At 70.2% G+C, this 52,776-nt stretch carries 47 protein-coding genes; 31 read left to right on the top strand and 16 right to left on the bottom strand.

What is annotated here, in order from left to right; genetic code table 11:
- The 7 genes from GVL03_RS11460 to GVL03_RS11490 all read right to left on the bottom strand — a co-directional run.
- On the bottom strand, nt 1-1,319 hold a 1,319-nt coding region (locus GVL03_RS11460), incomplete at its 3' end, for a thymidine phosphorylase (protein WP_159501133.1).
- A complete protein-coding gene (locus GVL03_RS11465; RefSeq protein WP_235038132.1) occupies nt 1,316-1,717 on the bottom strand; it encodes a cytidine deaminase in 402 nt (133 codons plus the stop codon). The genes GVL03_RS11460 and GVL03_RS11465, both read right to left, overlap by 4 nt.
- 59 nt (nt 1,718-1,776) lie before the next feature.
- Nucleotides 1,777-3,063 (bottom strand): ABC transporter permease, encoded by a 1,287-nt coding sequence (locus tag GVL03_RS11470; protein ID WP_159501135.1) that lies wholly within the window; start codon nt 3,061-3,063, stop codon nt 1,777-1,779.
- Nucleotides 3,060-4,394, bottom strand: coding sequence for an ABC transporter permease (locus GVL03_RS11475; protein WP_159501136.1), 1,335 nt, complete (start codon nt 4,392-4,394; stop codon nt 3,060-3,062). The genes GVL03_RS11470 and GVL03_RS11475 overlap by 4 nt, the downstream gene beginning before the upstream one ends.
- On the bottom strand, nt 4,391-5,905 hold the full coding sequence (locus GVL03_RS11480; RefSeq protein ID WP_159501137.1) for an ABC transporter ATP-binding protein: 1,515 nt from the start codon (nt 5,903-5,905) through the stop codon (nt 4,391-4,393). Before GVL03_RS11480 ends, GVL03_RS11475 begins: the two co-directional genes overlap by 4 nt.
- A 92-nt stretch (nt 5,906-5,997) precedes the next feature.
- On the bottom strand, nt 5,998-7,113 hold the full coding sequence (locus GVL03_RS11485) for a BMP family protein (protein ID WP_159501138.1): 1,116 nt from the start codon (nt 7,111-7,113) through the stop codon (nt 5,998-6,000).
- A 275-nt stretch (nt 7,114-7,388) separates the two neighbouring features.
- Entirely contained in the window at nt 7,389-8,504 is a 1,116-nt protein-coding gene (locus tag GVL03_RS11490) for a mannose-1-phosphate guanylyltransferase (RefSeq protein WP_159501139.1), read from the bottom strand.
- Between the two features lie 208 nt (nt 8,505-8,712).
- Here GVL03_RS11490 and sdhC point away from each other — a divergent pair, with 208 nt between their 5' ends.
- The 5 genes from sdhC (at nt 8,713) to GVL03_RS11515 (ending at nt 13,685) form a co-directional block, all read left to right on the top strand.
- Nucleotides 8,713-9,147 carry a succinate dehydrogenase, cytochrome b556 subunit gene (sdhC, locus tag GVL03_RS11495; RefSeq protein ID WP_235038133.1) on the top strand — a complete coding sequence of 145 codons (435 nt, stop codon included), beginning with the start codon at nt 8,713-8,715 and terminating at the stop codon, nt 9,145-9,147.
- Entirely contained in the window at nt 9,147-9,590 is a 444-nt protein-coding gene (locus GVL03_RS11500; protein ID WP_200847154.1) for a succinate dehydrogenase hydrophobic membrane anchor subunit, read from the top strand. Before sdhC ends, GVL03_RS11500 begins: the two co-directional genes overlap by 1 nt.
- A 99-nt stretch (nt 9,591-9,689) precedes the next feature.
- The gene (sdhA, locus tag GVL03_RS11505) at nt 9,690-11,495 is read left to right on the top strand and encodes a succinate dehydrogenase flavoprotein subunit (RefSeq protein WP_159501141.1); all 1,806 of its coding nucleotides are present in this window, start codon (nt 9,690-9,692) and stop codon (nt 11,493-11,495) included.
- Between the two features lie 2 nt (nt 11,496-11,497).
- Nucleotides 11,498-12,277, top strand: a complete 780-nt coding sequence (locus tag GVL03_RS11510) for a succinate dehydrogenase iron-sulfur subunit (protein ID WP_200847155.1) — start codon at nt 11,498-11,500, stop codon at nt 12,275-12,277.
- Nucleotides 12,278-12,455: 178 nt separating this feature from the next.
- On the top strand, nt 12,456-13,685 hold the full coding sequence (locus GVL03_RS11515) for a YihY/virulence factor BrkB family protein (protein WP_235038134.1): 1,230 nt from the start codon (nt 12,456-12,458) through the stop codon (nt 13,683-13,685).
- A 109-nt stretch (nt 13,686-13,794) separates the two neighbouring features.
- On the opposite strand, the gene GVL03_RS11520 is transcribed toward GVL03_RS11515, so the two are convergent.
- Entirely contained in the window at nt 13,795-13,986 is a 192-nt protein-coding gene (locus tag GVL03_RS11520) for a hypothetical protein (RefSeq protein ID WP_159501142.1), read from the bottom strand.
- A gap of 147 nt (nt 13,987-14,133) precedes the next feature.
- Here GVL03_RS11520 and GVL03_RS11525 point away from each other — a divergent pair, with 147 nt between their 5' ends.
- Complete coding sequence (locus GVL03_RS11525) at nt 14,134-14,982, top strand: exodeoxyribonuclease III (protein WP_200847156.1); 849 nt, start codon at nt 14,134-14,136, stop codon at nt 14,980-14,982.
- A 76-nt stretch (nt 14,983-15,058) separates the two neighbouring features.
- Nucleotides 15,059-16,063 (top strand): tryptophan--tRNA ligase, encoded by a 1,005-nt coding sequence (gene trpS / locus GVL03_RS11530; RefSeq protein WP_159501144.1) that lies wholly within the window; start codon nt 15,059-15,061, stop codon nt 16,061-16,063.
- 168 nt (nt 16,064-16,231) lie between these two features.
- Here trpS and GVL03_RS11535 read toward each other — a convergent pair whose 3' ends face one another.
- Nucleotides 16,232-16,966: a FadR/GntR family transcriptional regulator gene (locus tag GVL03_RS11535; protein WP_235038135.1), complete on the bottom strand. Its 735-nt coding sequence runs from the start codon at nt 16,964-16,966 to the stop codon at nt 16,232-16,234.
- Nucleotides 16,967-17,096: 130 nt separating this feature from the next.
- On the opposite strand from GVL03_RS11535, the gene GVL03_RS11540 reads away from it, so the two are divergent.
- On the top strand, nt 17,097-18,359 hold the full coding sequence (locus GVL03_RS11540; RefSeq protein ID WP_159501146.1) for an alpha-hydroxy acid oxidase: 1,263 nt from the start codon (nt 17,097-17,099) through the stop codon (nt 18,357-18,359).
- A gap of 42 nt (nt 18,360-18,401) precedes the next feature.
- The gene (locus GVL03_RS11545; RefSeq protein WP_159501147.1) at nt 18,402-19,274 is read left to right on the top strand and encodes an Fpg/Nei family DNA glycosylase; all 873 of its coding nucleotides are present in this window, start codon (nt 18,402-18,404) and stop codon (nt 19,272-19,274) included.
- Between the two features lie 130 nt (nt 19,275-19,404).
- On the opposite strand, the gene glpK is transcribed toward GVL03_RS11545, so the two are convergent.
- Together glpK and GVL03_RS11555 are read right to left on the bottom strand one after the other, a co-directional pair.
- Complete coding sequence (glpK, locus tag GVL03_RS11550) at nt 19,405-20,934, bottom strand: glycerol kinase GlpK (protein ID WP_159501148.1); 1,530 nt, start codon at nt 20,932-20,934, stop codon at nt 19,405-19,407.
- Between the two features lie 92 nt (nt 20,935-21,026).
- A complete protein-coding gene (locus GVL03_RS11555) occupies nt 21,027-22,766 on the bottom strand; it encodes a glycerol-3-phosphate dehydrogenase/oxidase (protein ID WP_159501149.1) in 1,740 nt (579 codons plus the stop codon).
- Between the two features lie 99 nt (nt 22,767-22,865).
- Here GVL03_RS11555 and GVL03_RS11560 point away from each other — a divergent pair, with 99 nt between their 5' ends.
- From GVL03_RS11560 to GVL03_RS11610, 11 genes are all read left to right on the top strand, one after another.
- Entirely contained in the window at nt 22,866-23,831 is a 966-nt protein-coding gene (locus tag GVL03_RS11560) for a sugar-binding transcriptional regulator (RefSeq protein ID WP_235038136.1), read from the top strand.
- A 292-nt stretch (nt 23,832-24,123) separates the two neighbouring features.
- Nucleotides 24,124-25,206, top strand: a complete 1,083-nt coding sequence (gene ribD, locus GVL03_RS11565; RefSeq protein ID WP_159501150.1) for a bifunctional diaminohydroxyphosphoribosylaminopyrimidine deaminase/5-amino-6-(5-phosphoribosylamino)uracil reductase RibD — start codon at nt 24,124-24,126, stop codon at nt 25,204-25,206.
- Nucleotides 25,206-25,865 carry a riboflavin synthase gene (locus GVL03_RS11570; RefSeq protein ID WP_159501151.1) on the top strand — a complete coding sequence of 220 codons (660 nt, stop codon included), beginning with the start codon at nt 25,206-25,208 and terminating at the stop codon, nt 25,863-25,865. The genes ribD and GVL03_RS11570 overlap by 1 nt, the downstream gene beginning before the upstream one ends.
- Nucleotides 25,862-27,136: a GTP cyclohydrolase II gene (ribA, locus tag GVL03_RS11575; protein ID WP_159501152.1), complete on the top strand. Its 1,275-nt coding sequence runs from the start codon at nt 25,862-25,864 to the stop codon at nt 27,134-27,136. The genes GVL03_RS11570 and ribA overlap by 4 nt, the downstream gene beginning before the upstream one ends.
- Complete coding sequence (gene ribH, locus GVL03_RS11580) at nt 27,133-27,606, top strand: 6,7-dimethyl-8-ribityllumazine synthase (protein WP_159501153.1); 474 nt, start codon at nt 27,133-27,135, stop codon at nt 27,604-27,606. Before ribA ends, ribH begins: the two co-directional genes overlap by 4 nt.
- A 130-nt stretch (nt 27,607-27,736) precedes the next feature.
- A complete protein-coding gene (locus tag GVL03_RS11585; RefSeq protein WP_159501154.1) occupies nt 27,737-28,090 on the top strand; it encodes a Fe-S protein in 354 nt (117 codons plus the stop codon).
- A 285-nt stretch (nt 28,091-28,375) separates the two neighbouring features.
- Nucleotides 28,376-29,839 carry an MFS transporter gene (locus GVL03_RS11590; protein WP_159501155.1) on the top strand — a complete coding sequence of 488 codons (1,464 nt, stop codon included), beginning with the start codon at nt 28,376-28,378 and terminating at the stop codon, nt 29,837-29,839.
- A gap of 358 nt (nt 29,840-30,197) precedes the next feature.
- A complete protein-coding gene (locus tag GVL03_RS11595; RefSeq protein WP_159501156.1) occupies nt 30,198-30,410 on the top strand; it encodes an AsnC family protein in 213 nt (70 codons plus the stop codon).
- A gap of 30 nt (nt 30,411-30,440) precedes the next feature.
- Complete coding sequence (locus GVL03_RS11600) at nt 30,441-32,354, top strand: ABC transporter ATP-binding protein (RefSeq protein ID WP_159501157.1); 1,914 nt, start codon at nt 30,441-30,443, stop codon at nt 32,352-32,354.
- A 180-nt stretch (nt 32,355-32,534) separates the two neighbouring features.
- Nucleotides 32,535-33,128, top strand: coding sequence for a hypothetical protein (locus GVL03_RS11605; protein WP_159501158.1), 594 nt, complete (start codon nt 32,535-32,537; stop codon nt 33,126-33,128).
- Nucleotides 33,129-33,171: 43 nt separating this feature from the next.
- Complete coding sequence (locus tag GVL03_RS11610; protein ID WP_159501159.1) at nt 33,172-33,531, top strand: hypothetical protein; 360 nt, start codon at nt 33,172-33,174, stop codon at nt 33,529-33,531.
- A gap of 100 nt (nt 33,532-33,631) precedes the next feature.
- Here the strand turns inward: GVL03_RS11610 and GVL03_RS11615 are convergent, their stop codons facing one another.
- Complete coding sequence (locus GVL03_RS11615; RefSeq protein WP_159501160.1) at nt 33,632-35,512, bottom strand: phosphoenolpyruvate carboxykinase (GTP); 1,881 nt, start codon at nt 35,510-35,512, stop codon at nt 33,632-33,634.
- Between the two features lie 124 nt (nt 35,513-35,636).
- Between GVL03_RS11615 and GVL03_RS11620 the strand changes: the two genes are divergently transcribed.
- A complete protein-coding gene (locus GVL03_RS11620) occupies nt 35,637-37,073 on the top strand; it encodes an XRE family transcriptional regulator (protein ID WP_159501161.1) in 1,437 nt (478 codons plus the stop codon).
- 82 nt (nt 37,074-37,155) lie between these two features.
- Here GVL03_RS11620 and GVL03_RS11625 read toward each other — a convergent pair whose 3' ends face one another.
- Nucleotides 37,156-38,385, bottom strand: coding sequence for an acyl-CoA dehydrogenase family protein (locus GVL03_RS11625; protein WP_159501162.1), 1,230 nt, complete (start codon nt 38,383-38,385; stop codon nt 37,156-37,158).
- A 132-nt stretch (nt 38,386-38,517) separates the two neighbouring features.
- On the bottom strand, nt 38,518-39,930 hold the full coding sequence (locus GVL03_RS11630; RefSeq protein ID WP_159501163.1) for an LLM class flavin-dependent oxidoreductase: 1,413 nt from the start codon (nt 39,928-39,930) through the stop codon (nt 38,518-38,520).
- Between the two features lie 248 nt (nt 39,931-40,178).
- Between GVL03_RS11630 and GVL03_RS11635 the strand changes: the two genes are divergently transcribed.
- From GVL03_RS11635 to GVL03_RS11670, 8 genes are all read left to right on the top strand, one after another.
- Nucleotides 40,179-41,498, top strand: coding sequence for a sugar ABC transporter substrate-binding protein (locus tag GVL03_RS11635; RefSeq protein ID WP_159501164.1), 1,320 nt, complete (start codon nt 40,179-40,181; stop codon nt 41,496-41,498).
- A complete protein-coding gene (locus GVL03_RS11640; RefSeq protein WP_235038137.1) occupies nt 41,491-42,417 on the top strand; it encodes a carbohydrate ABC transporter permease in 927 nt (308 codons plus the stop codon). Before GVL03_RS11635 ends, GVL03_RS11640 begins: the two co-directional genes overlap by 8 nt.
- Entirely contained in the window at nt 42,410-43,255 is an 846-nt protein-coding gene (locus tag GVL03_RS11645; protein ID WP_159501166.1) for a carbohydrate ABC transporter permease, read from the top strand. The genes GVL03_RS11640 and GVL03_RS11645 overlap by 8 nt, the downstream gene beginning before the upstream one ends.
- A gap of 283 nt (nt 43,256-43,538) precedes the next feature.
- A complete protein-coding gene (locus GVL03_RS11650) occupies nt 43,539-45,500 on the top strand; it encodes a beta-glucoside-specific PTS transporter subunit IIABC (protein ID WP_159501167.1) in 1,962 nt (653 codons plus the stop codon).
- 65 nt (nt 45,501-45,565) lie between these two features.
- On the top strand, nt 45,566-47,032 hold the full coding sequence (locus GVL03_RS11655; protein ID WP_235038138.1) for a glycoside hydrolase family 1 protein: 1,467 nt from the start codon (nt 45,566-45,568) through the stop codon (nt 47,030-47,032).
- 34 nt (nt 47,033-47,066) lie between these two features.
- Nucleotides 47,067-47,927 (top strand): PRD domain-containing protein, encoded by an 861-nt coding sequence (locus GVL03_RS11660; protein WP_159501169.1) that lies wholly within the window; start codon nt 47,067-47,069, stop codon nt 47,925-47,927.
- Nucleotides 47,924-48,166 carry a PTS transporter subunit EIIB gene (locus GVL03_RS11665; protein ID WP_159501170.1) on the top strand — a complete coding sequence of 81 codons (243 nt, stop codon included), beginning with the start codon at nt 47,924-47,926 and terminating at the stop codon, nt 48,164-48,166. The genes GVL03_RS11660 and GVL03_RS11665 overlap by 4 nt, the downstream gene beginning before the upstream one ends.
- 43 nt (nt 48,167-48,209) lie before the next feature.
- Nucleotides 48,210-48,494: an HPr family phosphocarrier protein gene (locus tag GVL03_RS11670; protein WP_159501171.1), complete on the top strand. Its 285-nt coding sequence runs from the start codon at nt 48,210-48,212 to the stop codon at nt 48,492-48,494.
- 32 nt (nt 48,495-48,526) lie between these two features.
- Here the strand turns inward: GVL03_RS11670 and GVL03_RS11675 are convergent, their stop codons facing one another.
- Both GVL03_RS11675 and GVL03_RS11680 read right to left on the bottom strand, forming a co-directional pair.
- The gene (locus GVL03_RS11675; protein ID WP_159501172.1) at nt 48,527-49,603 is read right to left on the bottom strand and encodes a winged helix DNA-binding domain-containing protein; all 1,077 of its coding nucleotides are present in this window, start codon (nt 49,601-49,603) and stop codon (nt 48,527-48,529) included.
- A gap of 51 nt (nt 49,604-49,654) precedes the next feature.
- On the bottom strand, nt 49,655-51,127 hold the full coding sequence (locus GVL03_RS11680; protein ID WP_159501173.1) for an NAD-dependent succinate-semialdehyde dehydrogenase: 1,473 nt from the start codon (nt 51,125-51,127) through the stop codon (nt 49,655-49,657).
- Nucleotides 51,128-51,355: 228 nt separating this feature from the next.
- Here GVL03_RS11680 and GVL03_RS11685 point away from each other — a divergent pair, with 228 nt between their 5' ends.
- Together GVL03_RS11685 and GVL03_RS11690 are read left to right on the top strand one after the other, a co-directional pair.
- Complete coding sequence (locus GVL03_RS11685) at nt 51,356-52,150, top strand: transglutaminase family protein (protein ID WP_159501174.1); 795 nt, start codon at nt 51,356-51,358, stop codon at nt 52,148-52,150.
- Between the two features lie 48 nt (nt 52,151-52,198).
- Entirely contained in the window at nt 52,199-52,642 is a 444-nt protein-coding gene (locus GVL03_RS11690; RefSeq protein ID WP_159501175.1) for a MarR family winged helix-turn-helix transcriptional regulator, read from the top strand.
- The last annotated feature ends 134 nt before the right edge of the window (nt 52,643-52,776 follow it).

The following is a 52,776-nucleotide window of genomic DNA, read 5'->3' on the forward strand; positions in this document are numbered from 1 at the left end:
GTGATGCGTTCGAGAACGCGGGCGGATGCGGCGGGGGCGGCATCCCCGATCTCCCACGCGCCCTCGAGCGCGTCGAGGGCGCGTGGGAAGCGGGCACCATCGTCCGCCGACAAAGTGAACAGCGGCTGTCCCGCGGCGACGGGGTCGCCGGGCTTCGCGTGCAGGTCGATGCCCGCGGCGTGCACGACCGGGTCCTGCGGGCGCGCGCGCCCGGCGCCCAGCCGCCACGCGGCGACGCCGAACGGAAGGGCGTCCAGACGGGCGACGACTCCGGACCGGGCCGCGGTGACCGTGTGGATCTCGCGGGCGACGGGCAGTTCCGCATCCGGATCGCCGTCCTGCGCGACGATCATGCGCCGCCACGCGTCCATCGCCCGGCCGTCGCGGAGCGCGGCCTCGACGTCGACGTCGGGGAGCCCCGCGAGCGCGAGCATCTCGCGGGCGAGGGCGACGGTGAGCTCGACCACGTCGGCGGGGCCGCCGCCGGCGAGCACCTCGACCGACTCGCGCACCTCGTTCGCGTTGCCGATGGCGAGCCCCAGCGGCGTGTTCATGTCGGTGAGCAGCGCCGTCGTCGCCACGCCGGAGTCCGTCCCAAGCGCGACCATCGTGCGGGCGAGCTCGCGCGCACGGTCGACGTCCTGCATGAACGCCCCGGAGCCGAACTTCACGTCGAGCACGAGCGCCGCCGTGCCCTCGGCGATCTTCTTCGACATGATGCTCGAGGCGATGAGCGGGATGGCCTCGACCGTGCCGGTCACGTCGCGGAGGGCATACAGCCGCTTGTCGGCGGGGGCGAGCCCGGAACCCGCCGCGCAGATGACCGCACCGACCGAGGCGAGCTGGGCGAACATCTCGTCGTTCGAGAGCGCGGAGCGCCATCCGGGGATCGACTCCAGCTTGTCGAGCGTGCCCCCGGTGTGGCCGAGACCGCGGCCCGACAGCTGCGGCACGGCGACGCCGAACGCCGCCACGAGCGGGGCCAGCGGCAGGGTGATCTTGTCGCCGACGCCGCCGGTCGAGTGCTTGTCGACCGTCGTCTTGTCGAGGTCCGCGAAGCTCATCCGCTCGCCGGAGGCGATCATCGCGTCGGTCATCACCCGGATCTCGTCGCGGCCCATGCCGTTGAGGAGCACCGCCATGGCGAACGCCGCCATCTGCGCGTCGGTGACGTACTCGCGGGTGTAGGCGTCGATCATCCAGCGGAGCGCGTCCTCGGGAACGGCTCCCCCGTCGCGTTTGGCGCGGATGACATCCACCGCGTCGAACGCCTCCACGGTGTTCGACGACGACGCGCTCGACGACGACGACGCGCTCATCGGCGGTTCTCCTCGAGGTCGCGGGGACCGAAGGCGTCGGGCAACACCTCGTCGATCGTGCGGATGCCGGACACGGTTTCCAGCAGCATCCCCGGCAGTGCGAACTCGAACAGCAGCTGACGGCAGCGGCCGCAGGGCATGATCGTCTCGCGGTCGCCGTTCACGCAGACGAAGGCGACGAGCCTGCCGCCGCCGGTCATGCTCAGCTCCGAGACGAGACCGCACTCGGCGCACAGGCCCACCCCGTACGAGGCGTTCTCGACGTTGCACCCCGACACGATGCGGCCGTCCGACACCAGCGCTGCAGCCCCCACCCGGTAGCGGGAGTAGGGCGCGTAGGCGCGCTCCATCGCCTCGTTCGCCACGAGACGCAGGTGGTCCCAGTCGATGTCTGTCACAGTCGCCTTCCGATGGTGGAGGATACGCGGATGCGGACGGCGCAGCATCCGCGCGGGCGTCAGCCCTTGATGTACGGTTTGCCGGATGCGGCGGGGCCGCGGATCTGACCGGCGAAGCCGGCCACCGCGAGGATCGTCACGACATAGGGCAGCATCAGCATGAACTCGCTCGGGATCGGCGTCTTCAGCACCGTCAGCAGGTTCTGCAGGTTGGTCGCGAATCCGAACAGCAGCGCGGCGAGGGTCGCCTTGATCGGGTCCCACCGGCCGAAGATGACGGCGGCGAGGGCGATGAAGCCGAGCCCCGCGGTCATCTCCTTGCCGAACTGCGGCACCGACACCAGCGTGAAGTACGCCCCGCCGATGCCGGCGATCGCGCCGGCCAGCGACACGTTCCAGAACCGGGTCGAGTTCACCCGGATGCCGACGGTGTCGGCGGCCTGCGGGTGCTCGCCGACCGCGCGCAGGCGCAGGCCCCATCTGGTGCGGTACAGCCCCCACGAGACCGCGACCACGGCGATGAACATCAGGTAGACGATGAAGGTCTGGTTGAACAGCACGGGTCCGATGATCGGGATGTCGCTGAGCAGGGGGATCTCGATGCGCGTGAAGCGGATCGGCCGGTTCAGCGCCTCCTCGTCGGGCACGAGCAGTGCCCCGTAGAGGAACCCGGTGAGACCGGTGACGAGCACGTTGAGGACCACGCCGACGATGACCTGGTCGACGAGGTACTTGATCGCGAAGGCCGCGAGGACGAAGGCCACCAGCACGCCGCCGATCATCGCGCCGATCAGCCCGATGAACGGGTTGCCGGTGACGCTCGACAGGAGCGCTGCGGAGAAGGCCCCCAGCAGCAGCTGGCCCTCGATCGCGACGTTGACGACGCCCGCGCGCTCGCCGATGACGCCGCCCAAGGCGCCGAAGACCAGCGGCACCGACAACGAGACGGCGCCCACGAGCAGACTCGAGACCGGCACGAGCCCGTCGGCGGCCGCCCAGACGAGAAAGGTGAAGACGGCGAGGACGCCGAAGACGATCGTGAGCCAGAGCGGAGGACGACGGTAGGACCACGCGTTCCACGCCGAGAGGCCGGTCAGCACCACGAGCACGCCGAGCAGGATCCAGGATGTCGCCGCCGTGGGCAGCCCGATGTTCGGCAGGGCGATCGCCGAGGACGCATCGCCGAGCCGGAACGTGCTGATGCCGTCGCGGGGCGCGGCGAGGAACAGGACGGCGAGCAGCAGCGTCACCGCCGCCAGGACGAGGGGCGCCTTGAGATGCCGCTCCTTGACCGTCGCGAGATGGATCGTGCCGTCGGAGGATGCCGTGGGGGCCAGAGCGCTCATGCGGCCACCCCCTTGTCCGCGACGGGTCCTGGTCGACGCTTGGCGGCCTTGCTCCGTGTCTTGGCGGCCTTCTCGGCGTCGGTCTTCGGCAGGAAGAAGATGGTGCGCAGCAGCGGGGGCGCCGCGATGAACAGCACGATGAGGGACTGGACGACCAGCACGATGTCGACCGGGATGCCCTGCGCCTGCATCGAGAACGAGCCGGCCTTGAGCGCGCCGAACAGGATGCCCGCGGCGAACGTCCCCCACGCCCGGCTGCGCCCGAGCAGGGCGACCGTGATCGCGTCGAAGCCGATGCCCGCGTCGATGCTGCCGCTGAAGCCGGTGGTGACCGATCCCTGGATCTGGTTCATCGCCGCCAGGCCCGCGAGCCCGCCGGCGAACAGCATCGCGTAGATGTAGACGCGCTCGACGCTGATGCCGTTCGCGCGGGCCGCGTGCGGGTTGTCGCCAACCGCCCGCATGCGCAGGCCCAGGCTCGACCGCTCGATGACCCACCAGACCACCAGAGTCGCGAGGACCACGACGACGAAGCCCCAGTCCAGGCCGGGGAAGGCGGCGCCGAGCAGCTCGGGGAACCGCGCGGTCTCGGGCGTCGCCGAGGTGATCGGCTGGTTCGTCCCGGGCTTCTGCAGGAGGCCTGGTGTCCGGATCATCCACGTGACGAGGTAGAACGCCACGTAGTTCAGCATGATCGTGAGGATCACCTCGTGGGCGCCCGTGCGGGCCTTGAGCAGACCCACGAGGCCGCCCCACAGCGCTCCGCCGACGATGCCGGCCAGCAGCGTCAGCGGAAGGTGGATCCACATCGGCAGGTCGAGCTGGAAGGTGACGAGCGCGGCGAGGGCCGCACCGATCAGCATCTGGCCGCGGGCGCCGATGTTGAACAGGCCGACGCGGAAGGCGAGGGCGACCCCGAGACCGGCGGCGATCAGGGGAGCGGCGAAGCCGAGCGAGTTGGTCAGCGGCCGGATCTGCGCGGCGAAGTCCGCACCCCGGGGGTTGAACACCGCCCCGCGGAAGAGCGCCTCGTAGCCGCCGTACACCGCGCTCCAGATCGCGGCGAGAGTGTCTCCGGGCCGGGCGAAGAAATAGCCCGCCGCCTCTTGGACGTCCTCGTCGGTGAAGGCGATCAGGATGCCGCCGACGATCATGGCGAGCACGATCGCGAGCAGGGTCGTCACGGCGCTGCCGCGCAGCAGCTCCTTGATGAACACGTTCGAACGCGGCGGCGGCGCGGGCTCACCCGTCAGCGGGCCGCGCACCTCCGGCAGCTGTTCGGCGGGGAGGCCCCGCGTCGCGTCGTCGGCACCGGGGGTCGTGCTGCTCACAGGGCCGCCTCCGAGTCTGTGGCGCCGGCCATCATCAGGCCGAGGGTCTCGCGGGGGGTGTCGCCGGGGACGATCCCGACGATCGTTCCGCGGTACATGACCGCGATGCGGTCGGCGAGGGCGGCGACCTCGTCGAGCTCGGTCGAGACGACGACCACCGGGATGCCGGCATCCCGCGTCTCCACGATGCGCGTGTGGATGAACTCGATCGACCCGACGTCCACGCCGCGCGTCGGCTGCGCGGCGAGGAGCAGCCGCAGCTCGCGGCTCATCTCGCGCGCCAGCACGACCTTCTGCTGGTTGCCGCCGGACAGCGTGCCCGCCGGGGTGTCGGGTCCCTGCGTGCGGATGTCGTACTCCGCGATGCGGGCACGCGCGAACGTGTCGAGCGCCTGGCGGCGGATGGTCCCGAACCGCACGAACTCAGAGTCGGAGGAGCGGTCCAGGATCAGGTTCTCGGCGACCGAGAAGCTGCCGACGAGGCCGTCCTCCTTGCGGTCCTCGGGGACGAACCCGACGCCCTCGTCGAGGATGCCGCGCACGCTCTTGCCGACCAGCTCCACCCCGCCCAGGGTGATCGACCCCTCGACGCGGGCAGCCAGGCCCACGATGGCCTCCACCAGCTCGGTCTGCCCGTTTCCCTGGACGCCCGCGACCGCGACGACCTCGCCGGGGCGGACGTCGAAGGACACCGAGTCGACGACGACGGCGCCCGACGGCGTCAGCACGCGCAGATCGCGCACTTCGAGGCCCCCCTCCCCGATGCGAGGCGGATCCTTGTGCACCGTGAGCTCCACCGCGCGCCCGACCATGAGCGAGGCCAGCTCCGCGTTCGTCGCCGTCGGCGACGCCTCACCGACGACCCGGCCGAGCCGGATGACGGTGATGCGGTCGGCGACCTCGCGGACCTCGCGCAGCTTGTGGGTGATGAAGACGATCGAGGTGCCCTCGGCCTTGAGCTGGCGCATGATGCCCATCAGCTCGTCGGTCTCCTGGGGCGTCAGCACCGCCGTCGGCTCGTCGAACACGAGCACCTTCGCGTCGCGCGAGAGCGCCTTGATGATCTCGACGCGCTGCTGCACCCCCACCGGCAGATCGCCGACGAGCGCGTCGGGATCGATCCGGAAGCCGAAGCGATCGGCCACCTCGCGCACGTGCCGACGCGCCGCGGGCAGGTCCAGCGCGCCGAGGCCCTTGGTGTCCTCGTGTCCGAGCATGACGTTCTCCGCCACGGTGAACACGGGGATCAGCATGAAGTGCTGGTGCACCATGCCGATGCCGGCGGCCATCGCCTCACCGGGTCCGCGGAAGTACTGGACCACGTCGTCGAGGAGGATCTCCCCCTCGTCGGCCTGGTAGAGGCCGTAGAGGACGTTCATGAGCGTCGACTTGCCGGCGCCGTTCTCACCGAGGAGCGCGTGGATCTCGCCCGGCCGGACGACCAAGTCTATCCGATCGTTGGCCACCAGAGAACCGAAGCGCTTGGTGATGCCCCTCAACTCGAGCTTCATGACGGCCAATCTAGCGAGAAGGAACGGGTGGCGGACGGAAGCGGGGCCGGGAGGATGCTCGGCATCCCCCCGGCCCCGATCTCAGCGGTTCGTCACGGGGAGTTCGGGGACTCCACCGTGATGTCGCCGGCGATGATCGACTCCTGGAGCGTGGCGAGCTCGTCGACGAGGCCGTCGGGCAGCTGCGACTCGAAGTCGTGGAAGCTCGAGAGCTTCACGCCCTCGTTCTCGAGCGTGCCGACGTACGGCGTGACGTCGAAGTCGCCGCCGGCGGCCTCGATCGTGGCGTCGTAGACGGCGACGTCGATCGCCTTCATGATCGACACGAGGGTGAGGTCGGCGACACTCGTGTCGGCGACGGCGAGGTCGCTGTCGACGCCGAGCATCACCGTGTCCGTTCCGCCGTCGCTGATGGCGGCCGCAGCGCTCTGGTAGATCGGCCCGCCGACGGGCAGGATGACGTCGACGCCCTGATCGAGGATGCCCTGCGCGGTCTGCTTGGCGGTGTCGTTCGCGGCGAAGCCGCCGGTGAAGGCGCCCTCCTGCGTCTCGGTGTCCCACCCGAAGACCTCGACCGACCCGGACTTGTCCTCGTTGAACTTCTCGACGCCCAGCTCGAAGCCGTCCATGAACACGGCCACCGAGGGGATCTGCATGCCGCCGAAGGTGCCGACCTTGTTCACGCCGCTCTGCGCCGACCATGCCGCCGCGGCGTAGCCGCCGAGGTAGGACGCCTGTGCCGTGTCGAAGACGAGGGGCTTGATGTTGGGCGCGTCGGTGGTGCCGTCGAAGTCGTTGTCGGCCCAGTCGTCGATGATCGCGTAGTCGAGATCGGGGTTGGCCAGGGCCGACTCGACGGTCGCGGCCGAGAGGTTGAAGCCCACGGAGACGATGAACGTGCAGCCCTCCGAGACGAGCTGCTCAAGGTTCGGGACGTAGTCGTTCGCGGTGGTCGACTCCATCTCGATGCCTTCGACGCCCAGCTCGTCGAGGGCGCGGTCCATGCCCTCCTTGGCGGACTGGTTGAACGACTTGTCGTTCCAGCCGCCCTCGTCGGAGATCAGGCAGGGCATGAAGCCGTCCACGGCGTCGGCGTCACCGCCGCTCGTCGCGTCGGTCTCGGGTGCCGAGCCGCAGCTGGCCAGGGCGAGGACGAGCCCGGCGGCGGCAGTGACGCCGGCGAGCTTCTTGGTGGTCGAAATGGTCAATGCTGCCTCCACATTGATGGCCCCGCGGATCTCGCAGGGAACGTCTTGAAGTTACCGATTGTGACGTCGTCTCGACGCTCTGCACCCGCCCGGGACGCGAATGGTTACAAAGACGCAATGTATCCGTCACCGGAGGGGCATCGTGCGCGATCGGTGCCGGACGGGCGGCGTTCTGCGGCGAGAGCCTCCTCGTCTCGCTCCCTGAGCCAGGAGCGCAGCTCCCGGACGAGGGGCAGCGGCCGTGCTCTCGTGCCCCACGGAGGGTCCCGCAGGTCTCAGAGCACGTCGCCCCGACCGGTGAGCTTCAGCGCGTCGACGACCTGCTTGACCCGCTGCGCGTGCTCCGTGGTGGTCACCAGCAGCGCATCGGGGGTGTCGACCACGACGACGTCCTGCACGCCGATCAGGCTGATGACCCGCTGCGTCTGCGAGACCACGATGCCGCTCGAGGCGTCGGAGAGGATACGCGCGTTCTCCCCGAGGATCGCCAGATCGTTCTTGCGCCCGTTGGAGATCAGCTTGGTGAGACTGGCGAAGTCGCCCACGTCGTCCCAGTCGAAGTGACCGGGCACCACGGCGAGACGCCCCTTAGCCGCGGCGGGCTCGGCGACCGTGTAGTCGATCGCGATCTTCTTCAGCGCCGGCCAGATCCGGTCGACGGCGGGACCGCGGCGGTCGCGGTCGTCCCAGGCGTCGGCGAGCTCGATGAGTCCCGCGTGCAGCTCGGGCTCGTTGGCAGCGATCTCGGCGAGCAGCACGTCGGCGCGGGAGATGAACATGCCCGCGTTCCACGAGTACGCCCGGTCGGCGAAGTAGGCCCGCGCCGTCTCGAGGTCGGGCTTCTCGACGAAGCGCTCCACGAGCGCCGCCTCGGGGGCGCCCTCCACGATCAGCTCGTCAGCCCGCTTGATGTAGCCGAAGCCGGTGGAGGCCTCGGAGGGCTGGATGCCGATCGTGCAGATGTAGCCGGCGCGCGCGACCTCGACGGCCTGGCGCACAGCGAAGTCGAACACCCGCGCTCCGCGGATGACGTGGTCCGCCGCGAACGAGCCGATGACCACGTCCGGCTCACGCCGGACGAGGATGGCGGCTGCGAGGCCGATGGCGGCCGTCGAGTCGCGGGGCTCCGACTCGAGGAAGACGTTCTCGTCGGGGATGCCGGGCAGCTGCTGCTCGACCGCGGCCCGGTGCGCGCGCCCGGTGACCACGGCGATCCGGTCGTGGCCGGCGAGCGGCTCCAGCCGGTCCCACGTGTCGCGCAGGAGCGTCTGCCCGGAGCCGGTGAGATCGTGCAGGAACTTCGGCGCGTCCGCTCGCGAGAGCGGCCACAGCCTGCTGCCGATGCCGCCCGCGGGAATCACGGCGTAGAAGTCGTCGATAGGAGTCCCCATGCCGCCCAGCGTAACCGGCGCGCGCGCCGGCGACCGACGCGATCGCGGATCTCACCGAGATATCTCGACGTCGAGATAGTTAGGTTCGCCTAAAGGGCGCCGACGCGCCCGGCCGAATATGATGTCACGCAGCGCCCGAGTGACGCCAGGGGCCGGGTCCCCGGGGGCATCGACGGCCCCGCACCGTGTTCGATCAGGGAGGACGACCGTGTCGGCACCAGCACGCGTCACACCATCGGTTACCCAGACGACCTCGAAAGTCCCCCGCGGGACTCTGTACCGTGGCAACGAGGGCATGTGGTCGTGGGTCCTGCACCGGATCACCGGCGTGTCGATCTTCTTCTTCCTGCTCGTGCACATCCTCGACACCGCCCTGATCCGGGTGTCGCCCGAGGCGTACAACGCGGTCATCGGCACCTACAAGAACCCGATCATGGGCATCGGCGAGGTCGTGCTGGTCGCAGCCATCGCGTACCACGCGTACAACGGGCTTCGCATCATCCTGGTCGACTTCTGGTCGAAGGGCGCGCGCTACCAGCGTCAGCTCTGGTGGATCGTCCTCGGCGTCTGGGCGGTGACGATGCTGGGCTTCGCCCCGCGCCACCTGATGAACGTGTTCGCCTCGACGGGAGGCGGCCACTGATGAGCACCGCGATCGCCGACCCCCGCTCCGCCTACTCCGCACCGCGCCGCAAGGGCCCGAACCTCGAGAAGTGGGGCTGGATCTACATGCGCGCCTCCGGCGTCGTGCTGATCGTCCTGATCTTCGGGCACCTGTTCGTCAACCTCCTCACCGGCGACGGCATCCATCAGATCGACTTCGCGTTCGTCGCCGGCAAGCTCGCCTCCCCCTTCTGGCAGTGGTGGGACGTGCTGATGCTGTGGCTCGCGATGATCCACGGCGGCAACGGCATGCGCACGATCGTCAACGACTACGTCACGCACAACGGCACGCGTCGTGCGCTCGTCTGGGCGATCTGGATCGTCTCCGGTTTCCTGATCGTCCTCGGCACGCTCGTCGTCTTCACGTTCGACCCGTGCCTGGGCGTCACCGCGGACAGCATCCTCTGGGAGCGCTGCCAGTAGGCCCTCGGCACGACGGCCGCAGAGTACAGATCGCAACGCGCCCCGAACCGCGCGACACAACGGACACAGCGACACAACGGACAAAGAGGCATCCTTCCCGTGAGCAGTCATTCCACCGAGGACACCGTCATCAAGGACGGCGTCTACTACCACCAGTTCGACATCGTGATCGTCGGCGCGGGCGGAGCCGGCATGCGCGCCGCCATCGAGGCGGCCCCGGGCGCGAGGACGGCGGTCATCTCGAAGCTCTACCCGACCCGCTCCCACACGGGCGCGGCGCAGGGCGGCATGGCGGCGGCGCTCGCCAACGTCGAAGAGGACTCGTGGGAGTGGCACACCTTCGACACGGTCAAGGGCGGCGACTATCTCGTCGACCAGGATGCGGCGGAGATCCTCGCGAAGGAGGCCATCGACGCGGTCATCGACCTCGAGAACATGGGCCTGCCGTTCAACCGCACGCCCGAGGGCAAGATCGACCAGCGCCGGTTCGGCGGCCACACGGCCGACCACGGCAAGAGCCCCGTGCGCCGCGCGTGCTACGCCGCCGACCGCACCGGCCACATGATCCTGCAGACGCTGTTCCAGAACTGCGTCAAGCTCGGCATCAACTTCTACAACGAGTTCTACGTGCTCGACCTGATCACGGTCGAGGAGGACGGCGCCACCAAGGTCTCGGGCGTCGTCGCGTACGAGCTGGCGACGGGCGATCTGCACGTCTTCCAGGCGAAGGCGATCATCTTCGCCACCGGCGGCTTCGGCAAGATCTTCAAGACCACCTCCAACGCCCACACCCTCACCGGCGACGGCGTCGGCATCGTCTGGCGCAAGCGGCTGCCGCTCGAGGACATGGAGTTCTTCCAGTTCCACCCCACCGGCCTCGCCGGCCTCGGCATCCTCCTCACCGAGGGCGCGCGCGGCGAGGGCGCGATCCTCCGGAACGCGTCGGGCGAGCGCTTCATGGAGCGGTACGCGCCGACCATCAAGGACCTCGCCCCGCGCGACATCGTCAGCCGGTGCATGGTGCAGGAGGTCGCGGAGGGCCGCGGCGCCGGCCCCCACAAGGACTACGTGCTGCTGGACTGCACGCACCTCGGCGCCGAGGTGCTCGAGACCAAGCTCCCCGACATCACCGAGTTCGCGCGCACCTATCTCGGCGTCGATCCGGTGGTCGAGCCCGTGCCCGTGATGCCGACCGCGCACTACGCGATGGGCGGCATCCCGACCAACAACGACGCCGAGGTGCTCAGCGACAACACCACCGTCGTCCCCGGCCTCTACGCCGCCGGCGAGTGCGCCTGCGTCTCAGTGCACGGCTCGAACCGTCTCGGCACGAACTCGCTGCTCGACATCAACGTGTTCGGCAAGCGCGCCGGCAAGAACGCCGTGAAGTACGTGCAGACCGCCGACTTCGTACCGCTTCCCGAGGACCCGGCGAAGGAGGTGCGCGAGCTCATCGAGGGCCTGCGCGACAACCCCGGCACCGAGCGCATCGCCGTGCTGCGCAAGACCCTGCAGGACGAGATGGACCGCAAGGCCCAGGTGTTCCGCACCGACGAGTCGCTCGGTGAGGTGATGGTCGTCATCGAGGAGCTGCGCGATCGCTACCGCAACGTGCACGTGGACGACAAGGGCAAGCGGTACAACACCGACCTGCTCGAAGCCGTGGAGCTGGGCTTCCTCCTCGACATCGCCGAGGTCGTCGTCGTCGCCGCACGCAACCGCAAGGAGAGCCGCGGCGGCCACATGCGCGACGACTACCCGAAGCGGGACGACGAGAACTACATGCGGCACACGATGTCCTACCTTTCGGGCGACCCGCACTCGTCGCACCCGGAGGACCACATCCGCCTGGATTGGAAACCGGTCGTCATCACCCGCTACCAGCCGATGGAGAGGAAGTACTAGGCATGGCCGCCACCGCGATCGCCACCGCCCCGGCGGAGACTCCGGTCGTCGAAGAGACGAACGACTCCGGCATCCAGGCATTCCTCGTGACCTTCATCGTGCGCCGGTTCAACCCGGAGCTCGACGAGGAGCCGCGCTGGGTCGACTACGACGTGGAGGTCTACTCGACCGACCGCGTGCTCGACGCGCTGCACAAGATCAAGTGGGAGGTCGACGGCTCGCTCGCGTTCCGCCGCTCGTGCGCCCACGGCATCTGCGGGTCCGACGCGATGCGCATCAACGGGCGCAACCGGCTGGCGTGCAAGACGCTGATCAAGGATCTCGACATCTCGAAGCCCATCTACGTCGAGGCCATCAAGGGACTTCCGCTCGAGAAGGACCTCATCGTCGACATGGAGCCCTTCTTCGCGTCGTTCCGCGACGTACAGCCGTTCCTGATCTCGAACTCGAAGCCCGAGCCCGGCAAGGAGCGCTTCCAGTCGATCGTCGACCGTGAGCGCTTCGACGACACCACGAAGTGCATCCTCTGCGCCGCGTGCACGTCGTCCTGTCCCGTGTTCTGGACCGACGGGCAGTACTTCGGCCCCGCCGCGATCGTGAACGCGCACCGGTTCATCTTCGACTCGCGCGACGACGCGGGTGACGTGCGCCTCGACATCCTCAACGACAAGGAGGGAGTGTGGCGCTGCCGCACCACCTTCAACTGCACCGAGGCGTGCCCCCGCGGCATCCAGGTCACGAAGGCGATCGCCGAGGTCAAGCAGGCCGTCCTGCGCGGGTGAGCCCCTCCCCACCGCGAGACTGCATGTGGGCGCCGAGACCGTGGGGTTTCCCCGCTGTCTCGGCGCCCCGTTGCAGTCTCGAGGCCCGTCCCCTCCGCGGACGCGGAGGGGACGGAGGGACCGTCTCGGGGTCAGGCGGCCGGGGGATGCCGCGTCCTCCGCTCGCTAGTGTGGCAGGGTGAGCGATAGACGGGACCGACCCGAGCGCGGCGAGAGCCCCCGCCCGATCCTCGAACCCGACGACTCGCTGCGCGCCCGGTGGGAAGCGGGCCAGGCGTCGCTCCGCGAGCGCTTCGACGAGCCGCTCGAGCGCGCCACGCGGCTGACGAAGAAGACGCTCGCCTGGTTCCCCATTCGAGTCTGGCGCCACTTCCTGCAGCACAACGGGTTCCTCCTCGCCGCCGGCATCAGCTACCAGTCGCTGTTCACGATCTTCGCGGCGATCTACCTCGCCTTCGCGATCGTCGGCACCTGGCTGGGCGGCAGCCCCGAGGCCGTCACCCGGCTCATCGCCATCATCAACAGCTACATCCCGAACCTCATCAGCGATCACGGACTGGTCAGACCCGCGCAGGTGCAGGAGATCGCGGCCAGCTCGGGAAGCCTGCTGACGGTCACGGGCATCGTGGCGCTCGTCGTCATCGTCTGGACGGCGATCGGCTTCGTGACCTACACCCGCCGCGCCGTGCGCGACACCTTCGGTCTCCCCTACGACGCTCGCAGCTACGTGCTGCTGAAGGCCCGGGACCTCTTCGCGGCGCTCGTGTTCGGTCTGGCGCTGCTGATCGGCTCGGTGCTCGTCCAGATCACGACCTGGGCCCTCGACCTGGTGCTCTCGCCGCTCGGATGGAGCAACGACTCGACCTGGTCGGGCGTCCTCGTGCGCACGCTGACCCTCATCGTCGCCTTCGGCATCAACGCTGTGGCGCTCGCTCTGCTGTTCCGCTTCCTCACCGGCACCTCACTCAGATGGCGACGGATCTGGCCCGGCTCCCTCCTCGGCGGTGCCGCTCTCGCGGTGATGCAGGTCGCAGCCGGCCTTCTCCTGCGCTACACCCCGTCGAACCCGCTGCTGGCCACGTTCGCGATCTTCATCGGCTTCCTTCTCTGGTTCCGCATCAACGGCATCGTCATCCTCGTCGCCGGCGCGTGGATCGCGGTCGCCACCTCCGACCGTGACCTCCCGCTCGTCGAGCTGTCGCCGCAGGAGCGGGCCCGGATGGAGCGCCAAGCGCTCAGGGTGGCCGCTCACGTGCGACTGCGTGATGCCGAGACCGCGCTGGCGTCCGCACCGTGGTGGCGCAGACCCCTCGCGACGCGCGACGTGCGACGGGCGCGCGCTGAGCTGACGGCGCTCGGCCCGGCCGACGACGATCCCGGGCTCCGGCTGCGCGACCTCCTCGACTGATGCGCGCCGGTCCTGGCGCTCTGTCTCGCTGCGATCGCTCAGCGACCGGGCTTTCCCCATCCCGCGGAGGGCCCTGCAGGGGCGATGGATGCTCAGTCGGTGCTGTCGCTCACCGGCTCCGCTCGAACGTGACCCGGCCATCCGCAGTCTGGATCGCATGCGCCGCGAACGCGACGTAGACGCCGGGCACGACGATCGACACAACGAGCGCGGCCGGCACCGCGAGGGGCAGCACGCCCGGCGCCAGCACGACATCGAGCACGAAGTTCACGATGAGCGCGATTCCGCCGAATCCGATCATCAGGGCCAGGATGGCGCCGAACGCGGCGCCATACGCCGGGAACCGGCGAACGAGCGCGTTCGCGACGGCGAAGACCGCCCAGGACCCGACATGGTTCAGGCTAGGCGCAGCGGCGGCGTGTCGGAGCCCCGCGTTACGCTGGCAGACGTGCCTCGAACCATCCGCATCGCCTCTGTCAACGTCAACGGCATCCGCGCCGCCGTCCGCAACGGCATGGCCGGATGGCTCGATCGGGCGGATGTCGACATCCTCACCCTGCAAGAGGTCCGCGCAGAGCGCGAGCATGTCGACACCGCGCTGCCGGGCTGGCACATCGTGCACGACGAGGCACTGGCCAAGGGCCGTGCGGGCGTCGCGGTGGCCAGTCGACTGCCCATCTCCGGTTCGCGGACGAAGCTGCCGCCTGAGCCCGCCCAGTCGGAGGGGCGCTGGCTCGAGGCCACCTTCGACATCGACGGAGAGCAGCTCACCGTCGTCAGCGCCTACGTGCACTCGGGCGAGGTGGGCACCCCTCGTCAGGAGGCCAAGTGGGCGTTCCTCGATGCGATGACCGAGCGCCTGCCGCAGCTGTCGGCCGATGGTGCGCTGGCCGTCGTCACGGGCGACCTGAACGTCGGCCACCGCGAGCTCGACATCAAGAACTGGCGCGGCAACGTGAAGAAGGCGGGCTTCCTTCCTCGGGAGCGCGCCTACTTCGACCGCTTCTTCGGCGAGGCGGGGAGCGACGTGACCGGGGTCGACGGATCGACCGGCACGGGCCTCGGCTGGATCGACATCGGGCGCCGCTTCGCCGGCGAGGTCGACGGCCCGTACACGTGGTGGTCGAACCGGGGCCAGGCCTTCGACAACGACACCGGATGGCGCATCGATTACCACGCGGCCTCCCCCGCCCTGGCGGCCCGGGTCGTCGACTACCGCGTCGCGCGCGCCGCCGCGTACGCCGAACGCTGGAGCGACCACGCCCCCGTCATCGCGGACTACACGCTCGGGTGCTGACGGCGCGGCGGATGCGCGACCCAGACCAGTCACGCAGCGGGTGGGCGACCCATCCGCCCCGCCTAGAATCGAAGGCGTGAGCAAAGCGCGCCTGTACTCCGGAATGCAGCCCTCGGCCGACTCCCTCCAGATCGGCAACTACATCGGGGCGCTCATGCAGTGGCGTGACCTACAGGAGTCGTACGACGCGTTCTTCTCCGTCGTCGACCTGCACGCGCTCACGCAGCCGAACGACCCGGCGGAGCTCCGGGAGAAGACCCGTCGCACAGCGGCCCAGTACATCGCGGGCGGCATCGAGCCGTCGAAGTCGACGCTGTACGTGCAGTCGCACGTACCCGCGCACACGGAGCTCGCCTGGGTCCTGTCGACCATCACCGGCTACGGCGAGGCCGGCCGGATGACCCAGTTCAAGGACAAGTCCGCGCGGCACGGCGCCGACGCGACCAACGTCGGCCTGTTCACCTACCCGGTGCTGATGGCGGCCGACATCCTGCTGTACCAGACGAACATCGTGCCGGTCGGCGACGACCAGAAGCAGCACGTCGAGCTGACGCGCGACCTCGCCGAACGCTTCAACGCACGCTACGGCGAGACCTTCCGCGTGCCGACACCGGTGATCCAGCAGGAGACCGGCCGCATCTACGACCTGCAGAACCCGACGTCGAAGATGTCGAAGTCGGCCGAGTCGGATGCCGGCGTGCTGTGGCTGCTCGACGACCCCGCCAAGAGCGCGAAGAAGATCATGCGCGCGGTCACCGACTCCGAGGGCGTCGTCCGCTACGACCGGGAGACCAAGCCCGGCGTCTCGAACCTGCTGGTCATCTACGCGGCCCTCACCGGACGCCAGATCCCGGCGATCGAGGACGAGTACGCCGGTCGCGGCTACGGGGACTTCAAGAAGGGCCTCGCCGAGGTCGTGGTGAACGAGTTCGGACCCGTGCGCGAGCGCGCGCTGGCACTGCTCGACGACCCGGCCGAGCTCGACCGGGTGCTCGCCGCGAACGCGCGGAAGGCCGCATCCGTCGCCGACCGCACCCTCGGCGACGTGTACGACCGGATCGGCCTCCTGCGCCGCAGCTGACCCGAAGGTCTCCCCGGAGGGGCAGATCTCGCATCCTTCGTTGGTCGTCAGCGACCCAGGCCGCTGCTACGCCGCGACCCGCGGCGGCGGGCCGGCACGCGTACGGCTCCGTGCGGCCGTGCAGAGATCCGTCAGGCCGTGCGGAGATCCGTCAGGCGATGGGCTCCGTCAGGCCATGCGGGGAAGCTCCTGGTCCGCGAAGCGGATGTGATGCTCGGCAAGCTCCGCCGCGACCTCGGGCTCGTGACGGACTATCGCGTCGAACAGCTCCTCGTGCTGCGCGTGCAGTCGCTTCGCGAGGCCTGTCCAGTCGGCGTGCCCGTGCAGCGCCGTCAGGATGCGGGCCGTCAGCGACTCGCGGATCGCGATCGTCATCGACGACACGAGCCGGTTCCCGGTGGCCTCGGCGATGGCGACGTGGAACGCGGTGTCGGCGTCGTTGAACGCGTCGGGCGAGACGTCGGAAGCGGCGCCGCGCTGCAAGGCCTCCCCGATCACCGCGATCGCGGCAGCGTCGGCGTTGCGCGCGGCCAGCGCGGCGCTCGAGCGCTCGAGCGTCACCCGTGCGTCGACGACGTCGCTGAACGGGAAGTTCGCGAGCGCCACGTGCAGGCGGAGGAAGCGGGTGAGTGCACCGTCCGGGAGCGCGGCGACGAAGGTGCCCGCGTCCGCGCCGGAGCCCACGCGAGAGCGGAGAACCCCCTGGCCCTCCAACACGCGGACGGCCTCGCGCACGCCCGCGCGGCTCACCTCGAGCCGCGCGGCGAGCTCACGCTCGGGCGGCAGCGGATCGCCCACGACGAGGGCGCCCGCCATGATCTGATCCTCGATCGCCTGGATGACCAGCTCATGCGCACGACTTCGCGCGACGGGAGCCCAATCGGGAATGCGCTCGTAGACCACGTCCTCATCCTCCTGCCGCGCACGAGGCGTCGAATTGACGCGGCCAGTGCACGCCAATATCCTAACAGCAGAGGTCAGACCACCCGAAACGCGCCGGATGAGGCGCCCCCGTTCCGTTCGAAGGACGTCCATGAGCGCCATCCGCCGGCAGCTGCCCAATCCCGTCGAGCTCCTGGAGCTCATGCAGTTCAAGAAGCCCGATCTGAACGGCAAGCGTCGTCGTCTGTCCTCGGCGTTGACGATCGAGGATCTGCAGCGGATCGCGAAGCGCCGCACGCCCGCGGCGGCTTTCGACTACACCGACGGCGCGGCGGATGGCGAGATCTCGCTGGCCCGGGCCCGTCAGGCGTTCGAGGACGTGGAGTTCCATCCGTCGATCCTGCGCGATGTCTCCACGGTCGACACCTCCACCACCGTCTTCGGCGGCCCGTCTGCCCTGCCGTTCGGGATCGCCCCGACCGGCTTCACCCGCCTGATGCAGACCGAGGGCGAGATCGCGGGCGCGGGAGCGGCTGCCGCCGCGGGCATCCCGTTCACCCTCTCGACCCTCGGGACGACCTCGATCGAGGACGTCAAGGCCGCGAACCCCCACGGACGCAACTGGTTCCAGCTGTACGTGATGCGCCAGCGCGAGATCTCCTACGCCCTCGTCGAACGCGCCGCGAAGGCGGGCTTCGACACCCTGTTCTTCACCGTCGACACCCCGGTCGCCGGTGCCCGCCTGCGCGACAAGCGCAACGGGTTCTCCATCCCGCCCCAGCTCAGCGTCGGCACGATCCTCGACGCGCTCCCCCGCCCCTGGTGGTGGTACGACTTCCTCACGACGCCCAAGCTCGAGTTCGCGTCGCTGTCGGCGACCGGCGGCACGGTCGGCGAGCTGCTCGACTCCGCGATGGACCCGTCGATCTCCTTCGACGACCTCGCCGAGATCCGCGCGCTGTGGCCGGGGAAGCTCGTCGTCAAGGGCGTGCAGAACGTCGAGGACTCCCGCCGTCTCGCCGATCTCGGCGTCGACGGCATCGTGCTCTCCAACCACGGCGGACGCCAGCTCGACCGCGCCCCCGTGCCCTTCCATCTCCTCCCCGACGTCGTCCGCGAAGTCGGCCGCGACACCGAGATCACGATCGACACCGGCATCATGAACGGCGCCGACATCGTCGCCGCCATCGCACTCGGCGCGAAGTTCACCCTCATCGGCCGCGCCTACCTCTACGGCCTCATGGCCGGCGGCCGCGCCGGCGTTGACCGCACCATCGAGATCCTCGCCGAGCAGGTCGTACGCACGATGAAGCTGCTGCAGGTGTCGGAGCTCGCAGAGCTCACCCCCGCGCACGTCACCCAGCTGCAGCGGCTCACCCCGCGCGCGGACGCCGCGAGCATCGTCTCCGTCTGATCCGCGCCGCTCCGGCATGCGCCCGCATGACAGGATGGGCGCATGCCGGAGATGCCGGAGGTCGAGGGGCTCGTCGCCTTTCTGGGCACGCGGCTGCCCGGCCGTGTGGTGACCCGGGCGCAGGTCGTCGCGATCTCCGCTCTGAAGACGTACGACCCGCCGCTCGAGAGCCTGCGGGACACGACCGTGACGGCCGTCGCGCGGCACGGCAAGTTCCTCGACGTCCGCACCTCGGGAGCGGATGCGGATGCGCATCTGGTGTTCCATCTCGCGAAGGCGGGGTGGCTGCGCTGGTACGACGTCCTGCCACCGACACCCGTGAAACCCGGCCGCACGCCCATCGCGCTGCGGGTCGGCTTCGACGACGGATCGGGGTTCGATCTCACCGAGGCCGGCACCAAGAAGTCCCTCGCCGTGTACCTCGTGCGCTCCCCCGGCGACGTCCCGGGGATCGCGCGGCTGGGCCCCGACCCGCTCGATCCCGGGTTCGCACGCGACACGCTCGCGGCGATGCTCGCCGGTCGGCGCACCCAGATCAAGGGGGTGCTGCGGGACCAGTCGATCATCGCGGGCATCGGCAACGCCTACTCCGACGAGATCCTCCACGTCGCCCGGATGTCGCCGTACGCGCTCGCCGCGACCCTCGGCGACGTCGAGATCGACACGCTGTTCGCGGCGATCGTCGACACGCTGGCGGATGCGGTGGCGACCGCATCCGAAAAGCCGCCGGCCGATCTCAAGGACGCGAAGCGACGCGGCATGCGGGTGCACGGACGCCGCGGCCAGGAGTGCCCCGTGTGCGGCGACGAGGTGCGGTCGGTGTTCTTCGCCGACAACTCGCTGGAATACTGCCCGACCTGCCAGACCGGCGGCAGAATCCTGGCGGACCGCCGCCTCTCCCGCCTCCTCAAGTAGTCGCACTTCGTCCTGCATCCGCGCTCTCCGCCCGCCGAACCCACATCTTCTGCACGAACCCACACACTCCGTACGCGATAGAGGTGTGGGTTCGCGAGAAAGGTGTGGGTTCGCAGGAGAAGGGACGGGCTCAGCCGGTGGTGCCCATGAGGATGCGGGCGTCGTCGTCGACCCAGTCGAACGAGCGCCGAACGGCCTTGCGCCACATCCGGATGCGGCGGTCGCGCTCGTCCCCGGGCATCCGAGGCTCCCACCGCTCGCCCTCGCGCCAGTGCGCGCGCAGCTCGTCGAGGGTCTTCCAGACGCCCGTGGCGAGACCGGCCGCATACGCCGCCCCGAGCGCCGTGGTCTCGATCACCTCGGGTCGGACCACCGGGATGCCGAGGATGTCGGCCTGGAACTGCATGAGCAGGCCGTTGCGGGTCATGCCGCCGTCGACCCGCAGCTCTTCGAGCGACCGGCCGGTGTCGGCCACGACAGCGTCGATCACATCGAGGGTCTGGAAGGCGGTCGCCTCCAGCGCGGCACGGGCGATGTGCCCGCGGTTGACGAAACGGGTGAGCCCGACGAGAGCACCGCGCGCGTCGGGTCGCCAGTACGGCGCGAACAGGCCCGAGAACGCGGGCACGAAGTAGGCCCCGCCGTTGTCCGGGACGGACTCGGCGAGCCTGCCCACGTCGTTCGACTCCGCGAACAGACCGAGGTTGTCGCGCAGCCACTGCACGAGCGATCCGGTGACGGCGATCGAGCCCTCCACGGCGTACTGCGCGGGCTCCCCGTCGATGCGGTAGCCGACGGTCGAGATGAGCCCGTGCGGCGAGCGCACGATGCGCTCGCCGGTGCCGACGAGCAGGAAGTTGCCGGTGCCGTAGGTGTTCTTCGACTCGCCCTCGCCGAACGCGGCCTGGCCGAACGTCGCCGCCTGCTGGTCCCCCAGGATCCCGGCGATCGGGATGCCGCGCAGCTGCGCGACGGCGGAGACCTCCCCGACCACCTCGGACGAGGAGACGATCTCGGGAAGCATCGCGCGCGGGATGCGGAACACCTCGAGCATGGCGTCCGACCATTCGAGCCTCCGGAGGTCCATGAGGAGCGTGCGGCTCGCGTTGGTCACGTCGGTCACATGGCGCGAGCCGCCGGTGAGGTTCCAGACGAGCCACGTGTCGGGGGTGCCGAACAGCAGATGCCCGGCCTCGGCATCGGCGCGCGCCCCGGTGACGTTGTCGAGGATCCACGCGATCTTGGATGCGGAGAAATAGGCCGCCAATGGCAGTCCCGTCTCGTCGGCGAACCGGTCGTAGTCGGCGTGCTCGCCGGCGAGCCGGTCGATGGCCGGCTGCGTGCGGGTGTCCTGCCAGACGATCGCGTTGTGCACGGGGCGTCCCGTGCGGCGATCCCAGACGATCGCCGTCTCGCGCTGGTTCGTGATCCCGAGCGCGGCGATCTGCGCGACCGAGAGCCCCGCCTCGGCGAGCGCGGTCTCGAGCACCCACACCGAGTTCGTCCAGATCTCGTTCGCGTCGTGCTCGACGCGTCCGGCGCGCGGGAAGATCTGCTCGTGCTCGCGTTGCGCGCTCGCGACGATCCGTCCGCCGGCGTCGAAGACGATCGCACGCGTCGACGTCGTGCCCTGGTCGAGGGCGATCACATGCTCGGCCACGTCGCCGCTTCCTCTCCGGGCGCGCGGACGCGGCGCCCGTGCTCGATTATGCCTTCCGCACCCCGGCGCGTCGCGATTCGACCGACGGTCCGTCAGGATTCGGTCAGCACGGAGACGTCCGAGTCCGTCCCCGCCGCGTCCGGTTCCGCGCGTCGGACCGCCGCGATGCCGGCGCGGAGCTCGTGCACGATGCGGTCCTCGTCCCAGCCGAGGACCGGCGCAACGGTGCGGGTGACCTCCTCCGCCGCCCCGATCGCGCCGCCCGTGAAGGCGAGGCCGGTGCGGCGCAGGAGCAGGTCGGCGACGTGCACGACGTGCTCGGTGCGGGCGAGGTGGCGCAGCTCCGCGGTCGAGTAGGACGGCGCCGAGGCGAGCGGCGCGTCGGAGGGGTCCGCGGCGATGGCCTCGATCACCTCGGTGGCCCGGGTGCCGTATCGGTCGAGCAGTTCAGCGACCCGTGGGCGCGGCAGGTTCCGGCCGTTGTCGTCGAGCCACCGCATCCGGCGCCGTTCCGTCGTGGGGTACCCGACGCCGCCGCCGATCTGCACCCCGGCGGTGCTGCGCCGACGCGGGCGTCCGAGCGCGGCCAGCACGCGGTCGGCGAGGTGCTCGGCGAGCGCCCGGAAGGTCGTCCACTTGCCGCCGACGAGGCTGAGGACGCGCACCGAGCCGTCCGAGCCCGCGAGCGGCGCGCCCTCGATCCGGTAGTCGCGCGAGACGAACCCGGGAGCCACATCGCCGTGCCCCGGCAGGGGCCGCACGCCCGCGAACCGGTAGACGATCTGATCGCGATCCACCGCGATGCCGGGGAACACGTGCCGCACGAGGTCGAAGAAGTAGTCGACCTCGGCCTCCGTGCACACGATCTCGTCGTGCATGTCGTGCTCGAGGTCGGTCGTGCCGACGAGCACCCGCCCCTTGAGCGGGTAGATGAGCACGATGCGGCCGTCGCGGTGCTCGAAGAAGATCTCGCGCCCTCCAGCGGCCTCCAGCAGCTCGGGGTTGTCGAGGACGATGTGCGATCCCTTCGTCCCGCCCATGTAGCGGGTCGGGTCGCCGAGGGCGGTGTTGGTGAGGTCGGTCCAGGGTCCGGAGGCGTTGACGACGACGGATGCGGTGAACTCGACCTGTTCGCCGCTCTCGGCGTCCTCGAGGACCACCCGGCCGTTCCGCGCCCCGACGGCTGCGACGTAGTTGATCGCGCGTGCCCGGTCGCCTCCGGCGGCGAGCCCGTCGTGCAGGACGTCGAGCGCCAGGCGTTCCGGGTCGTGCAGCGAGGCGTCCCAGTAGGACGCCGTGTAGCGCACGCCCGGGTTGAGCCGGGGCAGCGCCCGGAGCGATCGCGTGCGCCCGTGGAACGCGTGACGCGCCACCCGGCCGCCGCCACGGGAGAAGGAGTCGTAGATGACCAGCCCGATCTTGATCAGGACGGCGCCGCGCTCCTTCGGGCGGCCCGCGCCATGGCGGAGGAACCGGAGGGGCGCGGAGAGGATGCCGGAGAAGGTCGAGAAGACGGGGATGGTCGTCTGCAGCGGACGCACGTAGTGCGGGGCGATGGCGAGGAGACCGTTGCGCTCCACGACGGCCTCGCGCACGAGGCGGAACTCTCCGTTCTCGAGGTAGCGGATCCCGCCGTGGATCATGTGCGAACTCGCCGCCGACGCGCCGCCGACATAGTCGCCGCGATCCACGAGGGCCACGTCGACGCCCTGCATCGCGAGATCGCGGAACGTCGCGAGGCCGTTGATCCCCCCGCCGATCACGAGCACGTCCGCTCGGGGCCGGTCCGCCAGCTGCCGCCACGCCGTGCGGGCATCCGCATCCGTCGTCATGCTCGTCCTCCTCCGCGACGTCGGGCCCGCCGCTGTGTCCATCGTGACGAGCGTCACACATCGTTGCAATCCGGTTGCACGAACGTGCACACTGGGGGCGTGCCCGACGACCTCCGACGGCAGAGCGAGCTCGCCCTCGCCGCCGCCACCGCCCACTATCTGCGCGGCGAGACCATGGAGTCGATCGGCGGGCGGCTGGGCGTCTCGCGCTCGACCGTCTCACGGCTGCTCAAGCACGCGCGCGAGCGCGGGCTGGTGGAGATCCGGGTGCGCTCGCCACTCGACGCGCCTCGCATGCTGGCCGATGCGCTGCGGACGCGATACCGGATCACCGCGCACACCGCGCCGGTCCGCGAGGACGCCGGCGAGGTGGAGCGGCTCGACATCGTCGCCGCGACCGCGGCGGCGGTGCTCGGGGCGCACGTCGGCTCGCACATGACGGTCGGGGTGGCCTGGGGGTCGACGATCGCGGCGGTCAGCCGCCGACTCGAGCCGAAGCCCACGACCGGAACGCGATTCGTGCAGCTCAACGGATCGGGCAACACCCGCACCACCGGCCTCGGCTACGCCAGCGAGATCCTCCGCCGGTTCGGGCATGCGTTCACCGCGCAGGTGCAGCAGTTCCCGGTTCCGGCGTTCTTCGACGCCCCCGCGACCAAGACCGCGCTCTGGCGCGAGCGCAGCATGCGCCGCATCCTCGACGCCCAGGCGGCAATGGACGCCGTGGTCTTCAGCGTCGGCGCCAGCGGGTCGTCGGTGCCCAGCCACGTGTACGCCGGCGGGTACCTGGAGCGCGCGGACCTGGCCGAGCTCGAGCGCGAGCGGGTCGTCGGCGACGTCGCGACCGTCTTCTACCGCGCCGACGGCTCGAGCGCGGACATCGCCCTGAACGCCCGCGCGACGGGCCCGGCACTGGCCGACCTCGCCCGTGTGCGGCGTCGCATCTGCATCGTCTCGGGCGAGGGAAAGCTCGCGAGCGTCCGGGGCGCTCTCGCCGCGGGCCTGGTCACCGACCTCGTGATCGACGAGCCGTCGGCCCGCGCCCTCGCCGAGGACGACACCTGAGAGCACCCGCTGCGTGTCATTGCGAGACGGGGAATGATCCACGGCCCCGGGGGTTGAGTACACTCGGAACACGTAACGTGCTCCGGGGTCGGTGAGAATCCGAACCGGCGGTGACAGTCCGCGAGCGTCTCGGGTCCTGCGGGACCGGAGGTGCCGATCCGGTGGAATTCCGGGACCGACGGTGATGCGACATCTCGATGTCGCGAGTCCGGATGGGAGGCAGCACGCGCGATACGGCGCCGTCGTACCGCGCGCCGTTCCCTTCCCCGGAGCCCACCGGCGGGAGAGACGGATGACGGTCAGCGACAGGGAGCGCGACGCGATGGCTCGCGCGCTCGGGCTCGCGCGTCGAGGCCCCGCGGGCGTCAACCCGCAGGTCGGCGCGGTCCTGCTCTCCCCCGACGGCGCGATCCTCGCCGAGGGGTGGCACCACGGCGCCGGCACCGCGCACGCCGAGGTCGACGCCCTGTCGCACCTCGCCCCGGGCGCCGCACGCGGCGCGACGGCCGTCGTCACCCTCGAGCCCTGCAACCACACCGGCCGCACCGGCCCCTGCGCGGGCGCACTCCTCGAAGCGGGCGTGGCGCGCGTGATCTACGCACTCCCGGACCCCACCCCGGTCGCGCGCGGCGGCGGCGAACGTCTCCGGGCCGCGGGGGTCGACGTGGAATCCGGCGTGCTCGCCGACGAGGCCCGCGAGCTGCTCTCCGACTGGACCGCCGTGCAGCGACTGGGTCGCCCGCACGTCACGGTCAAGTGGGCGCAGTCGCTCGACGGACGCGCCGCGGCCGCCGACGGCACGAGCCGGTGGATCACCGGTCCGGCCGCCCGCGCGGACGTGCACCGCCGTCGCGCCGAGGCCGACGCGATCGTCGTCGGCATCGGCACGGTCCTCGCCGACGACCCGGCACTGACCGCACGCCGGGAGGACGGCACCCTCTACGACCGGCAGCCGCTGCCGATCGTCCTCGGCGACCGCAGCATCCCCGAGGACGCCGCTCTCCACCGCCACCCTCGCGGATTCCTCCACCGCAGCGGCGCCAACCTGTTCGGCGAGCACCACGGCGACGACCCGGCGGACTCCGTGCTCGAAGAGCTGCGCCGGTTCGGCGTGCACCGGATCTTCGTCGAGGGCGGGCCGACGATCGCGAGCGCCTTCCTGCGCGCGGGCCTCGGCGACGAGATCCTCGCGTACGTCGCCCCGACCCTGATCGGCTACGGACCGGACGGCAGCGACCATCCCGCGCTCCGGATGGTCGGCGTGTCCACCATCGACGAGCAGCGCCGGCTCGAGATCGCCGACCTCCGCCGCCTCGGCGACGACCTTCTGATCGTCGCGCGCCCCGCATCCGCCTCGAACGAAGGAGACCACTGATGTTCACCGGCATCATCGAGGAGATCGGCACCGTCACCCGCGTCGAGCCGTCGGGAGACGGGGTGCGCCTCACCGTGCAGGCGCCGCTCGCCGTCTCCGACGCCGGCCACGGCGACTCGATCTCCATCTCGGGAGTGTGCCTGACCGTCGTCGACCAGGGCACCGACTGGTTCACAGCCGACGTCATGCGGCAGACGCTCGAGGTCACCGCCGTGCGCGCGGTCGCCGAGGGCACCGCCGTCAATGTCGAACGGGCGACCGCCGCCCACGGCCGCCTCGGCGGCCACATCGTGCAGGGCCACGTCGACGGCACGGGCCGGGTCCTGGACGTCCGCCCGGGCGCCCAGTGGCAGGTCGTGCGGATCTCCCTCCCGGCCGACCTCGCCCCGCTCGTGGTCGACAAGGGATCGATCGCGGTCGACGGCGTCTCGCTCACGGTCAGCGCCGTCAGCGACGCGGATGCCGCCGAGCCGTGGTTCGAGATCTCCCTCATCCCCGAGACGCTCGCGGCGACGACCCTCGGCTCCCGCGCCGCCGCCGACGTCGTGAACCTCGAGACCGACGTCCTCGCCCGCCACGTGCAGCGGCTCCTGTCCTTCTCCCCCGCGTCGGCGTCGCCCGGCGTGCCCCGCATCACGAACGAAGGGGGCTCCCGATGAGCCTTTCGCCCATCCCGGTCGCGCTCGAGGCGCTGCGCGCCGGCAAGCCCGTCATCGTCGCCGACGACGAGAACCGCGAGAACGAGGGAGACGTCGTCCTCTCCGCACAGATGGCGACCCCGGAGTGGATCGCCTGGACCGTGCGCCACTCGAGCGGGTTCATCTGCGCGCCCATGCCCGCCGACTGGGCCGACCGGCTCGATCTGCCCCCCATGGTCGAGGTGAACGAAGACGCCCGCGGCACCGCCTACACGGTGAGCGTGGACGCGGCCGACCGCATCACGACCGGCATCAGCGCGGCCGACCGCTCGCACACCCTGAACGTGCTGGCGAACCCGGAGTCCACGCCCACCAGCGTCATCCGGCCCGGGCACGTCCTGCCGCTGCGCGCGGTCGACGGCGGCGTCCGCGAGCGGGGCGGCCACACCGAGGCGGCCGTCGAGCTGACACGACTGGCGGGACTGGCCCCGGTCGGTGCGATCGCCGAGATCGTCGCCGAGGACGGGAGCATGATGCGATTGCCCGGACTCCTCGAGCTCGGCGCCCGCGACGAGATCCCCGTCATCACCATCGAGCAGCTCGTCGCCCATCTCGACGAGATCGACCCGCGCGACGAGGCGCCGCAGCCGGCGCACCGCCGGCGGGTGAGCCTGCGCGCCGAGGCCACCGTGACCACCTCGCACGGGGAGTTCCGCTTCCTCGCGTACAAGGACCGGGTCACCGGCACCGACCACCTCGCCGTCGTCTCCGGCGAGGTCGCCGACGCACCGCTCGTGCGCGTGCACTCGGAGTGCCTCACCGGCGAGGCCTTCGGGTCGCTCAAGTGCGAGTGCGGTCCGCAGCTCGACGCCGCCCTCGACGCGATCGAGCAGGATGGCGGCATCGTCGTCTACATGCGCGGGCACGAGGGTCGCGGCATCGGCCTCATCAACAAGCTGCGCGCCTACAACCTGCAGGAGCGCGGTCTCGACACGGTCGATGCGAACCTCGCCCTGGGTCTGCCCGCCGACGCCCGCGACTACGCCGCGGCAGCCGGCATCCTCGCCGATCTCGGCGTCGAGAGGGTGCGCCTGCTGACCAACAACACCGACAAGGTCTCGCAGCTGCGGACTCTCGGGCTCGACGTCGTCGAGCAGGTCCCGCTGCTGGTCGGCGTCGGTCCCAACAACCACCAGTACCTCGCCACGAAGCGCGACCGGATGGGCCACCTCATCGCGGACGACGACCTGGCCGACGCGCTCGCGCAGATGAAGGAGGCCACGGGCCAATGAGCGGACACGGAGCACCCCGTACCGAGATCGTGGAGGCGGCGGACCTGCGGGTCGTCGTCGTCGCGGGATCCTGGCACGACGTCATCACCGACGGCCTGATCGCGGGCGCCGAGCGCGTGCTCGCCGCATCCGGGGCCGACTACCGCGTCGTGCGGGTGCCGGGCTCGTTCGAGCTGCCGGTGACGACGAAGGCCGCCCTCGACGCGGGCGCGGACGCGGTCGTGGCACTCGGCGTCATCATCCGCGGGGGCACCCCGCACTTCGAGTACGTCTCCTCCGCAGCGACCGACGGCCTCACGCGCGTCGCGATCGACACGGGCAAGCCCGTCGGCTTCGGGGTGCTGACCCTCGACGACGAGAAGCAGGGCCTCGACCGGGCCGGCCTCCCGGACTCGAGCGAGGACAAGGGCGCGGAGGCAGCCGACGCCGCCCTCCGCACGGCCCTGCTCCTGCGCGACTTCCGCATCTGAGCCCGCCCCCCGGCCCGCAGCAGACCCCGAGGCTCTGCGGGCGCGGAGCTGTGACCGGGACGGCCCCGCGGCCCAGGGCGGGTGCTTGCGCTCGCGCTACCTTCAGTACGGCATAAGGTACGCTCGGGACATGGAGATCCTGCGTCACCTCGTCGTCCTCGTCCACCTCGTAGGCTTCGCCGTGCTGTTCGGCGCGTGGGCGGTCGAGGCGGTGAGCCGCCGCATCCGGGTCACGCGGCTGATGAGCATCGGCATGGTGATCGCCGCGGTCACGGGGCTGGCGCTCGCGGCGCCGTGGGGCGTCGAGTACGACCTGAACTACGTGAAGATCGGCGTGAAGCTCGGCGTTCTCCTCGCGATCGGCGCGGCCCTCGGCATCGGCTCCGCCCGTCAGCGCCGCACCGGCGGCCTCCCGCCCGCGCTCTTCTGGCTGATCGGCACCCTCACCCTCGCGAACGCCGCGATCGCCGTGCTCTGGCGCTGACCACAGGCAGGCATAGGCGCTGAGCTCGGGCCCCACGGGCACTGGCCGGACACCGCACCCGCCGACCGCGCGGCCCGGACACCGCACGACCGCACGACGGAGCGATCCGGGGCGCCGACGGCCGACGTCCGGGTAGACTGAGCGATTGCGTGTCGGCTCCCGCGTCGACACGCACCGGTGACCCAGCGACGTGACGCCCGCTGCATCACCCCTGCCCCGGACGCCCATCGCACCGGCGCGTCCCACGAGGACGTCCTTCCTCCCCTCTGCGACAGGCCCCCTTCCATGTCTTCCGCCACCACCGCCAAGCCGGTGAACTCACGCGGCCGCGTCATCACCGCGAGCCTCGTGGGCACCACGATCGAGTTCTACGACTTCTACGCGTACGCGACGGCCGCCGTCCTCGTCTTCCCCACGCTCTTCTTCCCGACCGGCGACGACACGACCTCGCTGCTCGCCTCGTTCGCGGTCTTCGGCGCCGCGATGATCGCCCGCCCCATCGGCGCGGTCGTCTTCGGGCACTTCGGAGACCGGTTCGGCCGAAAGGCGACCCTCGTCGCGTCGCTGCTGACGATGGGCGTCGCCACGTTCCTGATCGGCTGCCTCCCGACCTACCAGGCCATCGGATGGTGGGCCGCGCTCCTGCTGCTCGTACTGCGCCTCTCACAGGGCTTCGCACTCGGCGGCGAGTGGTCGGGGGCGGCTCTCATCGCCACCGAGAACGCCCCGAAGGGCAAGCGCGCCTGGTACGGCACGTTCCCGCAGCTCGGCGCCCCGATCGGCTTCATCATCGCCAACACGGTGTTCCTCGTCATCAACTTCGCGCTGCCGCACGCCGACGGCACGGCGCAGCGCTCGGAGGAGTTCCTGGCATGGGGATGGCGGGTGCCGTTCCTCTTCTCCGCGGTCATGGTGATCATCGGCCTGTGGGTACGCCTGAAGCTCGTCGAGTCCGACACGTTCGTGAAGGCGGAGAAGACCGGAGCCATCCGCAAGTTCCCCCTCGGCGAGGTCATCCGCCGCCACTGGTGGCAGCTGATCCTCGGCACGTTCATCATGCTGGCGACCTACGTGCTGTTCTACCTGATGACGAACTTCACGCTGACCTACGGCACGAAGGCGGGCCTCGAGACGGCGACCGCCGCCGCGCAGCAAGCAGCCGAGACCGCCGGCGAGACGTTCGACGCGTCCGCGTTCGCGGCGACCTACCTGCCCGGACTCGGATACGGCTACATCGACTTCGTCATCATGCAGATCATCGGGGTCGTCTTCTTCGGCATCTTCACGCTGCTGTCGGGTCCCATCGCCGACGCAATCGGACGGCGGCGCCTGCTGATCTGGGTGACCGCCGGCATCGCGGTTTTCGGGCTCACGTTCAACCTGTTCCTGCTGCCGCACACCGACCCGTTGTTCACCGGCGCGCTCACCCAGGCGTTCCTGGTCTTCGGCTTCATGCTGATGGGCGCGACGTTCGGGCCGATGGGAGCGCTCCTGCCCGAGCTCTTCCCGACGAACGTGCGCTACACCGGCTCGGCGATCTCCTACAACGTGTCGTCGATCCTCGGCGCCGCGGTCGCTCCCTCCATCGCCCTGGGCCTGTGGGCCGCGGCCGGCGGCGAACCCTGGCTCGTCGGCCTGTACCTGTCGGGGGCCGCCGTGCTGACCCTCATCGCGCTGATCCTGTCGAAGGAGACCAAGGACGTCGACTACGACGCCAACCTCGGACTCGGCGAGACCGGCTCGCTCTAGGACGCCGCACGAAGGCGGATGCTGCGCGGCACTGTGCTGCGCAGCATCCGCCTTCCGCGTTCCCGGGGCGACTGCGGCCGGTGTCGGCGCTGGTGCTGCCCTCGGGGCCGGCCCCGGGCCCGGGCCTGCGCCCGACCTGACGCTGCCGTCGGGGCCGGCCCGGCTCCGGCTCCGGGCCCGCGCCCGGGCCGCGAGACTGCACGTGCGCGCCGAGACAGTGGGTGAACCCCGCTGTCTCGGCGGCCAGATACTGTCTCGCGGGTCAGGGCAGCGGAGCGGTCAACTTGGGTTGACGCCGACGGGTGCGTCAATTACCGTTGACAGCGGTGGCCCCCGACGCCGCCACGGACGGAGGATGATGAGCGACTCGATCCGCACCGCGATCGCCGCGGCCGACGGCGGCGAGCCGCTCGCCGAGCTGCGCCGGCTGGCGGCGCTGCGCGGCGAGCTCGCACGCGCCGAGGCCGCCCAGGTGCGCCGCGCGCGCGCCGACGGCTACTCGTGGGTCGCGATCGCCGGCGCCCTCGGCGTGACCCGGCAGGCCGTCCACAAGAAGTACGGTCGGAAGTAGCACCCCCTGACGAACGAACGAGGTACCGGCATGTCCACACCCGCCCGCGCGCGCCGCGGTCGTCGCTCCCCTGACGAGGGTCCCCGCGCCAGCTTCCGGCAGCTGCTCCCCTTCCTCTTCGAGCACAAGGGGGTGCTCGTCGTCGTCGCCGTGCTCAGCGTGCTCGCCGCCGGCGCCACGCTCGCCCAGCCGCTCGTGGTCGGCGAGGTCATCACCCGGGTTCAGGATGGCGACACCCTCGGCATCCTGGTCTGGGTGCTGGTCGCGCTGGTCGTCGCCTCATCCGTGATCTCGGGGTATCAGCACTACCTGCTGCAGCGCACGGGCACCGCCGTCGTGTTCTCGAGCCGTCGGCGCCTGGTGGCCCGCATCCTGCACCTGCCGATCCGCGAGTTCGACGCGCGTCGTACGGGTGACCTCGTCTCCCGCGTGGGCACCGACACGACGCTGCTCTACGCCGTGCTCACCCAGGGGCTCGCCGACTCGGTCGGCAACGTCCTCATCTTCGCCGGCGCGATCATCGCGATGCTCCTCATCGACCCGATCCTCCTGCTGCTGATCCTCGTGGTCATCGGCCTGTCGATCGGTGTCGTCGGGGTGCTCAGCGGCCGCATCCGGCGCGAGACGAGCGCCCAGCAGGAGAAGGTCGGCGAGCTGGCCTCGGGCGTCGAGCGAGCGGTCGGCTCCATCCGCACCGTGCGCGCGGCAGGGGCAGGCGAGCGCGAGCAGGAGACCATCAGCCGCACGGCCGCCGAGGCGTACGGCATCGGCGTGCGCATCGCGAAGGCGTCCGCCCTGGTCGTGCCCGTCGCCGGCATCGCCCTGCAGCTGTCGCTCCTGGTCGTCCTCGGCGTCGGCGGCTTCCGCGTCGCGTCGGGCGCGATCGAGATCGCGAGCCTCGTCACGTTCGTGATGTTCCTCTTCTTCCTCATCCAGCCGCTCGGCTCGTTCTTCGGTGCCATCACGTCCGTCAACCAGGCGCTCGGCGCGCTCGGCCGTATCCAGGAGGTCCTGGACCTCCCGACCGAGTCCCAGGATGACGCCGCCATCGCGGCACGGGTCACGGATGCGGACGCCCCCGCAGGCGCCGACGTGCCGGCGATCGAGTTCCGCGACGTGCACTTCCGCTACCCCGAGGCGGTCGTCGCCGCACGGCAGAAGACCGAGGCCGAGGCCAAGGCCCTGCTCTCAAGCGCCCGCGTCGACACCTCGACGCTCGACATCCCGGACCCGGCCGTCGCCAAGGACGACCTGCGGACGGATGGCGAGGTCCTGCACGGTGTCTCGTTCCGCGTGCCCCGGGGCGCCCGTGTGGCGCTCGTGGGACCGTCCGGGGCGGGAAAGAGCACGACCCTCGCGCTCATCGAGCGGTTCTACGATCCGACGGAGGGCGCGATCCTGCTCGGCGGTCGCGACGTCCGCACGCTCGATCGCGACGCGCTGCGGGCACAGCTCGGCTACGTCGAACAGGATGCGCCGACCCTCGCCGGCACGATCGGCGACAACCTGCGGCTGGCCTCGCCGGCGGCATCCGACGCCGACTGCGAGCGCGTGCTGCGCGAGGTCAACCTCGGCGACGTGCTCGACCGCTCCCCTCTGGGCCTCCACGCCCCCGTCGGCGAGGCGGGGGTCATGCTCTCCGGCGGCGAACGTCAGCGCCTCGCGATCGCGCGTGCCCTGCTCGCCGCTCCCCCCATCCTGCTGCTCGACGAGTCGACGTCCTCGCTCGACGGGCTGAACGAGCAGCGCATGCGCGAGGCGATCGACGCGGTCGCCGAGGGACGCACGCTGATCGTCATCGCGCACCGCCTCTCGACGGTCGTCGACAGCGACCTGATCGTGGTCGTCGATCGCGGTCGCGTGGTGGGTCAGGGCACGCATTCCGACCTCGTCGCCGAAGTGCCGCTGTACCGTGACCTGGCGAAGCACCAGCTGCTCGTCTGAGTGTCGCTCTCTTCGCGCGGGGAGGCCGGTAACCAACGCTCATGACCGAGCGCCTCAGGGCGCCCGAGCTCGGCCTTGCCGCCCCCACTCCGTATCAGCAGTGGGTTATGTCCCCCAAATGGGGGATACCCCCCCCGGAAGCCATTTATAGTCCTGAGCAAAGCCATCCTGGAGGGGAAGATGCAGAAGAAACTGTTCTGGATTCGCGTCATATCTTCGGTCTTTGCCGTCGGCGTGGTCGTTGCCGGCGGAGGGATCGCCAGCCCCGCGAACGCCGCGAAACTGACTGTGTCCGACGCAGGCACGTTAGCCGTTTGCGACGGCGAGACGCTCGATCTCACACACTCATCCGGGAGACCTCTGACCGCGCAGGAGATCGACCGGGGCACCCAGACAGTACAGAACTACTGTTCCTACAAGCTGCAACAGGGTCTCGTCACTCCCTTCGGCACGACGAACGGAGGCTACGTCGTCAACACCACAAACGCCAGCACAGTCACGTGTTCCTGCGGTTCGTATAAGAGTTGGACAATCAAGATCACGGCGACAGGGCTCCACACTTCAGGTGAGAAGTGGGTTGACCTGATCTACCGTGCGCTGCCGGGATCGGGAGCATGGCAGGCCGGGTCTGCCAACTTCGTAGGACCCGCCACGACGTATGCAAACCTTCCTTTGGAATCCGGGACCATGAGCACGAGCCAGCACATCCAGAGCTACGGAACGTACACTCGAAACAGCAATATCGTCGAACAGGTCTACAACTCCGCAGGATGATGAATTGTCGAGAGCCCCAGTCCCGCTGCCGAACGGATTGACGGTGAACTTCTATGCCGGATGGACCACGTCGGGCATAGAGGTCACCATGGTCGCTGAACGGAGCGGCATGACCGATGACTACGACCGGGCCTATGCGATCGCGCTGGACGATTATCTCCACGCGGTCGCAGAGAACGGACCCGCGAGTCGTCCGCCGCCTCTCACCGGCGCCGAAGCACTCATGGACGCCGTGCAGCTTCTGCGCGACGACGGCACACGTCCACCCCACAGCCTGACGAAGCGGACCGGGGGCACGGGCACCGAGTGGACCGTGGTCTGGTCTGCACCCGACTGGCAACCAGCCCAAGTCGTGCTCATCGGCACCAGCGAACCCGCCTACCGGCTGGCCGTCGAGGAGTAACCCGACCCGTCACCGCGAGAAACCACATCCGCCCCGAGACGACGCGCAATGCGGTCGGTTTCGGGACGGATGTGGTTTCTCGCGGGATGATGCCGGGGCGTCAGGCGGGCTGCGCCTGCGTCAGGCGGTAGCGGAGCGACGCCAGCTCGGCACGCAGCGCCGACGGCACCTTGGCGCCGAACGTGTCGTAGAACTCCTCGGTGAGCGCAGCCTCGGCGAGCCACGACTGCGGATCGATTGCGAACAGCTCGTCGAGGTCCTCCTGGGGAACCTCGATGCCGTCGAGGTTCAGGTCCTCCGTGCGCGGCAGGCGGCCGATCGGGCTGTCGACCGCGGGGACGCGACCCTCGACGCGGCGGATGATCCAGTCGATCACACGCGAGTTGTCGCCGAACCCGGGCCACAGGAACCGGCCGTCGGCGCCCTTGCGGAACCAGTTCACCTGGAAGATGCGCGGCGCACGGTCGAACCGCAGCTTCTGGCCGATCGACACCCAGTGCCCGAAGTAGTCGGCCATGTTGTAGCCGCAGAACGGCAGCATCGCGAACGGGTCGCGGCGCAGCTCGCCGACGGTGCCCTCGGCGGCGGCCGTGCGCTCCGACGAGATGGTCGAGCCGAGGAAGACGCCGTGCGTCCAGTCGGTCGCCTCCAGCACCAGCGGCACGTTCGTGGCACGACGTCCGCCGAACAGGATCGCGTCCAGCGGCACGCCCTCGGGGGTGTCCCAGTCCGCCGCGATCTGCGGGCACTGCGCGGCCGAGACGGTGAAGCGCGAGTTCGGGTGGGCGGCGGGGCGTCCGGACGCGGGCGTCCACGGGTTCCCCTCCCAGTCCTCGAGCTGAGCGGGCGCCTCGTCGGTCAGTCCCTCCCACCAGACGTCGCCGTCGGGGCGCAGGGCCACGTTCGTGAAGATCGTGTTTCCCCAGAGCGTCTCGACCGCGGTGACGTTCGTCGACTCGCCGGTTCCGGGCGCCACGCCGAAGAACCCGGCCTCCGGGTTGATCGCCCAGAGGCGTCCGTCCTCGCCCGGACGCAGCCACGCGATGTCGTCGCCCAGCGTCTCGACGCGCCATCCGGGGATCGTGGGACGCAGCATCGCGAGGTTGGTCTTGCCGCACGCCGACGGGAACGCCGCCGCGACGTGGTACGCCTTGCCCTCGGGGCTGATCACGCGGATGAGCAGCATGTGCTCGGCGAGCCAGCCCTCGTCGCGGCCGATGACCGACGCGATGCGCAGCGCGAAGCACTTCTTGGCGAGGATGGCGTTGCCGCCGTAGCCGGAACCGTACGACCACACCTCGAGCGTGTCGGGGAAGTGCACGATGTACTTGTCGTCGTTGCAGGGCCACGCGACATCCGCCTCGCCCGGGGCCAGCGGCGCACCGACCGAGTGCACCGTCTTCACCCAGGGCGCGCCACTCGCGATCTGCTCGACGACGTCGAGGCCGACGCGCGTCATGATGCCGATCGAGGTGACCGCGTAGGCGGAGTCGGTGACCTGCACCCCGATGTGCGAGAGCGGACCGCCGACGGCTCCCATCGAGAACGGCACGACGTACATCGTGCGGCCGCGCATGGAGCCCGCGAAAACCCGGGTCATGGTCTCGCGCATCTCGGCGGGGTCCGCCCAGTTGTTCGTGGGGCCGGCATCCTCCTCGCGCTCCGAGGCGATGAAGGTGCGGCCCTCGGTGCGAGCCACATCGCTCGGGTGCGAGCGGGCGAGGTACGAGCTCGGCCGCCACTCCGGGTTGAGCTTGATCAGCTTTCCCTCATCGACCATCTCGCGCAGCAGCGCCTCGTTCTCGGCGCGCGATCCGTCGACCCAGTGGACACGGTCGGGCTGCGTGAGCGCGGCGATCTCGTCGACCCAGGCGGCCAGGGCGGCCATGCCCTCGCCCTCGAGTTCGGGACGCTGGCCGTACGCACGCGACGCGCCGATGCGGTCCGATGCGGTGCGGGAGAAGGTCTCGGCGAGTGCCATGATGACTCCTGTCGGGGATGAAGGTGTGCAAAACGTAAGTTCCCTCCAACCTTGCCGCCCTCTTGCCCCCTCTTTCCTGGCCGCACGTTCGAAAAAATCGCGATTCTTTCAGTATGATCAAGGAATGGCGTCGAGCACGATCGAACTCACCACCCTGGGTCACCGCATCCGCCACTACCGCACGGCCGCCGGGCTCACCCTGGACGAGCTGGGCGCGGCGGTCGGCGTCGCCGGCAGCCATCTCAGCCTGATCGAGAACGGCAAGCGGGAGCCGAAGCTGTCGCTCCTGCAGGAGATCGCGAGCGCCACCGCCATCCAGCTCGGCGATCTGCTCTCGAGCGAGCCGCCGAACCGGCGCGCCGCCCTCGAGATCGACCTGGAGCGTGCGCAGTCGACGCACGCGTTCCGCCAGCTCGGCCTCCCCCCGATCAAGGTCACCAAGGGCCTGAGCGACGAGACGATCGAGACCGTGCTGGGGCTCCACCGCGAGCTGCAGCGCCGTGAGCGCGAGGCGATCGCGACGCCCGAGGAGGCACGCCGGGCCAACACCGAGCTGCGTCTGCGGATGCGGGAGCGCAACAACTACCTCCCCGACATCGAGAAGCTGGCCGAGAAGCAGCTGAAGTCCGCGGGTCACGTCGGCGGCGCCCTCACCCACCGCACCGTCAGCATCATGGCCGGCCAGCTCGGGTTCGAGCTGATCTACGCGAGCGACCTGCCCCAGTCGACCCGGTCCATCACCGACCTCGAGAACGGCCGCATCTACCTCCCGCCCGCGTCGATCCCCGGCGGGCACGGCCTGCGCTCGATGGCGCTGCAGGCGATGGCGCACCGCCTGCTCGGACACCAGCCGCCGAGCGACTACGCCGACTTCCTGCAGCAGCGCCTCGAGATCAACTACTACGCGGCGAGCTGTCTCATGCCGCTGACGAACGCCGTCGCCTTCCTGCAGCAGGCGAAGAAGGAGCGCGACCTCGCGGTCGAGGACTTCCGCGACGCGTTCGGGGTCACGCACGAGGCGGCCGGGATGCGGATGACGAACCTGCTGACCGAGCACGTCGGCATCCCGCTGCACTTCCTGCGGGTCGACGGCGACGGGGCGATCTCGCGCGTCTTCGAGAACGACGACCTGCCCCTCCCGATGGACGTCACCGGCGCTGTCGAGGGTCAGATCGTCTGCCGCAGGTTCTCGGCCCGCGCGGCTTTCGCCGAGCAGAACCGCACGACCGAGCACTACCAGTACACCGACACCCCGTCGGGAACCTACTGGTGCTCCACGCAGACCGGGTCGACGGCCGACGGCGAGTTCTCGATCACCGTCGGCGTGCCCTTCGACGATGCCCGGTGGTTCCGCGGCCGCGAGACCGCGCAGCGGGCGACCTCGACCTGCCCCGACGAGTCGTGCTGCCGTCGCCCCGCGGACGACGCGGCGCACCGCTGGTCGGGCAAGGCGTGGCCGAGCGCCCGGGTGCACATGCAGATGTTCACACCGCTCCCCCGCGGCGCGTTCCCGGGCGTGGACGACAACGAGGTCTACGCGTTCCTCGACCGCCACGCCTGAGCGCGTGCGCATCCGCTGCTGGGCGTGCAGGTGCGTGCGCAGCGAGCGGATGCGGGCGCCGGAGTGCCCGGCCCCGCGGGCCTTAGGTGTAGAGCGAGATGGGCTGGACGACGCCGGTGAGGAAGTTCGCGCCGACCTCGAGCTTCTTGTAGTCGACCGGATCGTGCAGGGAGTGCGTCCGGATGTTGCGCCAGTGCAGGTCGAGGCCCACGCGGTTCGCCGTCGAGCTCGTGCCGGTCGCCTCGAAGACGCGGTTCGCGACGTCGACGGCGGTGTCGCTCGAGACGACCTTGAGCTGCGCGATCTCGATCTCGAGGGCCGCCCGATCGTCGGCGGTGACCGCCCACCCGTCGCCCACGACCTCGTCGAACCGCCGGTTGACCCGGTCGGCGAGCGCCTCGACGGCCGCCACCCGCGAGACGAGCTCGCCGTACAGCCGCCGCACGAACGGGTCGTCGCTGTAGGTCGGCACCCCGCTGAGGAACCACGAGTTGGGCCGCGCGTTCGTCAGCTCCCGCGCCTGTGCGAGCGCGCCCTGGGCGAGCCCGAGGTAGAGGTTGCCGAAGACGAGCTGGATGCCGGGGGTGATGATGCTCTGGATGGGCTCGTCGGTGCCGAACCCGAGGACGTGCTCGGGCTCGACCCGCACGTCGCGGTACGTGACGGTGTTGCTCGCGGACAGGCGCTGTCCGAGGTTGTCCCAGTCGTCGACGAGCTCGACGCCGGGGTGGCCGTAGGGCAGCACGAGGAACGCGAACTCGCCGTGGTGCTCACCGCCGTCGACGACCGCGTTGATCAGCAGCGCATCGCCGACGCCCGATCCGGTCGAGTACCGCTTGAAGCCGTTGAGCCGGTACCCGTCGCCGTCCACCGACAGCGTCAGGTTCGGATCGACCGGGTTGACCGAGTCACCCCAGATCCATCGGCCGTCGACGGTGGCCCGGAACCAGCGCTCGCGCTCCTCCGCGGGTGCGACGAGGGCGACGTTCGCCTCGTTGATGTAGTGGTAGCCGAGCAGCTGTCCGATCGAGGCGTCGGTGCGCGAGAGGATGCGCACCGCCCGGAACGCCGACTCCCAGTGCGCACCGCCGCCCCCGAGCTCCGCCGGGTCGAGCAGTGTCGCCAGGCCGGAGTCCTTCAGCAGCGTCGCCTCGGCGAACGGCTGGGCGTTGGCCCGGTCACGGGCGAGCGCATCGACGCCCAGCGTCTCGGCGACCTCGGTCGCCACCGCGTCCCAGCGGTCGGTCTCGGCGCGGTCGGCGGTGCCGCTCCAGTGCGTACGCGCAGTGGCGGTCGTGTCGGCGGTGGTCATGGCGTCTCCTCGTGGTCGGGATGGTGCGGAGCCGGGCGGTGCGAATGGGATGCGAAGCGCAACTCCTCCTGAACGGACCCGCTCGACCGGCGGCGGGCGGCCGACGCGGCGGATCGGAGGAGTTACGGCGGATCAGGTGACGACGAGCGAGGCGTTGCCGTCGGCGGCGCTGCGGCGCTCCGCATACGCACCGCGATACTGGTGCGCGGGATGCCACTCGGGCACCACCGCGCTGCCGCTCAGACGTTCGCGCAGGGTGTCGCCCTCGTAGTCGTCCCACACCCGACCGCGGCGGCGAAGCTCCGGGACGAGAAGCTCGACGATGTCCTCGAACGTGCCGGGGGTCACGACGTAGGCGAGGTTGAAGCCGTCGATGCCGCCGACCTCGATCCAGCGCTCCAGCTCGTCGGCGACCGTCTCGGGGCCGCCCACGATGACCGGGCCGATGCCGCCGATGCCCACGTACTCGGCGATGTCGCGCGGTGTCCACGACCGGGTCGGGTCGGCCTTGGTGAAGATCGACAGAGCGGAGCGCGCCGCATCCGTGTCGACGTACTGGAGGGGCTGGTCGGGGTCGAGCGTCGACAGGTCCACGCCCGACCAGCCGCCGTAGAGCGCGAGCGCGCCCTCGAGCGAGACGTAGCCGCGGTAGTCGGCGTACTTCGCCTGCGCCGCCTCGTCGGTCTCAGCGACGATGACGGTCGCGAGGGTCAGGATCTTGACCGACTCGCGCGTGCGTCCCACCTGCTCCGCCTTGTCGCGGATGCTGTCGGTCACCCGGCGCGTGAGGTCGGGCACGAGCCCGTTGATGAAGATCGCCTCGCCGTGGCGGGCGGCGAACTCCTGACCGCGCGGGGACGCTCCGGTCTGGAAGATCACCGGGGTGCGCTGGGGGGACGGCTCGGACAGGTGGATGCCGGGCACGTCGTAGAACCGGCCGTGGTGCTCGATCGGGTGCACGCGCGCGGGATCGGTGAACACGCCCGCCGCACGGTCGCGGATCGTCGCCCCGTCCTCCCAGGATCCCTCCCAGAGCTTGTAGGCGACGTCGAGGAACTCGTCGGCGATCTCGTAGCGATCGTCGTGGGCGATCTGGTCGCCGAGGCCGAGGTTGCGGGCGGCGCTGTTCAGGTACGCGGTCACGACGTTCCACCCGACCCGACCGCCGGTGAAGTGGTCGAGGGTCGAGAAGGTGCGCGCGAGGGCGTAGGGCTGCGCGTAGGTGGAGGCGACCGTGACCCCGAAGCCGATCTTCGACGTCGCCGCCGCCATCGCGGGGACCTGCAGCAGCGGATCGCCCACCGGGATCTGCGCCGCGTCGATCAGCGCAGGCGCCGCCGAGTCGCGGTACACGTCGTACACGCCGACAACGTCGGCGATGAAGATCGCATCGAACGTGCCGCGCTCGAGCAGCTGCGCGAGCTCTATCCAGTAGTCGAGCCGGTTGTACCGATCGGCCCGGTTCTCCGGATGCCGCCACAGCCCCGGGGCCTGGTGGGTGACGCAGCTCATCTCGAACGCGTTGAGGATGATGCGGGAGCTCATCGTCGTTCCTTCCTGCGCAGAACGCGCACGCCTCGGAAAGCTAGCAGCGCGTGCGGCGCGACGCCTCCCGGACGACACACGACGACACGCACCGGACGCCGCCGCTCCGTGCCGCATGTCGCTTCTTTACACGACCCGCGCGCGCTCGTGCGCGCTGCCCCAGAATGACGAGTCGTGCGGTGCGCAGCCCGTCATCCCGCACGTCCTGCACGTCCCGCTCTTCCCCGCTCGCACCCTGGAGGATCCACATGTCCGCTACGCCCCGCCGCTCGCGCGTCCTGCGCCGGCTCGCCGCACCCGCCGCGCTCACGGTCGCCGCCCTGACCCTCGCGTCGTGCTCCGGAGGCTCCGGCGACGCCGCCGACGGCGACCAGGAGCTCACGGTCCTGCTCATCTCATCGCACGAGGGCGCATCGAAGCTCCTCGCCGAGGAGTACGAGGCCGAGACCGGCGTCAAGATCAACCCGGTCATCGTCCCCTACGACGAGATCGGCAACACCCTCGCCCTCGACCAGCAGTCCGGCGCGAACACGATCGACGTCGCGGCGCCCTGGTACGTCTCGATCGGCGACCTCGCCGACGCGGGCGCCATCCAGGACCTCACCGACTGGATCGCGGACAACCCCGACATCGAAGAGGACGACTTCATCCAGTCCATCTACGACCCGTACACGCTCGTGGACGGCCAGCGCTACGGTCTGCCCTTCGACGGCGACACGCACGTGCTCTTCTACAACACCGAGATCCTGGAGCGGAACGGCTTCACCGAGCCTCCCGCGACCTGGGACGAGTACATCGAGCAGTCGCAGGTGATCACCGAGAACGAGAGCGCGGACGGCGTCTACGGCAACGTGATCTTCGGCCAGAAGTCGCCGCTCATCCTCGGCGCCAGCTTCGCGAACCGTCTCGCCGGCTTCGGCGGCGAGTTCGTGGACGCGGACGGCAAGCCCGTGATCAACTCCCCCGAGGCGGTCGCCGCCGCGCAGTCGCTCGCCGACTCGATCGCCTCCGCCTACCCGACGCCGGCCGAGACCGCGTTCGGCGAGGGGAACTCCGCCTGGTTCGCAGGCAAGGCCGCGTTCATCGAGAACTGGACCGACCTCGGCGTCGCGTCGCAGATCAACCCGGACTCGACCGTCGCCGACAAGTGGGGCGTGACGCTCCTGCCCGTCGGCGGCGACAACACAGAGCCGCGGGCGTCACTGGTGGCCGGCTTCACCTGGGTCATCGCGGCGAACACCGAGAAGACCGAGCTCGCGCAGGACTTCATCAAGTGGGCGGCTTCCAGCGAGATCAACGAGGAGCTGCTGGTCGCCGACCCGCAGACCGGCATCGACCCGAACCGCGTCTCGTCGCTCGAGAGCGACGCCTACGGCGAGGCCTACCCGGCACTCCAGGAGGTCAACCGCGCGACCCTGGACGGGGCACTCGCCTGGCCGACGGGCAAGAACGCGACGCAGGCCGCCGAGGTGCTGACGGACGAGCTGGCGAAGCTCATCGCCGGCGAGATCACCGCGCAGGAGGCCCTCGATGCGACGCAGGCCGAGTGGGAAGAGCTCCTTGGCTGAGGCCGCCCCGGCCGTACGCCCGCGCCGCGGCTCCGGGGTCTCCCGGGGCCCGGCGTGGGCGCATCGCCTGTTCGTCGCGCCGAGCGTCCTCGCGCTCGTCGTGCTCGGCGTCTACCCGCTGCTGTTCATCGTCGCGGCGGCGTTCACCGAGTCGTCCCTCGGCAGGCCCTTCCAGGAGTGGGCGGGCACCGAGACGTTCGAGAAGGTGCTCGGCGATGCGGATGCGGTCGCCTCGCTCGGCCGCACCGTCGTCTACGCGCTCGGCGTCTCGGTGGCGAGCCTCGTGCTCGGCGTCGTCGCGGCTCTCGCCCTGCACGGTGCGGTGCGCAGCGGATCACTCGTCCGGACGCTTCTGCTGCTGCCGCTGATCACGCCGCCGGTCATCGTCGGCACCCTCTGGAAGCTGATCTACAACCCGGGCGGGGGTCTGCTCGCCACCGTGCTCGGGTTCTTCGGCGCCCCCACGAACGCGATCGCGCCGCTGTCGTCGACGACGTGGGCACTGCCCGGCATCGCGCTCGCGGACGTCTGGGAGTGGACGCCGCTCATCGCGCTGCTCGTGTTCACCGCGCTCATCGCTCAGGATCCGCAGACCGTGGAGGCCGCGCGCCTCGACGGCGCCCACGGGTTCCGGCTGTTCCGCCACATCACGCTGCCGGCCATCGCCGGAGTCGTGGCGGCGGCCTTCTTCATCCGACTCGTCCTCGCCTTCAAGGTGTTCGACCTGATCTTCATGATGACCTCGGGCGGTCCCGGGCAGGCGACCACCACGACCTCCTATCTCATCTATCAGGCGGCCCTGCGCGAGTTCGATCTCGGCAAGGCGGCGGTCATCACGCTGCTGCTCGCCGTCGTCGTGACCGTGGTCACCGTCCCCGTCGCGCTCATCGCGCGCAGATTGCAGGCGAACCATGAGTGAGGTCCTCCCCCGGCGCCGCCGCGCGTCGACCGATCACCGCAGCGTCCTCGCCACGATCGTGCTCGCCGTGCTGCTGGTGTTCTTCGTCGTGCCCCTCCTCTACCTCGTCTCGGTGTCGCTCATGGGCCGCAACGAGACGGGACAGGGCGTGCTGATCCCCGCGGTGCCGCAGTGGTCGAACTGGATCGAGGTGCTCACCGGCTCGGATCTGCTGCGTGGCATCGCGAACTCGCTCATCGCGGCGATCGGCGGCGCGCTGCTCACCACCGCCGTCGCCCTGCCGGGCGCGTGGGCGATCGTGCGGTTCCGCACCGGCGGCGCGACGCTCGCCGGCACCCTCATGAGCCCGTGGCTGCTGCCACCGATCGTCGCGGTGGTCCCGCTGTTCACCCTGCTGCGCGTGCTGGGGCTCAACAACACGCTCGTAGGCCTCACGCTCGTCTACGCGCTCGTGAACGTGCCCGTGGCGATCTGGCTGCTGGAGGGGTTCCTGCGCAAGCTCCCGGTCGAGATCGAGGAGGCCGCCCGCATCGACGGCGCGGGCTCCTTCCGGCTGCTGTCCTTCATCGTCGCCCCGCTCATGGCACCCGCGATGATCGCGATCGGCATCATCGTGGGTGTGCTGAACTACAACGAGTTCCTCCTCGCGACATTCCTCACCCAGAGCCCCGACTCGCAGACCCTGCCGGTCGTGCTGTCGCTGTTCTACGGCGAGCGCACGCCCCACTTCGGCAAGATCGCCGCCGCATCCGTCATCGGGGTGATCCCGGTCTTCGCCGCCGCGGTGTTCCTGCAGCGGTGGCTGATCGGCGGGCTGACGAGCGGCAGCGTGCGCTGAGACCGCCGCCCGCCAAGGAGGGGAACGGATCCCGGCGGACGAGGCGCGGATCTCTGAGGCCTCGTCGATGTGGTCTGACCACATCGATCCCTTGCGGTATGACCAAATGGTGCGATACGGTGTGAGCGTTGCCCCTCAAGGCAGCATCCTAGGGTTGTTACTGATTCGATCAGGCAAGATCTAGACCGTGAAGTCATCGCTCGTCTCGAGAAGACGGCGACTTCGGGTCTAGGTCTTTTTTTTGTCTCAGCGGCGCCCGAGATGGTCGTTCAAGGGAGAGATCATGGCCAAGGTGGACTACGCGAGACTGGCGACCGAGGTGCTCGAGAACGTCGGCGGTGAAGCCAATGTGAGCTCGGTGTCCCACTGCGCGACTCGCCTCCGATTCGTCCTCAAAGACCCCGAACGGGCCGACAAGGACGCCGTCACAAAGATCCCGGGTGTGATCAGCGCGCTGGAGAGCGGCGGTCAGTTCCAGGTCGTCGTCGGCAACAACGTCCCGCTCGCCTACGCGGAGCTGGAGCGCTCCACGGATCTGGGCGGCGGCGAGCGCCGCGCAGGCACCGTCATCGCCGCCCAGAAGCAGGGCAACATCCTCTCCCGTGCGCTCAACGGCGCCATCGCCGTCGTCTCGGCCATCTTCGCGCCGATCATCGGCACTCTCTGCGCAGCAGGCATCCTCAAGGGCCTGCTCATGATCGCCACCACGCTGGGATGGCTGTCGACGACCTCCACGACCTACGCGATCCTGTGGACGGCCGCAGACGCGTTCTTCTTCTTCCTCCCCGTCATCCTCGCAGTGCCGGCGGCCCGCAAGTTCGGTGCGAACATCTACACGGCGATGGCGCTGGCGAGCGGGCTGCTCTACACGCAGGTCGCGAACGTCAGCCTCGTCCTCGAGGGAGAGACCGTCTCGCAGCCGCTGCGAGCGTTCCAGCAGGCGGGCGGCGCGGTCGACTTCCTCGGCATCCCGGTCGTGCTGCAGGGCTACTCGGCCACGGTCATCCCGATCATCCTCGCCGTCTATCTGCAGAGCTGGATCGAGAAGCTGCTGTCCCCGCGCATCCATGACTCGGTCCGCAACTTCATCGTGCCCCTCGTGTCGCTGGTCGTCACGCTTCCCGCGACGCTGCTGGTGCTCGGCCCCGTCGGCAACTGGGTCGGGCAGGGCATCGCCGATCTGTTCCTGACGATCCAGTCGTTCTCGCCGATCCTCACGGGCATCCTCTTCGCCGCGCTCTGGCAGGTCCTGGTCATCTTCGGCGTCCACTGGGCGATGGTGCCGATCTTCATCAACAACCTGGCCACCACCGGGTACGACACCTTCAAGCCCCTCGTATGGCCGGCCGTCTTCGGTCAGGCGGGCGCGGCGCTCGGCGTGTTCCTCCGGCTGCGCGACCCTCGCACGCGCGGCATCTCCGGCTCTGCCGTGATCGCCGGCCTGTTCGGCATCACCGAGCCCGCCATCTACGGTGTGACGCTGCCGCGCAAGCGGGTCTTCGCGATCGGTCTGCTGTCCGCCGCGGTCGGCGGCGCCATCGTGGGCGGCGCGGGCGCGCGCGTCTACGGCTACGGCCTGTCGGGAATCCTCACCCTTCCACTCGGCTACGGCGATCCGCTGGGACTCGGGGACACCTTCCTGTGGCTGGTGCTCGGCACCGCCGTCTCCTTCGTGATGGCCGCGATCCTCACCTACTTCTTCGGCATCACCAGGACCGAGCTGGTCGCGGACCGTGAGGCCGCCGCCGAACGTCGCGCGGAGCACGCCGGCACGTCCGCCGTCGAGCTCGTCAGCCCGATCGCCGGTGTCGCCATCCCCCTCGACGAGGTGAACGACGAGCTGTTCTCCTCCGGAGCGATGGGTCCCGGCTTCGCGATCCGTCCCGCCGACGGCCGCGTGGTCTCGCCGTTCGACGGGACCGTCATCGCCGTCATGCCCCACGCCGTGGGACTGCGGTCGGAGGACGGCGTCGAACTGCTCATCCACGTCGGCATCGACACCGTGGCACTCGCCGGTGAGCCCTTCGTCTCACACGTCGAGCCCGAGCAGCACATCAGCCGCGGCGAGCTGCTCATCGAGGCCGACATCGAGGAGATCACCGCGAGGGGATACGACCCGACCACGGTGATCGTCGTCAGCAATCCCGACGACGTCGACGTGTCCGCGCCGCTCGTCGACGGGGCCGTGGCAGCAGGGGCCCCGGTGCTCACGCTGCGACACCGCCTCGCCGTCCGGGACGCATGAGCCCCGGCCCGTCGGCCCACGACCCCCGATCCCGAAGAACCGCAACACCGAAGGAGTGTGCACAGTTGTTCCCCGAAGGTTTCCTCTGGGGCGGCGCCCTCGCCGCCAACCAGGTCGAAGGCGCATGGAACGTGGACGGCCGCGGCCCTTCCGTCGCGGACGTCACGGCCTACAAGCCAAAGGTCGACGTCACGAACTACGCCGCCCTGCACTCGATCACCACGGCCGACATCGAGGCCGCGCTCGCCGATCCCGACGTCGACAGGTATCCCAAGCGGCGCGGCATCGACTTCTACCACCGCTACGAGGAGGACCTGGCGCTGTTCGCGGAGCTCGGCTTCAGGACGCTGCGCGTCTCGATCTCGTGGAGCCGCCTGTTCCCGACCGGTGAGGAGGAGGAGCCGCTCGAGGCCGGAGTCGCCTTCTACGAGTCGCTGTTCACCGAGATGCGCCGCCTGAACATCGAGCCGCTGGTCACCCTGCACCACTACGAGATGCCGCTCGCGCTCGCGCTCGCCTACAATGGATGGGCCGACCGCCGGGTGATCGAGCACTTCGTCCGCTATGCGCGCGTGTGCTTCGAGCGCTTCGGGTCGCTGGTCAAGCTCTGGCTCACGTTCAACGAGATCGACGGGATCATCCGGCATCCGTTCTCGTCGGGCGGCGTCATCCCCGACCGGGGAGACGTGCTGCAGGCCAGCTACAGCGCCCTGCACCACCAGTTCGTCGCGTCGGCACGGGCGACGCAGCTGTGCCACGAGCTGGTCGAGGGCGGCCGGATGGGCTGCATGCTCACCAAGCTGACGACCTATCCGCGCACGTGCCGACCCGAGGACGTCGCGGCGACGCAGCAGAAGATCATCGACAATCACTTCCCGGCGGACGTGCAGGTGCTCGGCGCCTATCCGCGACTCGTCCTGCGCAAGCTTGAGCGGCAGGGCGTCGTCGTGCCCTTCGAGCCGGGCGACGAGGAGGTCCTTCGTGACCACACGGTCGACTTCGTCTCGTTCAGCTACTACATGACGACCACCGAGTCGATCGATCCCGATGCCGAGCGCGCGCCGGGGAACACCATCGTCGGGGTCAAGAATCCGTACCTGTCCTCGAGCGAGTGGGGATGGCAGGTCGACCCCGTCGGCTTCAGGATCTCGCTGATCGAGCTGTACGACCGCTACCGCATGCCGCTGTTCTGCGTGGAGAACGGCATCGGCTCGATCGATGTCGTCGGAGAGGATGGGATCGTGCACGACCCCTATCGGATCGACTACTTCCGCGCCCATTTCGAGCAGATGAGGCAGGCGATCGACGAGGGCGTGGAGCTCATGGGCTACACGAGCTGGGCGCCGATCGACATCGTGAGCCTGTCGACGTCGCAGATGTCGAAGCGATACGGGTTCATCCACGTCGACCTCGACGACCTGGGGCGGGGAACGGGCGAGCGGCGCCGCAAGGACTCGTTCCACTGGTACCAGAAGGTCATCGCCACGAACGGAGCAGATCTCAGCGGATCCGGGGGCGACGTGCCGGTGTGACGCGGCGCCTGGAGGCAGCAGGGAGGAGACCGTCATGAGAGTCAGGAAAGTGCTCAACAACTCCGTCGTGCTCGGCGTGGACGAGGACGGCGCGGAGGCCGTGCTCGTGGGCGCCGGTCTCGGCTACGAGCTGAGCCAGGGGATGGAGATCGACGCCGAGCGCGTCGAGCGCACCTTCGTCCCCGGGAACGCCCACGCGGCCGAGCGCCTCATGGCGTTCGCCCAGGAGATCCCCGCCGCCGACGTCGAGCTGACCGAGGAGATCGTCAGCGCCGCCGCCGACCGGCTCGGTCTCGAGGTCACCGAGCATCTCTTCGTCCCCCTCGCCGACCACCTGTCCTTCGCCCTCCAGCGGGCGCGCGCGGGTGCGGCCGAGATCGAGTATCCGCTGCGCTGGGAGGTGCAGCAGCTCTACCCGGTCGAGGTGCAGTTCGCGCACGCGATGCTCGACGTGGTGCGCGAACGCAGCGGCGTGACGCTCCCCGCCGGCGAGGTGGTCCCGCTCGCGCTGCACTTCGTCAACGCCCAGTTCGGCGCCACCGATCTCACGGCCGCGATGCAGATGACCGAGGTGCTCACCGAATCCCTCCAGATCGTCGGCGAGCACCTCGGCATCGCCGTCGACGAGGACTCGCTGCCCGTCGCCCGGCTCGTGACGCATCTGAGATACCTCTTCCTGCGCCAGCAGCGGCAGAGCCTGCACGAGAGCAGCGATCTGCCGTTCGAGAACGAGATACGCGGGGCGCTGCCCACCGAGCACGAGTGCGCGCTCGGAGTCGCCGAGCTGCTGGCTCGTCGCTGGGGATCGGCCATCACCTCCGAGGAGATCGTCTATCTCACCCTGCACATCGGACGGCTCAGCGCCTCGTTGCGCGCGCACGGAGGAGACGGATGACCTCGCCGCTGGCCGAGACGATCCTCCGGCTCGTCGGCGGGCCTTCGAACGTCGTCTCGCTGACCCATTGCATGAGTCGGCTCCGCTTCACCCTCGTCGACGAGCACGCCGCCGACCGGGTCGGGTTGGCGGGTCTCGACGACGTCGCGCTCGTCGTCGCGCGAGCCGGCCAGCTCCACGTCGGGATGCGGCGTGCACTGATGCCCACGTACGACGACATCGCGGAGCTGCTGCGATGACGCGATCCGCATCCGCCCATCGACTCCCCGAGAGAGGAACACCATGATCGAGCGCGCTGTGACGTTCGGCTCCAGGCTCGGGCTGCACGCCCGGCCGGCATCGAGGATCGCCCGCGCCGCCGCGAAGCACCGCGGCACGACGCTGACGATCGCCGCCGAGGGAGCGCCTCCCGACCAGGCGAAGGACGCGACGTCCCTGCTGTCGCTGCTGAGCATCGGCGCCGAGTACGGAGACGTCCTCGTCGTGCGCGGCGAGGGCGTGTCGGCGCAGGAGGCCGTGGACGAGCTCGAGGCCCTCCTGCTCGACGAGCTCGACGGCGGCGGCTGATCGACAGGCGCGCACCGAGGGCTCCCGCCCGCTCAGCCCGTCACGAACGCGGCGTAGCGGTCGAGGGCCGCGTCCACGGCAGCGGGGTCGACGGATGCTCCGGGGAAGACGGCGGCGCGTGCCGCCCCGTCGTGACGGCCCACGGCGCGGGAGTGCGTCCACGTGCCGACCACCCCGCCTCCGTCGAGGATCGTCGGCCGCACCATCCCGTTCGCCCCCGGCCCCACGAGCGCACGGTGCTCGGGGCCGCAGGCGACATCGCGGTCGGCGTAGGAGATGTAGTACTCGTCGAACGGCGGCAGCGCGACGACACCCGGACGCCCGGGATCGCGGCGCGGGCGCCGCCGCGCGCGGTAGGTCGCGGCGCTCCCGTCGCCTCGCCGTTCCACGCGGTCGCCGGCCGCCGCCGCGGCGTCGCGCGCCGCTCCGAGCGTCAGCCCGCTCCACCAGACGAAGTCGGCCACGGTCGCGGGACCGTGCCCGTCGATGTACCGGACGAAGAGCTCGGTGCGCGGATCGGCCGGGCGGGCGGCATCCGTCACCCAGTCCTCGACGAGCACGAGGTACTGCTCGCGCGTGACCGTGCCGGGCCGCGGGACGACCGGGCCGTGGCAGAGCACCCCGCGCCAGCTGAGCGCCTGCAGCAGATGGATCCCCCGCTGCCCCGCCGTGTCGACGCCCGCTCCCTCGATCACCGCGTTCACCTCACCGCGGGTGAGACGTCCGCCGCCGCGGAGCGCGGCACGGACGGCTCGCTCGGACCGCGCGAACGCGTCGGCGTCGAGTCCGAGCTCTCGATGTCGGGATGCCGCGGAGCGGAGCTGCCGCTCGGCGGTGGCCTCCAGGAGCCACCCGAGATCCTCCGCGGGGCAGATGTGGATGGTGCCGCGCATCGTCCACGAGCGCACGAGCCGTCCACGGTCGAAGGCGGCATCGACGCGGGAGAGCCCCGGCTCCCGCCGGGACCGCAGCGCGAGCGCCCATCGTCCGCCCCAGAACTCCTGCGCCTGGACCGCCAGCATGTGGCGCGCCGCGGCGACCGGATCGGCCGCCGGCGCGGTCAGCCGGTGTGCGCACAGTCGCTCGGCGCGCGTGCTCTCGCGGGTCATGCGACCATCCTGCCGCAGGCCGCGGACACGGGCACGCCGTGCGCGCCTGGTCTAGGCGAACGGGCTCGGGGTGAGGGTGTACTTGGTCTGCAGGTACTCGTGGATGCCCTCGGCCCCGCCCTCGCGGCCGAGGCCGGACAGCTTCCAGCCGCCGAACGGCGCGGCGGCGTTGGAGACGACCCCCACGTTCAGCCCCATCATCCCGGTCTCGAGACGCTCGATCATGCGCTGACCGCGTGCGAGGCTCTCGGTGTACACGTACGACACGAGTCCGTACTCGGTGTCGTTGGCCAGGCGCACGGCGTCGTCCTCGTCGTCGAACGGCACGATCGCGAGCACGGGGCCGAAGATCTCCTCGCGCAGGATGTCGCTGCCCGCCCGCACGTTCGCGATGACCGTGGGCTGGTAGAAGGTGCCCGGGCCGTCGACGGCGCTGCCGCCGGTGCGCAGCTCGGCGCCGCGCGAGACGGCGTCCTCGACCAGCTGCGACGCCTTCGCCACGGCACGGTCGTCGATGAGCGGACCGATCGTCACGCCTTCCTCGGTGCCGCGCCCGATGCCGAACGACCGCACGCGCTCGGTCACGCGCCGTGCGAACTCGTCGGCGACCGAACGGTGCACGATGAAGCGGTTCGCCGCGGTGCACGCCTGCCCGATATTGCGGAACTTCGCCGCGATCGCCCCGTCCACCGCCTTGTCGAGATCGGCATCGTCGAACACGACGAACGGAGCGTTGCCGCCGAGCTCCATCGAGGTGCGCAGCACCCCGCCTGCGGCCTGCTCGAGCAGCTTCTGCCCCACCGGCGTCGACCCGGTGAACGAGAGCTTGCGCAACCGCGGGTCGCGGATGATCGGCTCCGAGACCGCGCCCGAGGTCGACGTCGTGATGACGTTCACGACGCCCGCCGGCAGTCCGGCGTCCTCGAGCAGCTTCACGAAGTACAGCGTCGTCAGCGGTGTCAGCTCCGCCGGCTTGACGACCACGGTGCAGCCCGCCGCGAGTGCCGGGGCGATCTTGCGGGTCGCCATCGCGAGCGGGAAGTTCCACGGCGTGATGAGGAAGCACGGGCCGACCGGATGCTGCGACACGATCATGCGCCCCGTCCCCTCGGGGTTGGGTCCGTACCGGCCCTGGATCCGCGGCGCCTCCTCGCCGAACCACCGCAGGAACTCGCCGCCGTAGGCGACCTCTCCGCGCGCCTCAGCGAGCGGCTTGCCCATCTCGATCGTCATGAGGAGGGCGAAGTCCTCCTTGCGCTGCTGCAACAGGTCGAACGCACGGCGCAGCAGCTCACCACGTTCACGTGCCGGTGTCGCCGCCCACGCGGGGAACGCGTCCACCGCGGCGTCCAGGGCGGCCGTGCCGTCTGCCACGGACGCCGACGCGATCGTCCTGACGGTCCTGCCCGTGGCCGGGTCCTGCACCGTCAGCGTCGCGCCACCCTCGGCCGCCCGCCACTCGCCGCCGATGAACAGCCGGTCCGGAACGTCGGCCAGCAGCGTGGACTCACGGTCGTCGGTCATGTGCACTCCCTCGTCGCGGGTGGAAATCCGGACCACGCGCACGCCGCGGATGCGATCGCGCGGGCATCGTCGCCTCATTCTCACGGGGACGCCGCGGGAGCGGCACTGTCCGGTGCGGCGCCCAGGAGTCTCCGATTCGCCGCCGCGTACATCGACGGTGAGGAGCACGGCATCCGCTCGACTGTCAATCGACACCCGCTCGACATCTGCGCATGGCACCCTATGTCCATGAACCGCGACGTCTCCGCGCACATCGCCCTCACCGTCACCGAGCCGGCCGACCTCGTCTTCTCCGTCGCGGTCGCCGCCGGCCACGACGCCGACGAGACGCTCCGGGTGTCCGTCGACGGCGTCGAGGCGCCCGTCGACGAGGTGCGCGACGCGCACGGCACGCGCCTGCACCGCGTGCGCGCACAGACGGGGAGCCTGCTGCTGGACTATAATGCCGCGATCCGCGGGAGAGCCGTCGCCGAGCGGGCGGACGCCGCCGACCCGATCCGCTACCTTCGTCCCAGCCGCTACGCGGAGTCCGACGTGCTCGCCCCCACCGCGGCTGCGGAGTTCGGCGGCATCGAGCACGCGGCGGACCTCCTCGCGGCGGTCTCGTCCTGGGTCGGCACACACCTGATGTACGTGCCCGGATCGTCCCTGCCGACCGACGGGGCCGAGCGCACGCTGCTCGCCCGCCAGGGCGTGTGCCGGGACTATGCGCACCTGTGCGTGGCGCTGCTGCGGGCCAGCGGCATCCCCGCCCGCCTGGCCGCGGTCTACGCACCGGGGCTGGACCCCATGGACTTCCACGCGGTCGCCGAGGCGTGGGTCGACGATGCATGGTGCGTGGTCGACGCGACGACGCTCGCGCCGCGCGACACGCTCGTGCGCATCGCGACCGGGCGGGATGCGGCGGACACCGCGTTCCTCACGGTGCAGTCGGGTCGGGCCGACCTCGACACAGTGGAGGTGACCGCCGTCGCCGACGAGCTGCCCACGGACGACATCACCAGGCTCGTCCCGATCGGCTGAGAGTGTCAACCGATTGACCCACGGAGTGTCAACTGGTTGACTATAGGTGTGGCCGATCGCATCAGCTTCACCCTCCAGGAGCTCGTCTCCGTGCTCGACGCGCACGCGGACGTCCGGCTCCGCGCGGCCTACGGCCTCTCGATCGGCGACTTCATCTACCTCGCCACGATCGACGATCTGCAACCGGTCGACATCACGACCCTCGCGGGCTGCCTGAACCTCTCGAAGGCCGCCGTCAGCAAGCGCATGCCGATCCTCGCCGGGGCCGGCTGGATCACGACCTCCGCCGACCCCGATCACGGTCGCCGCGTCATCGTCACCCTGACCGAGCGCGGTGCGACGGTGGTCCGCGACGCCGGCGACGACCTGGACGGCGAGGTGACCGGCCTCTTCTCAGATCCACGACTGCAGGACGACGGTTTCGACCCCGTCGCTCTCAACCGTCACCTCGAGACGCTGATCGCCCTCGTCCGGGAGAAGGGAACCCCGTGAGCACCCGCATCCTCGTCGTCGTCGGAACCCCGTTCGCCGACAGCCTGAACCATGCCCTCGCCGCCGCGTACGTCGACGGCGCCCGCGCTGCCGGCGCGGAGGTGCGGATCGTCGACCTCGCCGCCGACCCCGTG

The sequence above is a fragment of the Microbacterium sp. 18062 genome (assembly GCF_902706225.1).
Taxonomy (GTDB): domain Bacteria; phylum Actinomycetota; class Actinomycetes; order Actinomycetales; family Microbacteriaceae; genus Microbacterium.

Excerpts from the sequence above, each read along its gene's own strand:
- GVL03_RS11545 (WP_159501147.1), top strand. The coding sequence starts at position 18,402 with ATGCCGGAGATGCCGGAGGTCGAGGGGCTCGTCGCCTTTCTGGGCACG.
- GVL03_RS11620 (WP_159501161.1), top strand. The coding sequence starts at position 35,637 with ATGGCGTCGAGCACGATCGAACTCACCACCCTGGGTCACCGCATCCGC.
- GVL03_RS11665 (WP_159501170.1), top strand. The coding sequence starts at position 47,924 with ATGACCTCGCCGCTGGCCGAGACGATCCTCCGGCTCGTCGGCGGGCCT.
- GVL03_RS11540 (WP_159501146.1), top strand. The coding sequence starts at position 17,097 with ATGAGCGCCATCCGCCGGCAGCTGCCCAATCCCGTCGAGCTCCTGGAG.
- GVL03_RS11605 (WP_159501158.1), top strand. The coding sequence starts at position 32,535 with ATGCAGAAGAAACTGTTCTGGATTCGCGTCATATCTTCGGTCTTTGCC.
- GVL03_RS11630 (WP_159501163.1), bottom strand. The coding sequence starts at position 39,930 with ATGAGCTCCCGCATCATCCTCAACGCGTTCGAGATGAGCTGCGTCACC.
- GVL03_RS11635 (WP_159501164.1), top strand. The coding sequence starts at position 40,179 with ATGTCCGCTACGCCCCGCCGCTCGCGCGTCCTGCGCCGGCTCGCCGCA.
- ribD (WP_159501150.1), top strand. The coding sequence starts at position 24,124 with ATGACGGTCAGCGACAGGGAGCGCGACGCGATGGCTCGCGCGCTCGGG.
- GVL03_RS11470 (WP_159501135.1), bottom strand. The coding sequence starts at position 3,063 with ATGAGCGCTCTGGCCCCCACGGCATCCTCCGACGGCACGATCCATCTC.
- GVL03_RS11685 (WP_159501174.1), top strand. The coding sequence starts at position 51,356 with ATGAACCGCGACGTCTCCGCGCACATCGCCCTCACCGTCACCGAGCCG.
- GVL03_RS11650 (WP_159501167.1), top strand. The coding sequence starts at position 43,539 with ATGGCCAAGGTGGACTACGCGAGACTGGCGACCGAGGTGCTCGAGAAC.
- GVL03_RS11615 (WP_159501160.1), bottom strand. The coding sequence starts at position 35,512 with ATGGCACTCGCCGAGACCTTCTCCCGCACCGCATCGGACCGCATCGGC.
- GVL03_RS11510 (WP_200847155.1), top strand. The coding sequence starts at position 11,498 with ATGGCCGCCACCGCGATCGCCACCGCCCCGGCGGAGACTCCGGTCGTC.
- ribH (WP_159501153.1), top strand. The coding sequence starts at position 27,133 with ATGAGCGGACACGGAGCACCCCGTACCGAGATCGTGGAGGCGGCGGAC.
- GVL03_RS11555 (WP_159501149.1), bottom strand. The coding sequence starts at position 22,766 with ATGACGACGGATGCGGATGCCCGCACGGCGTGGCGGCAGCTGGCGGAC.
- GVL03_RS11590 (WP_159501155.1), top strand. The coding sequence starts at position 28,376 with ATGTCTTCCGCCACCACCGCCAAGCCGGTGAACTCACGCGGCCGCGTC.
- ribA (WP_159501152.1), top strand. The coding sequence starts at position 25,862 with ATGAGCCTTTCGCCCATCCCGGTCGCGCTCGAGGCGCTGCGCGCCGGC.
- GVL03_RS11625 (WP_159501162.1), bottom strand. The coding sequence starts at position 38,385 with ATGACCACCGCCGACACGACCGCCACTGCGCGTACGCACTGGAGCGGC.
- GVL03_RS11645 (WP_159501166.1), top strand. The coding sequence starts at position 42,410 with ATGAGTGAGGTCCTCCCCCGGCGCCGCCGCGCGTCGACCGATCACCGC.
- GVL03_RS11675 (WP_159501172.1), bottom strand. The coding sequence starts at position 49,603 with ATGACCCGCGAGAGCACGCGCGCCGAGCGACTGTGCGCACACCGGCTG.
- GVL03_RS11660 (WP_159501169.1), top strand. The coding sequence starts at position 47,067 with ATGAGAGTCAGGAAAGTGCTCAACAACTCCGTCGTGCTCGGCGTGGAC.
- GVL03_RS11585 (WP_159501154.1), top strand. The coding sequence starts at position 27,737 with ATGGAGATCCTGCGTCACCTCGTCGTCCTCGTCCACCTCGTAGGCTTC.
- GVL03_RS11670 (WP_159501171.1), top strand. The coding sequence starts at position 48,210 with ATGATCGAGCGCGCTGTGACGTTCGGCTCCAGGCTCGGGCTGCACGCC.
- GVL03_RS11490 (WP_159501139.1), bottom strand. The coding sequence starts at position 8,504 with ATGGGGACTCCTATCGACGACTTCTACGCCGTGATTCCCGCGGGCGGC.
- GVL03_RS11595 (WP_159501156.1), top strand. The coding sequence starts at position 30,198 with ATGAGCGACTCGATCCGCACCGCGATCGCCGCGGCCGACGGCGGCGAG.
- GVL03_RS11680 (WP_159501173.1), bottom strand. The coding sequence starts at position 51,127 with ATGACCGACGACCGTGAGTCCACGCTGCTGGCCGACGTTCCGGACCGG.
- GVL03_RS11500 (WP_200847154.1), top strand. The coding sequence starts at position 9,147 with ATGAGCACCGCGATCGCCGACCCCCGCTCCGCCTACTCCGCACCGCGC.
- GVL03_RS11570 (WP_159501151.1), top strand. The coding sequence starts at position 25,206 with ATGTTCACCGGCATCATCGAGGAGATCGGCACCGTCACCCGCGTCGAG.
- GVL03_RS11600 (WP_159501157.1), top strand. The coding sequence starts at position 30,441 with ATGTCCACACCCGCCCGCGCGCGCCGCGGTCGTCGCTCCCCTGACGAG.
- GVL03_RS11520 (WP_159501142.1), bottom strand. The coding sequence starts at position 13,986 with ATGATCGGATTCGGCGGAATCGCGCTCATCGTGAACTTCGTGCTCGAT.
- GVL03_RS11480 (WP_159501137.1), bottom strand. The coding sequence starts at position 5,905 with ATGAAGCTCGAGTTGAGGGGCATCACCAAGCGCTTCGGTTCTCTGGTG.